Genomic DNA, 57,671 nt, shown 5'->3' with positions numbered 1-57,671 from the left:
TATGGATTAAACTAATATGTTAGCATGATGTATCTGAGACATTATATAATATAAGTATACAGTTAGTAATTTCGACAGTTTTTTTAAATTTGTCATTCCTAATTTTAAATAAGAGAAAAAATGATATACTGATAGATATAAGTATTATGAAAGATTTTGAATATAACAATATTCATTGTTAATGATGTAATAATGGATTAATATTTCCTATGTAGACAAAAGGGAAGGGGAATTATATGAGGGCTGTACAGCGCGATCCAAATTGGAATTTGGTTACAGATACATATATAGAACCAAATAATTTCGCTGAATTATTTTCTTTGCTTGTACCTTGTCATCCAAAAGGTGAAGGGAAAGAACGAACTATATTAGCGTGGAAAGAAAAAGAATTTTATAAAGAAGAAAATTTAGCGGCATTTATCGTATATGGAATGAATAAAGTAAAGAATTTACCGCAGTTTCATAAAGATGAAATTCCAACTCTAGTACGTATTCTTCGCTTATGCCAAGAGATTGGTTGGTATGAAGAAGCAAATACTTTTATGATCACTCAAGGACTAACTGAGTTTGTTCACACTTCATTGGAATATGAAACGTGGGATCTTTTGACGCAAGCAGTTGCTTTAAACTATTTAATTATTAAATATCGTATTGGTGAATTGACTGATGGGGATGTAGAAATTTGGGATAGAGTTAAATTTAATGAGAAATGTATAACGGATTGTAAGCATCTATTATCTCATAAAGAAGTATTGGAATTTACATTCTTTTATATGTGTAAGAGAGCTAAATCACTATCAAAAGAGCAATTAAATAGTGATATGATGAGTTTAGCGATGTATTGTAATACTTTCGTGTATGACTTATATACACATGACTTATTACGAAAATATCGTAAGTGTACAGACTTCCTATCATATTATGGACCTAGTCAAGCGGTGTTAGCTTGTCAAAGAGCTGTACTTTCTCAAATTTCAGATCGATTAGATCCACTCAAGACTACTCATGTAGATGATTATTTATATGTAATGAAAGAAATGATGGAGCATATGACGATAGGAATAATGGATCGATATGATCATTTTATCGGGAAGTTATTATCATATGTGCCATTTTTCGAAATGATTCAAGTTCCACAACATGCATATTATTGTGAAGAATTACTGTATATTTGTAAGGGCATTGAATATAAAGAAGAAATATTACGCAATTATATATTTATACAATTACATGATTGTTTACCATCATTCTTTAAACTATTTCTTAAAAATAAGCGTTATGCAACAATTCATGACATTCTGTTCTATTGGTGTGATGATGAACAAAGAATGAGCTTAGAAAAAAAATATAATCTTAGCTTTATTTATGAAAAATATGCTTGTGGATAAAGAGAATTTTCTATATAAATTAAAAAGGATCTCAAGTTTATGTGAGATCCTTTTTTTATTAGTAAAGCAAGGAGAACGCAATTAAGACGAGAAATAACATTCCATAAAGGAGAAATTGTGCCGTATTGCTTCCTTGAATACCAAAAAAAGTATTTGTTTTTTTATATAAATTTAATATATATTTTAGCGGATTATCTTTGAAAGATCGGTACACAGTGTCTCCTCTTTCTAAGCTTCTTGTTCGTGTTTTTTGTTATTAGGGACATTGATGTATCTGGCTATGAATAATAAAACAGCCATAAACAATACAGGGAATACGGTAGATAAATAAAAACCGTTACTAATAATATTGGTTATTAGGGCACTTAATAGAAAGATGGCATTATATATATGGGCAATTTTTTGTTTTAGTTGTACTTGAAAAGATTCCATCATAATTTCTAAAGCAACAAAAGCAATGATAATAGATAAAAATACAGTGTTTGTATTGTAAATGATTAAACAACAGATTAAACCTAAAAAGGCTAAGTATTCAATTAAGAGAGGTATATTGATATTGCGTGGCATATAATTTACCTAACTAAATATGGCAGTGGGTTTACTGCATTTGTTTTTTCAAAATTCCACTCTCCATTATGTAATTCAAAATGAAGATGTTGCCCGTATGAATGACCTGTGTTTCCCATATGACCTACTAATTGTCCAGCTTGTACTTGATCACCAGCTTGTACAGTGCGATCTTTCATGTGAGCATAGACTGTTGTATATAATTTCCCATTTATTTGATGGGCGATGAATACAACATTGCCATAGCTAGCTGAATAATATGATTTCACAACCTTACCTGCAGCTGCCGCCTGGATAGGGACATTACCTTGAGCTGCAATATCTATACCATAATGCATTTGCTCCCAGCGTATATCAAAGGTTGAGCTAATTCTTCCTTGAGTAGGGAATTTGAAAACAGCTGGAATGGAAGTAGGTTGAGCTGTTTGTGCTTGTGCTTGCGTTTGATTTTGCGTCACATAATGTTTTGCCACGTATCCGTATCCCGTGCCAAAACGAATTTTATACCAAGTTCCCACAGTTTCCACTACTTGTATTTGTGTACCATTTTGTAATGAACCAAGTAGTGAACTACTTGTACTAGCGTTGCTACGTACATTAAGTTTAGGTGTTGCAACTGTGTATTTCGTATTATTTTGAACTGTGATACCTTTTACTAAAGGCTGTGAACCATTAGACACAAATGCTTTTTGTACGTAACCTGTTTTGCCATCATGTAAAATTTTATACCACTCGCCTTGTTCTTCTTGAATGGTAACGAATTTCCCATTTGGTAATACATCTAGAATTGAAGATTCTAAATTAGGTTCAGAACGCACGTTTAATGCATTGGCATTAACGATGTATTGATTATTAGATTGAAGTTTGTTTTTTAGTAGAATAGCACCTTTTTGTACGTAACCGACTTTATTATTAACAGATACTTTATACCAGCCATTACTTGTTTCAAGTATGTTCACTTTCGTATTAAAGCGAATTGTATCAATTGAAGAGCTATTTGCGTTATCTTTTGTATGTAAGGCTACTTGATCGACTTTGACATATCCAGTTTTCACATTAGATAATTGTTCAGCGTTGGCTGTTTGTACATTTGTTTCTCCCATAGCAGGAAGTAAAGAGGCAATTGCGACAGTAGTTGCTGTTAAAGCAGTAGCTTTCATATTCATATAATAGAGACCTCCTCTAGTTGTATAGTTGTAATTTTATTATAGTATAAAGATATAATATAGTGGGTGTATTCACATAAATGTAATATGAAATCAATATAAAAATAAATTTTTTGAGGATAATGATTCCTTTTTATCCAATTAATTAGGATAATAATTTCTAAGATGGAATATAAGTATTATATAGTTTTGTTATTTTGTTGACAATTGAGAAAATTAAAACAGTTGATGATGTCTTATTACGATGTTATACTGACAGTGTTAATTTCATAGTTTGCTAGGAGAGCTGGTGTTGCCAGCTGAGAGTAGGCCGTAAGCCTTTGATCCTTTTCATTACCTGATCTAGATTATGCTAGCGTAGGGAAGCAATTCGGACACTAATAATGAGTCCCCGTTTCTTTGCGTATAGAAACGGGGCTTTTTTGTTTGAAAATTTCATATTGAAACCACTAGGGGTGCTTGTTGTGCTGAGAGAGGAATAATCCTTAACCCTTATAACACCTGATCTAGGTAATACTAGCGAAGGGAAGTGGAGCAACGAATAAATTATAATTTTATTTGCTGTAACCACTTCTTATTTAGAAGTGGTTTTTTATTTACATACACATACGGGAAGGGGATAGGGAAATGAAATTTTGCGATAGATTATTAGAAACTGTACAACCAGTTTGGGAGATGAGTCATAATCATCCGTTTGTAGTAGGTATGGGGGATGGCACGTTAGAAAAAGATAAGTTTCAGTATTACATTATTCAAGATTATTTATATTTGTTAGATTATGCAAAGCTGTATGCGATTGGTGTTGTAAAGGCAACGAATCCGCAAGTAATGGGGAAATTTGCTGAACAAATTGATGGCATATTAAATGGAGAAATGACGATCCATAAACAGTATGCAAAAAGACTTGGAATTTCTATTGAGGAGATAGAGTCAGCAAAACCATCTGCTAAAAATTTAGCTTATACAAATTACATGATGTCCGTATCTCAAAATGGCACACTTGCGGAATTAATAGCAGCACTTCTTCCATGTATGTGGAGCTATTGGGAAATTGGAAAGCGTTTAAATGATATACCTGGAGCAAGAGATCATGAGTTCTTTGGTGAGTGGATTCAAGGATATAGTTCTGAAGAATACGGTAACCTTTGTATTTGGTTAATAGATTTATTAAATGAAATGGCAGTTGGAAAGTCTGAAAAAGAGCTAGATCGATTAGAGGAGATTTTCCTATATTCCAGTCGATTTGAATATTTATTCTGGGATATGTCCTATCGTAAGGAGATGTGGGGATTTGAGGAGCAAGAACATACTACAGTTTCATAATGTTTCTTTTCATTATGATGAGAAACCAATCATCAATGAATTAAATGCTTCTATACAAGATAAAGAGTTTGTAAGTATTATCGGACCGAGTGGATGCGGGAAAAGTACTTTATTTCGCCTTATTACAGGTTTAGAAGAAGCGAGTACTGGACAGATAGAACTGACAGAAACAAAGAGCCATCCTGTAGGGTATATGCCCCAAAAAGACATGCTCCTGCCATGGAGAACGATTATTGAGAATGCGGCCCTGCCGCTAGAGTGCCAAGGTGTACAGAAGAAAGAAGCACAAATAAAGGCAAAGGAACTGTTACATAAATTTGGCTTACAAGGGTATGAGACAAAATATCCGAAAGATTTATCTGGTGGTATGAGGCAACGCGTATCTTTCATTCGAACTTTATTAACAGGTGGGGAGATATTGTTGTTAGATGAACCATTTAGCGCGTTGGACGCTTTAACGAAGGCATCTTTGCAAGAATGGCTGTTTGAACAATGGAAAGAGTGGGAAAAAACAATCTTATTTATCACTCATGATGTGGAAGAAGCGTTGTTTCTTTCTAATCGAATTTTAGTAGTAGAGCAGCAACCGATAACTACTTTAACCGAGAGGGTTGTACCACTTGATCGTAATCGAACAAGAAAAGATTTATATAAGCCGGAAGTGTTAGCGCTTAAAGATGAGCTTCTTAGTATGTTACAAAGGCAGGTACTCGTATGATGAAACGGTTGAAGGAGCTATTGCCTGCCCTTACACTTTCTAGCATTTTACTTGCCTTTTGGGAAGTAGGCGCAAGAATCGTAGATGAAATGTACATTTTACCGTCACCGTCTGCAATTGTAATGAAGATATGGAAACTAAAAGATATATTATTCACGGTTCATTTGCCGGCAACATTATACGTCGTTTTAATAGGGATAGCTATTTCTATCGTACTTGGAGTAGGGCTAGCGATGTTAATGAATGCGAGTAATTGGATGGAGAGAGCATTTTATCCATTATTAGTTGCTTCACAAACGATTCCGATTACAGCGCTTGCTCCACTTTTCGTTTTATGGTTTGGATATACGATTTGGAGTAAGGTTGTTGTTACGGTTTTAATTACGTTTTTCCCAATTGCGGTCAATACGTACGATGGACTACGCAGTACGAAAAAAGAATGGGAAGAGCTTTTAGTTACGTACGGGGCAACGAAAAAAGATGTTTTTCTTAAATTAAAGTTACCATCTGCTCTTCCTTATTTTTTCTCAGCTTTAAAAATTGCAGTTCCGCTTAGTGTAATTGGGGCAGCAATTGGTGAATGGCTCGGTGCACAAGCTGGGCTAGGGTATTTCAGTAAAAGAATGATGACGCAGTTAGACGGAGCAGGTGTATTTGCACCGATTGTATTGTTATCATTATTAGCTATTTTCTTCGTCATACTTATTTCGGTATTAGAAAAGAAATTCATTAGTTGGAGGAAGCATTCATGAAATTTTTAAAACGCATCTTTGTGTTTACATTATTAGTTGCAATGATCGCTGGATGTTCTAGTAATTCAGCATCAGATAAGAGTAAAAAAGAAAAAGAAATAACGGTCATGCTTGATTGGTATCCAAATGCGGTACATAGCTTTATTTATGCGGCAATTGAAAAAGGCTACTTTAAAGAAGAAGGAGTAAAGGTGAATATTAAATTCCCTTCCAATCCGACTGACCCATTAACTTTAGCAGCTGCAGGAAAAGTAACAGTGGGCTTATATTATCAGCCTGATGTTGTCATGGCAAAAGCAAATGAACAAATTCCAGTGAAATCAATTGGAGCTGTCGTACGTTCACCATTAAATCATGTTGTATCGCTGAAGTCAGCAGGCATTCAATCGCCGAAAGATTTAGAGGGGAAAACAGTTGGATATTCTGGAACACCTCTAAGTGAGATGTATTTAAAAACGATGGTAAAAGAAGCTGGTGGTAATCCAGATACAGTGAAAGTAGTCGATGTTGGCTTTGACTTAGTACCGGCACTAATTACAAAAAAAGTGGATGCAGTAACAGGGGCATACATTAACCATGAAGTACCTGTTATGCGTCATGAAGGTCATGAACCAGCATACTTTAATCCAGCAGATTACGGTGTACCGAATTATCATGAGCTTGTATTTGTAACAGGTGATAAAACGTTGAAAAAAGATAAAGAAGCGCTGCAAGCTTTCTTACGTGGTACGAAAAAAGGCTATGATTTTATGAAGAAAAATCCAGATGAAGCATTAAATATTTTATTAAATCATCAAGAAAAAGAAAACTTCCCACTTGTACCAGAAGTTGAAAAAGAAAGTATGAAAATTTTATTAGAGAAGATGGAAACGAAAGATGAGCCATTCTTATCGGATTCAAAAGAATCATGGGAGAAACAAAATAAATGGCTGAAGGACAAAGGAATGACGAAAGAAATCGTTCCGGCTGATGAATTATTCGAAAACATTTTAAAGTAGGCGAATGAATATGAAAAATGAGCTTCATGTAATCTCAAATGGTCACATGTCATTCGAAGAGTTAGTGAATGTAGCGATGCAAATTGAAAGTGAGATTGATTATTTGCATATTCGTGAGCGTGAGAAAAGTACGAAGGAATTGTATGAAGGTGTGGAAGGCCTTTTGAAGAAAGGCTTTCCGGCATCAAAAATAGTGATAAATGATCGAATTGATATTGCTATTTTATTAAATATTCCGCGCGTACAGCTAGGATATCGAAGCGCAAATGTAAGGTCAGTGAAAGAAAAGTTTTCTTATTTGCATGTCGGTTATTCTGTGCATTCTTTAGAAGAGGCGATCGATGCATTTAAGAATGGAGCGGATTCACTCGTCTATGGTCATGTATTTCCGACAGATTGTAAAAAAGGTGTGCCAGCGAGAGGGCTTGAAGAGATTTCAGACATTGCAAAGTGTTTATCCATACCGATTACAGCAATTGGCGGAATTACCACAGAAAACACCAGGGATGTTCTTACTAATGGCGTCAGTGGTATTGCTGTTATGTCTGGAATTATAAGTAGTAGTAACCCGTATAACAAAGCGAAATCTTATAAGGAATCAATAAGAAAGTGGGCGGAAAAACATGTGTAAGAAGTATGATGTAGCGATAATTGGCGGTGGTGTAATTGGTAGTTCAGTTGCACATTTTCTAGCAGAAAGAGGACATAAAGTAGCGATTATAGAGAAGCAAAGAATTGCATCTGAAGCCTCGAAAGCAGCCGCTGGTTTACTTGGGGTTCAGGCAGAATGGGATGCATATGACCCACTATTTGAACTTGCAAAAGAAAGCCGTGCTATATTTCCACAACTTGCAGAAGTTTTACGTGAAAAAACAGGCATCGATATTGGGTATGAAGAGAAAGGCATTTATCGCATTGCCCAAAATGAAGAGGAGAAGGAAAGAATTCTTCACATTATGGATTGGCAGCAGAAAACTGGTGAAGATTCTTATTTTCTAACGGGAGATCGTTTACGAGAGAAAGAACCATTTCTTTCTGAGTCAATTATAGGTGCTGTATATTATCCGAAAGATGGTCATGTTATTGCACCGGAGCTTACGAAAGCATTCGCACATTCTGCATCATTTTCGGGTGCTGATATATATGAACAGACAGAAGTGTTTGATATTCGTATTGAAAATAATAAAGTGACCGGGATTGTGACGAGCGAAGGTAGTATCACATGTGAAAAAGTTGTTATTGCGGGTGGTTCATGGAGCACGAAGTTACTGCGTCATTTTCACCACGAATGGGGTACATATCCAGTTAAAGGAGAAGTGGTAGCGGTAAGAAGTAGAAACCAACTTTTAAAGGCTCCTATTTTCCAAGAAAGATTTTACATTGCACCAAAGCGCGGCGGACGTTACGTAATTGGAGCAACGATGAAGCCTCATACGTTTAATAAAACTGTGCAACCGGAAAGTATTACTTCTATATTAGAGCGCGCGTATACGATATTACCAGCTTTAAAAGAAGCAGAGTGGGAAAGCACATGGGCAGGGTTAAGGCCACAATCAAATCACGAAGCTCCTTATATGGGAGAGCATGAAGAGATAAAAGGTTTATATGCTTGTACTGGGCATTATCGAAACGGTATTTTATTAAGTCCTGTTTCTGGTCAGTATATGGCGGATTTAATAGAAGGAAAGCAGGAGAATCACTTGCTAGATTCATTGCTTTCTAAAACAGTTTAGAAAGGGGCTGGAAGTTTGAATTTGAAAATTAATGGTAATCAAATTGAAGTGCCAGAGAGTGTAAAAACAGTTGCAGAGCTACTTACACACTTAGAGTTAGAAAACAGAATTGTTGTAGTAGAGCGTAATAAAGATATTTTACAAAAAGATGATCATACAGATACATCTGTTTTTGATGGAGACCAAATTGAGATTGTAACTTTCGTAGGAGGCGGTTGATTATGTTAAACATTGGACCATTTTCATTTCATTCTAGACTTTTATTAGGAACAGGAAAATTCCCTGATTTTGATGTGCAGCAAAAGGCAATTGATGTATCTGAGGCGGAGGTTTTAACGTTCGCAGTACGTCGTATGGATATATTTGATGCAAAGCAGCCAAATTTATTAGAGAAACTTGATGTGAAAAAATATAAGTTATTACCAAATACAGCTGGAGCAAAAAATGCTGAAGAAGCGGTTCGTATTGCAAAGTTAGCAAAAGCTTCGGGGCTTTGCGACATGATCAAAGTAGAAGTTATTGGTGATGATAGAACGTTATTACCTGATCCAGTAGAAACGTTAAAGGCATCTGAAATGTTACTAGAAGAAGGGTTTATCGTTCTTCCGTATACATCTGATGATGTTGTATTAGCACGTAAATTACAAGAACTAGGTGTGCATGCAATTATGCCAGGGGCATCACCAATCGGTTCAGGGCTTGGTATTGTGAATCCGTTAAATTTAAGCTTCATTATTGAACAAGCGACAGTACCAGTTATCGTTGACGCTGGTATTGGTAGTCCAGCTGATGCGGCATTTGCGATGGAATTAGGAGCGGATGGTGTGTTATTAAATACGGCTGTGTCGGGAGCAAAAGATCCAATTAAGATGGCATACGCAATGAAATTAGGTATCGAGGCAGGGCGAATTGGCTTTGAAGCAGGTCGTATTGCACGTAAACGTTGTGCAACAGCAAGTAGTCCTTTAGAAGGAATGAGCGTAGTTGAATAATCGATATTCTCGCCAAGAATTATTCTCTCCAATTGGAGAAGAGGGGCAACGAAAGATAAGAGAAAAGCATGTACTCATTATCGGTGCAGGTGCATTAGGTAGTGCAAATGCAGAGATGTTTGTAAGAGCTGGTGTTGGCACAGTAACGATTGTTGACCGGGATTATGTCGATTGGAGTAATTTACAAAGGCAGCAATTGTATGCAGAGAGTGATGTAGAAAATAATCTTCCGAAGGCTGTAGCGGCAAAAAAACGTCTAGAAGAGATCAATCGTGAAGTAAGAATAGAAGCTCTCGTTCAAGATGTAACAGCTGAGGAATTAGAAGAACTCGTTACAAACGTTCATGTAATTATTGACGCAACTGATAATTTTGAAACGCGTTTTATTGTGAATGATATAGCGCAAAAACATTCTATTCCATGGATTTATGGAGCATGTGTAGGGAGCTACGGCCTTTCTTACACAATTCTTCCTAGTAAAACGCCATGTTTATCTTGTTTATTACAATCGATTCCACTTGGCGGAGCGACATGTGATACAGCGGGCATTATATCTCCTGCTGTATCTCTCGTCGTTTCTCATCAAGTAACGGAAGCTCTTAAATTGTTAGTGGAAGATTACGAATCACTTCGAGATGGACTTGTGTCGTTTGATGTATGGAAGAATGAATATTCATGTATGAATGTGCAAAAGCTTCGTAAGCATAATTGTCCTTCGTGTGGAGAGAATGCGATATACCCGTATTTAAATAAAGAAAACACATCGAAAACAGCAGTTTTATGCGGGAGAAATACAGTTCAAATTAGACCACCTCATAAAGAGGAAATGGATTTTGAACGATATAAAGAGCTGCTGAATGATCGTGTGAATGATTTAAATGTAAATCCATATTTATTATCATTTTCTGTGGAAGAAAAGAGATTAGTTGCTTTTAAAGATGGTCGTGTACTTGTACATGGAACGAAAGATATAAGCGAAGCAAAAACGATTTATCATCGCTATTTTGGATAGAAAAGGATGAGTGGGATGAAAATAAATAAAGCTTTAACAATTGCAGGGTCTGATAGCGGCGGCGGTGCCGGTATTCAAGCAGATTTAAAAACATTCCAAGAGCTTGGTGTGTACGGGATGACGGCTATTACGGCAATTACTGCTCAAAACACGCTTGGCGTTCAAGGGGTATATCCAGTTCCGTTAGAAGGTATTACGGAACAGTTGAATTCAATTGGTACGGATTTAACACCAGATGCTTTGAAACTAGGAATGTTATTTAGCAGCGAAATTATTCAAATTGTAGCAGAACATATTAATAAATTTGGCTGGAATAATATTGTGCTAGACCCTGTTATGATTGCTAAGGGCGGTGCATCATTATTACAACAAGAAGCAGTACAAGCATTAAAAGAATATTTATTACCAGTAGCAACGGTTGTAACACCGAATGTTCCTGAAGCAGAAGTGTTAACTGGGATGGAGATTCATAATGTTGAAGATAGTAAGGAAGCTGCGAAAGTACTGCATGAATTAGGTGCGAAATACGTGCTTATGAAGGGTGGACATGCAGAATATCAAGGTAATGAAGTAATTGACTTACTCTTTGATGGTGAGCAATTTATCGAATTTAGAAGTGAACGAATTCCTTCAAAGCAAACGCACGGAAGTGGGTGTACATTTGCTTCAGCGGTTACTGCAGGACTTGCGAAAGGCTACTCCATTGAAGAGGCAGTTCAAGAAGCAAAACGATTTATTAGTATAGCAATTGAAGAGCCATTGAATATTGGAAGTGGTCATGGACCGACGAATCATTTTGCGTATAAGATGAATAATACACGTGTATAAAGACATGAGAAGCCAGTTTGTTAACTGGCTTTTTTTCTGTTTACTTTTTCCAAATACAGGAGTAATATATCAGCCAGAATACATTTTTTGTAATACGCTGAGTCCAAATATAAGGAGCGGAGGAACCAATTTGTGCAGTGTCACTAGGGGTGAATCTTTCAATTTTGAAAGTAGGGCTACTCTCAAAGTCCGAATCCGACAGCTAACTTCGTAAGCGTCTTGAGAGAGGACGGTGCCATGATGGATACATCACTTCATCGATCTGATTAGTATAGGGGAATATCAATCTATGTTTGATTTCTTTTATGCTAAGGAGGATGAGGTACATGGAACTAACACTTATTTGTGTTGGAGAAGAAAGTAAGGTAAATAGTTTAAGAGATTTAGTAGCATTTCAACATGAGTTAATTATTTTTACAGCAAATGAAGAAATAGCGGCTGAAGTTAGGGATTGTGGATTTGATTGGACGTATAGTTGTAGTCAGGAGCAGGATTTTACTAGTATTTGTGAGTGTATTAAAAAGGTGATTTTACTAGGTGATGAGCTTCCAATCGTTAGCTTCTTCACAGAACACATTCGTTTTTCTTTTCAAGCACCCATTACTGTTGTTACAAGGAATAAACGATATCCAGCGAGGCTCTATGAAACAATGGGAGCTACATTTGTCGTGTTTACGAATTGTGATAATATTTCTTTTTTATTTTTTGAATAGGGCGGGGGAAAAGAAGATGAAAGTGTTGTTATTAGGAGATATAGCGAATCGTTGGGCGGTATCGGTAGAGCGAGTTCAAGAATTGGTGGTGCTCGATCCTATTTTTCCAAGGCCCTATATTATATTGCCATCAAAAGACGCCTTATATTTAAAAACAGATGTTATCGAATATGAGCAACTACATGCAGAATTGTCACAAGTTTATCCCGCTTTAATGGGCAGTAAGACCCCCACCTCAAAATTCAGCGAAAGCAAAGAAGTTAGATGGGGATCAACTGCCCATAAAAGTCCGATTGGTTCAACTAATAATCAGTGGGGGATGAAGAAAACCCCCACTGATTAAAGTTTCACTTTATATTCGCGGGAGAAATTTACGTGCTTTTTTACGAGGGGAATAAATAGTGAGTGGAAAAAGAGCGAATGCGAAGTGCAACAAGCTATGCACTTCATGTCATTCGCTCTTTTTATTTCGTATTTAAAAGGTTATTTCTATGAAAAAGAAAGAAAAGACGAGAAAACAGATGAAAGAATATTAATAACACTCAATGTAAGCGTTTAAATAGATGGATATTTTCTTATTTTCAGTAATTTGCCTCTTTACAAGTGAAATATAGAGGAGTATATTTACTCTCATAAATCATTCATAAAATTTCCAAAAAAACCTAAAATCGCTGAGTTCCAGAAATGGAGCGGGGGAACCAATTTTGTGCATCGTCACTTGGGGTGAATCTTTCAGTTTTGAAAGTAGGGCTACTCTTTAGGCCCGAATCCGACAGCTAACCTCGTAAGCGTTTAGAGAGGAGGTTTACTTTGTGTTGTTCATTTCGAACACTAAGTAGAGCTTAGTGTTCTTTTTTCGATTAGTTAATGGTAAATTTTTACAGAAAAGAGGGATAGCTATGTTAGATGTTGTGATGATCGGGATCTTTGTTGTGTTAGTTGCATCGATGGCAAGTCTTGCGAGTTGGTCAGATAAAGTTGTGAAAGAAGGGAAGCAATCATGACGATTGCCTTATCGGTTATTGTTGGAGCAATTACGGTGTACTTAGTGTATGCATTATTAAATCCGGAAAAGTTTTAATTAGGGGGAATCATTCATTATGATCTGGATCGCAGTTGTTATTACAATGCTGTTGTTTATTCTTGTGGCGAAGCCAACGGGAATTTATTTAGAGAAAGCCTTTCAAGGGAGTAAAAAGCTAGATAAAGTATTCGGGCCTTTTGAAAAACTTATTTTTAAAATTACGGGTGTAAAAGAATACAATCAGACGTGGAAACAGTACGCATTGTCATTAGTTTTATTAAATGGATTTATGATTGTTGTCGTATATTTCATTTTCAGGCTACAAGGAGTATTGCCATTAAATCCAGCACACATTGAAGGAATGGAGCCTACACTCGCTTTTAATACAGCAATTAGTTTTATGGCTGATACAAACTTACAGCATTATAGCGGTGAAAATGGTTTATCTTATTTATCACAATTGATCGGAATTACATTTTTAATGTTTGCAGCACCGGCAACGACGTTAGCACTTGTAATGGCGTTTATAAGAGGGCTTGCTGGAAAAGAGCTCGGTAACTTTTTCGTTGATTTTACGAGAGCTTTAACGAGAGTATTTCTTCCTATCGCATTTATTGCGGCACTAGTCTTTGTCGCACTTGGTGTACCACAAACGTTAGATGGGGCGGTTACAGCACATACAATTGAAGGCGCAAAGCAGAGTATATTACGTGGGCCTGTTGCATCATTCGTGTCCATTAAAGAACTTGGAAATAACGGTGGTGGGTTTTTCGGAGCAAACTCTACACACCCATTTGAAAACCCAGGGCAAATGAGTAATATTTTGCAAATGATGCTTATGATGTTACTGCCAACAGCACTTCCATTTACGTACGGACGAATGGTAGGCAATAAAAAGCAAGGACGTATCCTTTTCGTATCATTGTTCATGGTCTTTTTACTTGGGTTTATAACGATTACGACATCTGAATTACATGGAAATCCAGTATTGAATCAAATGGGTATCCAGCATGTACAAGGCAGTACGGAGGGAAAAGAAGTACGATTTGGAACAGTATTTTCGTCCCTTTATGCGACAGTAACGACAGCTGCCGAAACAGGTGCTGTTAATACGATGCATGATACGTTAACACCAATTGGCGGGTTAGTACCACTCGTAAATATGATGTTAAATACAGTATACGGCGGCGTTGGAGCAGGCTTTGTGAACATTATTATGTATGCGATTATCGCGGTCTTTATATCTGGATTGATGGTTGGACGGACACCAGAGTTTTTAGGTAAGAAAATTGAAGGGAAGGAGATGAAATTAATTGCGGTAACAATACTATTTCATCCACTGCTTATTTTAGGATTTTCAGCATTAGCTCTTTCAACAAATTTAGGAACGGATGCTATTTCTCATTCCGGTTTCCACGGTTTGACGCAAGTGGTATATGAATATACATCGTCAGCTGCGAATAATGGATCTGGATTTGAAGGATTAGCGGATAATACACCGTTTTGGAATATTACAACTGGTTTAGTTATGTTTTTAGGCCGCTATTTCAGTTTAATTACGATGCTAGCTGTTGCAGCTTCATTGAAAGAAAAGACGGTAGTACCAGAAACAGTCGGGACATTCCGTACGGACAATAGTTTATTTGGTGGTATTTTTATCGGAACGATTGTAATTGTCGGTGCGTTAACATTTTTCCCGATGTTAGTACTTGGCCCAATTGCAGAATTTCTTACATTGAAGTAATGGAGGGTAAATGATGAGACCGGTAGTAGTAAAAGAAAAAAGAGTAAATGAGTCACAAATACATGCTGTAGAAGATGAAGTTAGACAAGCGAAAACGATGGATCGTGATATCGTGAAACACGCGATGAAGCAATCCTTTGCGAAATTGAATCCGAAAGTCATGATAAAGAATCCGATTATGTTTGTTGTAGAAATTGGATTTATCATTACGTTCATTTTATCTTTTCTTCCAAGTCATTCTAGTAGTGTACCAGGATGGTTTAATATAACAGTTTCTCTCATTCTCTTGTTTACAGTTTTATTTGCTAACTTTGCAGAAGCGTTAGCGGAAGGACGGGGGAAAGCGCAAGCCGATTCTTTAAAACAATCGAAGAAAGATGTGTTTGCAAATGTTGTAAAAGAAAATGGAGACATTGTTCAAGTTTCAGCAACTGATCTGAGAAAAGGTGACGTTGTTATTGTAAAACAAGGAGAAATGATTCCAAGTGATGGGGAAGTTATAAAAGGATTAGCGTCTGTTGATGAATCTGCGATTACAGGGGAATCTGCTCCTGTAATAAAAGAAGCGGGTGGTGACTTTTGCTCCGTAACAGGTGGTACGATGGTCGTCAGTGATGAAATTACGATTGTCATTACAAGTAATCCTGGTGAATCCTTTATTGATAAAATGATTTCTTTAGTAGAAGGGGCTGCACGTCAAAAAACGCCGAATGAGATTGCTTTAAATACAGTATTAACAAGTTTAACTCTTATTTTCTTAATCGTTGTTGTGACGTTGCCGATTTTTACAAATTATTTAGGGTTTCAAATTGATACAGCTGTACTTGTAGCGTTGTTAGTTTGCTTAATTCCGACGACGATTGGTGGATTATTATCAGCAATTGGTATTGCCGGGATGGACCGTGTGACAAAGTTTAACGTATTAGCGATGTCCGGGAAAGCAGTGGAAGCTGCGGGCGATATTAATACAATTATTTTAGATAAAACAGGTACGATTACTTTCGGGAACCGGATGGCTCATACGTTATTACCTGTAGGAAATGAAACGATTGAGCAAGTAGGAAAATGGGCTGCGATTAGTTCTGTTTTAGATGAAACACCAGAAGGTCGATCTGTTATCGAATATGTAAAAACGAAATCTCTATCATATGATAGAGCACTTGCAGAACAAGGTGAATTTGTTCCATTTAAAGCAGAAACGAGAATGAGTGGTGTCGATTTACAGGACGGAACGAAAGTGAGAAAAGGTGCTGTTGGTGCCGTTATTGAATGGGTTAGGTCACAAGGCGGAACGATTCCGAAAGATGTAAATCAAAAAGCAGATTCCATTTCCAAAGAGGGCGGAACACCCCTTATCGTTGCAGTGGATAATCGTGTTTACGGTTTAATTTATTTAAAGGATACAGTAAAGCCAGGTATGCGTGAACGTTTTGAACAATTGCGTCAAATGGGGATTAAAACGGTTATGTGTACGGGTGATAACCCATTAACAGCAGCAACCATTGCAAAAGAAGCAGGGGTAGATGAATTTGTTGCTGAGTGTAAACCAGAAGATAAAATTGCGGTTATTAAAGCAGAGCAAGATAAAGGGAAACTTGTAGCGATGACAGGTGATGGAACAAATGATGCTCCGGCACTAGCGCAGGCCGATGTTGGATTAGCGATGAATAGTGGGACGACAGCTGCGAAAGAAGCAGCGAATATGATTGATTTAGATTCGAACCCGACAAAAATTATTGAGGTTGTAGGAATTGGTAAGCAATTATTAATGACGCGTGGTGCGTTAACGACGTTTAGTATTGCGAACGATATTGCAAAATATTTCGCCATCATTCCAGCGATGTTTACACTTGCGATTCCGCAAATGGAAGCATTAAACATTATGAAATTAACATCACCACTGTCAGCGATTTTATCAGCATTAATATTTAACGCTGTTATTATTCCATTACTCATTCCATTAGCGATGAAAGGTATCGCATATAAACCGATGAGTTCGAATGCACTACTGGGCCGAAACCTACTTATTTATGGGCTTGGCGGGGTTATTGTACCGTTCATTGGAATTAAAGTAATCGATATAATTGTCGGCTTGTTTATATAAGGGAGAGGGGAAAAAGATGGAGAAGAAACAAAGTATACTATCAACAATCATCCGTATTACTTTTACATTTTTAGTGTTGTGCGGCCTTGTATACCCGCTTATTGTTACCGGTATTGCACAAGCAGTAATGAAGGATAATGCGGATGGAAGTCTAATATATAATGATAAAAATGAAGTAATTGGTTCTAAATTAATTGGTCAAAATTTCACAGATCCACGTTATTTTCAGGGGCGTGTTTCTAGTATTGAATATAAAGCAGAAGGATCTGGGTCTAATAACTATGCGCCCTCTGATCCAGATTTAGCGAAACGAGTAGAGAAAAGTATTGAGGAGTGGAAAAAACAAAACGGGGCTGTTCCAGTTACAGAAGTGCCGCTCGATTTAGTGACAAATTCAGGTTCAGGGCTAGATCCTGACATTAGTCCACAGGCAGCTTCTGTACAGGTGGAGCGTATCTCGAAATTAACGAATATCCCGAAAGAAACGCTAAATCAGTTGATTAAAGATCAAATAGAAGGTGCAGCACTTGGTTTATTTGGAGAAGATCGCGTGAACGTTTTAAAGTTAAATTTAGAATTACAGAAACTACTGAAATAGTAACAGTGCTACCTCAATCTAACGGATTGAGGTAGCGTTGTTTCGGAAGAAAGGTTGTGAGTGTTTTGTATGCGGATGACTATAAGCCCACTTTTCAAAGGCGAACACCAGAAGAGTATTTAGAATATATTCGCCAACAAAACCGCGGGAAGTTAAAGCTATATGTAGGAGCGGCTCCAGGAGTAGGGAAAAGTTATAAAATGCTCTTTGATGCAAGAGAGATGAAAAAAGACGGTACGGATATTGTAATTGGTTTAATTGAAACGCATGGAAGAAAAGAGACAGAAGAAGCAATTGCTGATTTAGAAAAAGTTCCTTTAAAAGAAATAGATTATAAAGGGAAAGTATTTTATGAACTCGACGTGGAAGGAATTATAAAACGTGCACCGCAAGTCGTTGTTGTGGATGAACTTGCGCATAGTAATATTCCTGGCTCTAAAAATAAGAAACGTTATATGGATGTACAGGAATTGCTAGATGCCGGTATATCCGTCTTATCAGCGTTTAATATTCAACATTTAGAAAGCGTACATGACATTGTAGCCCAAATTACAAATGTCAAAGTGCGAGAACGTATTCCAGATTTCATTTTACAAAAAGCAAATGAAATTCAGCTCGTTGATGCAACGCCGGAAGTATTAAGGAAGAGATTAATAGATGGGAAGATATATAAAGAAGAAAAAATAGAGCAAAGCTTACAAAATTTCTTTACGCTCAATAATTTAGGGGCACTCAGAGAATTATCGCTTCGTGAAGTGGCAGATGATATGGACGAGAAAATTAGCCAAACCGTTATAGAACCGATTGGCGTGAAAGAAAAAATTCTCGTTTGTGTACAATACAGTTCAACAGCGGAAAAATTAATAAGACGGGGATGGCGCATGGCTGATCGGCTAAACGCTGAATTGTATGTATTAAATGTTGAAAGGGAAAATATAGATTCTCTTTCAGCGGGGAAAAAGCAAACAATTGAAGAGTGGAAGTCGCTAACGAATCAATTTGATGCAAGTTTTGTATTAGAAGAAGCAAACGGTAGAAAGCCGGCGGATGTTATTATTGAAGTCGCGAAAAAACTACAAGTAACGCAAATTTTACTCGGACAATCAGCAAGAACAAGGTGGGAAGAAATTCGAAAAGGTTCAATTGTAAATGAAATTATGAGGCAAACGAAGTATATTGATATTCATATCGTTGCGGATCAAAGAGCTTAAAATAGAGACTGTCTGCAGGTCTCTATTTTGCTTTTTGTGGGGTAGAGAAGCGTAATACTTTCATCGCATATAAGATTATGAGTAGAAACATAATTGCACCTAGGAAGAAAATCCAAAAGTAACTTTGATTAAATAAAAGCAATCCACCTACAAGTGGCCCTGTACCCATGCCGAGATAGCGAATAAAGTTGTATATACCGATAGCAGTTGCACGTTCTTGTACGAATTCTTCTGTTAATAAAGTAGTGTGAGTTGGCATAGAAAGCCCCATACTAAAACCGTACAAAGATGTAACGATAATGACGAATGGGATATTGATGTTATATGTGAAAGAGAATAAAGTGACACATATAATATTGAAGAAACTAGTAATGAATAAAGCTTGCTTTGTTGTGAGATGCTTTTGCAAAAGCTTGAAGCAATAACTTCCTAACATAATAGAAAGGGACATCGGTACAAACATAAGACCAATTTCACTTGCAGTTAAGTGAAATAAATTTGTTAAAATGTTCGGTAAAAAAACGAGGAAACAAAAGTAAATACAAAATTGAATAAAGCCAATAAGAGTAATGGAAAATCCAGTTTTGTTTTTTAAGATAAACCAGTAATTTTTTTTTGAGTGCGGTTGCCTAATTACAGTTGGTTTTGTTTCTGGAAGTAGTGAAATGTTTATAATTAATAAAAGAATGCCAAGTATAGATAAAAAGAGAAATACGGATACGTGACCATTTATACTGCCGAGATAACCACCAATGAGAGGGCCAATCGCTGGTGCGAGAGCAAGTAACATTTGATAAAGGCTCATTGCTTCTCCTCGTTCTTTTCCTTCAAATAAATCGCCAATAATCGTTGCTGCGACTACAGGTATAGCTGCTATTCCTATAGCTTGAACAGCTCTAAAAAATAGAAATAAATAAACGTTCGCTGAAAAAGTACATCCGATTGAACCGATTGTGCTAATGATTAAACTAGGAATAAGGACAGATTTTCTTCCTTTTGAATCAATTAAAGGTCCATATATGAGCTGCATAATCGCAAGAACAAATGTGAAAAGGGAAACTGTTAAATTTACAAGATAAAGAGAAGTGTGAAAAGAACCTTGAATCATGGGCAAGATAGGTGTGTAAATATTTTGAGCAAAGGAACCGAGTAAGGCACTAATACAGACAACATATAAAATGAAATTTAGTTTGGATTTTTTCATTATGTTAACCTCCTTGTTATTTAGTTTCCTTGGAAACTAAATTTATTTTAACATGATTTTATCACTTGTAAATATGAAAAAAAGATTTTAAAATGGTATATAGTTAAATTGTTTCTTTGGAAACTTAGGGGGCGAACGGATTGGAACGTACAATGAAACAAATGGAAATACTTTCGGACATTCTTACACTTTTGCATAAAAAAGAAGAACATTTGAAAGGGCAAAATGAGAAGTTTCTTCGTGAGACGGGTATAAGTGGTATGTCTTTATCTGAATTACATGTTATCGAGTGTATCGGAAAAAATGCTCTGATGAATGTAACTGCTATTACAACAGAAATGGGAATGACAAAGGGGGCGATCTCTAAAATTTGTACAAAGTTGTTTCAAAAGCAATTCGTTGAGAAGATGCAAATATTAGATAATCAAAAAGAAATTTTTTTTCGCTTAACGGAAAGTGGAAATGAAATATATAAAGCTCATGAAAAATTGCATAAACAAGCTGAAGAAAAGTGGCTGTTATTGTTAGATAGATATACGAAAGAGGAGCAAGATTTTATTCAAAGGTTTATAAAGGATGTCTCCGAACATTTGGAAATATAATTGGAAGAAAAAACTCCTTCATTTCAAGCCTTTTGAATATAATTTCTAAAAGAACTCATATATAATAGAAACAGATACTTAACATGGTGAATAATTAAAGAGTCAATATATAAAGAGGAGAGAATAACATGCTTGAAAATACGGGATTAGTATTAGAAGGCGGCGGTATGCGTGGTGTATATACGGGCGGGATATTAGAATATTTTATGGAACAAGATTTATATTTTCCATATGTAATCGGTGTATCAGCTGGTGCTTGTCATGCAGCGTCGTATCTTTCCAGACAAAGAAATAGAAATAAAACAGTAAATATTGATTATGCATCACATCCGCAATATTTATCGTATAAAAACTTATGGAGAAAACGCCAGTTATTCGATATGGAGTTCATTTTTCATGAAATTCCAGAAAAGCATGTGCCGTTTGATTTTGAAACATACTTTAATAGTCCAGAGCGTTTCCTTGTAGGAACAACAGATTGTGAAACAGGACAGTCTGTTTATTTTGAAAAAGAAGGAACAAATGATGATGCACTAAATTTATTACAAGCATCTAGTTCATTACCTTTCATTGCACCTGTAGTAAATTACCGTGGTAAGCAGTTATTAGATGGAGGAATTTCTGATCCGATTCCAGTTCGTAAAGCGCAAGAAGATGGATTTAAAAAATCAGTCGTTATTTTAACGAGAAATCATGGTTATGCTAAGAAAAAATCAAAGTTTGGATGGATTGCAGGAAAAGCTTATAAAAAATATCCGAACCTTGTTAACACGATGTTGAATCGTTATGAAGTGTATAATGAAACACTTCACTACATTGAAAAAGAAGAGCAAGCTGGGAACTTATTTGTTATCCGTCCAGAAGTACAACTTCAAGTAGATCGTATGGAAAAAGATACGGCAAAACTACAAAATTTATATGAGCAAGGCTATGAAGATGCAAAAAGACAGTTTGCAGATTTACAGTCGTTTTTACAAAAATAAGTATGAGGCTGCGGAGAAGAATTTCTCAGCAGCCTTTTTTATTATTGGTTTGAATGTCGAATGCCGGTTATACACGTTCAGTGATATGGTATAATATGGATAAAAGTGTGTGAAGAGGTGATACATATGGAAAATGTATATAAAGGGCTTCGACATACTGGATTTACTATGATGTTTATTTTGGGTGGCGTATTTTTACTGCGCTGGTTCATTCATGATGAAATACTATTAGATCAGCTTATTGGTTTTAGTGTAGGGATGACAATGGTTATTTCATCAGTTTTCATTCAAAAGTATAGTAAAGAAATACAGGTAAATGAAAACTATTAATAATTTTTAACTTCTTTTATCTTTAGGAATAGTGGAGGCTTTCTTATGATTTTCTTATTTGCAGTATATTTTGTGATCATTATGACATTAGTAATTACGTTTCTTCTTTCAAAAAAATCATATAAGAAGCCTGTTATTAAATATATACCAACGTTAATATTGTTTATTTTGGCGGTCATTTCTTCTGTTATGTTTGTATTGAATAACGGAATGGGAGAGCTGATGATAGCGGTCTCTTTAGGGATTGCAGCGATAGTGAACGGTCTTTTACAAAGTAGTTCGTGTGATTGTTGCAAAAGGAAAATAGAGCATCGAATTTCGATGCTCTATTTTTTATGTATAAAAAAATCCCTCTTTATGAGGGATTTTAATGTGGTAAGAAGACTAATTGATAGGCGAACAAGATTCCGAATAAATACACAAGCGGGTGAACAGCACGGAATTGTCCTTTTGCCATTTTCATAAGTGGGTATGAAATAAATCCAAGTGCGATACCCGTTGAGATACTTGATGTAAGTGGCATGCTTAAGATTACTAAGAATGCTGGGAATGCTTCATCAAATGCGTCCCAATCGATGTGGCGAACTGAACCCATCATAAGACTACCAACGATAATTAATGATGGTGCGGTAATAGCTGATACACCAGAAACGGCACTTACTAATGGTCCGAAGAATGCTGCTAGTGCGAATAGAACAGCTACTGTAACAGTTGTTAAACCAGTACGACCACCAGCTGCAACACCAGCAGATGATTCGATGTAAGCTGTTGATGGTGTTGTTCCGAACATAGAACCAATTGTTGCTGAGAATGAGTCAGATAGAAGAGCTCGTCCAGCTTTTGGAAGCTTTCCATCTTTCATAAATCCACCTTGCTGAGCTACGCCAAGTAATGTACCTGTTGTATCGAATAATGTAACAAGGAAGAATGAAAATACAACGCCGTATAATCCGTAGTTAATTACATCAGATACAGCAGTAATTGGATTTGAAACGATGATTCCTTCTGGTAATCCAGGCATTGATGTAACGCCGTTTGAGAATGTTAATTGTCCTGTGAAGTAAGCAATAATACCAGTTAATAGCATGCCGATAAATAGTGCGCCATTTACATTTAAAGACATAAGAACAATTGTAATTCCAAGTCCAGCTAATGCTAGTAGTACTGGAGCAGAGTGAAGATCACCAAGTCCAACTAAGTTTGCATCATTTTTTGTAACGATACCTGTTAAACGTAAACCGATAAAGGCAATAAAAAGACCGATACCAGCAGTCAGTGCATGTTTTAAGTTTTCAGGAATTACTTCCATTAATTTTGTACGGAAAGATGTAAATGATAACAAAATTAAAATCATACCTGCTACGAATACAGCAGAGAATGCAATTGCGAAAGTCATGCCTTCATGAGCTTTTACAACAGAGTAAGAGAAGTAAGCATTTAATCCCATACCTGGTGCAATTGCAATTGGTAAGTTTGTAAAGATCGCCATAAATAATGTTCCGACAACAGCAGCAATAATTGTTGCTGTAAATGCTTGTTCAAATGGAACTCCCGCATCCCCAAGGATGACAGGGTTTACGACAATGATATATGCCATTGTTAAGAAGGTAATAATACCTGCCATAATTTCAGTTTTAATAGAAGTTTTATGTTTTGAAAGGTTAAACATATAAACATCCTTTCTGTTTACGAATAATTTTCACAACAGTTATATATAATATTCGTTTTTTAACTATTTTGCAATAGTTTTGCATAAAAAGTTTATAACAATTCATATTTTGTGTCTTAAATTCGAATATTAATCGTAAACCGATGTGTGAATTTCAGTTTTTATTGTGCGCATTATAAGGAAAAGGAGTTGAAAGAAGCTATGCCACAGCAAAAAAACTTTGTAACAATGCCTGCGCAACATCAAAATAAACAACCTGGTATTGAATCATTAATGAATCCACTTCCGCAGTTTGAAGATCCAAATTATAAAGGAAGTGAAAAGTTAAAAGGAAAAAATATATTAATTACAGGAGGAGACAGTGGGATTGGAAGAGCTGTTTCCATCGCTTTTGCAAAAGAGGGGGCAAATATCGCGATTGCGTATTTAAATGAGGAAGAAGATGCCAATGAGACGAAGCAACGTGTAGAACAAGAAGGTGTAAAGTGTGTGCTGTTACCAGGTGATCTCAGTAATGAACAACATTGTAAAGATATTGTAGAAGAGACTGTTCGGCAGCTAGGCAGTTTACATGTTTTAGTAAATAATGTTGCGCAGCAATATCCGCAGCAAGGATTAGAGTATATTACAGCAGAACAGCTAGAGAAGACGTTTCGTATTAATATTTTTTCTTATTTTCACGTTACGAAAGCAGCACTTTCTCATTTAAAGCAAGGGGATGTCATTATAAATACGGCATCTATCGTTGCATATGAAGGAAATGAAACGTTAATTGATTATTCTGCAACGAAAGGAGCAATCGTAGCTTTTACAAGATCACTTTCTCAATCATTAGTGCAAAAAGGGATTCGTGTAAATGGTGTTGCGCCTGGACCAATTTGGACACCACTTATCCCATCGAGTTTTGATGAGAAGAAAGTTTCTCAGTTCGGGAGCAATGTTCCGATGCAAAGACCTGGTCAACCATATGAATTAGCGCCAGCATACGTATACTTAGCGTCTGGGGATTCATCCTATGTTACCGGGCAAATGATACATGTAAATGGAGGCGTTATTGTAAATGGATAGTTTTCATTGATAAGAGCAAAGTAAAGTTAATTCCACTTATTATAGTGAGCGCTAGGGGAGGGATATAGATGAAAAAATTATGTTTCGTCATACTATTATTTTTCATCCTACCGGTTAGTGCTTTTGCTGATACAGATCATTTAATATTAGTGAATCTTACGACAAACCAATTATCTTTTTTTGAAAATGGAAATTATACAAAAACATTCCCCGTAACAACTGGAAGAGACCGCACACCCACGCCTGAAGGTAATTTTTGTATTATAACTAAATTTAAAAATAAAGAATACCATCGAAAAAAAATAGCTGGGGGTGCACAAAATAATCCTCTTGGTACGAGATGGCTTGGACTAGATAAGAATGAATATGCAATTCATGGAACAAATCGGGAATGGACGATTGGAAGCCGAGAATCGAATGGCTGTATTCGCATGCATGACAGGGATATACAGTGGTTATATGACCGAGTCCAATTACAAACAAAAGTAATCATTTCTCGTTTTCATACGAGTCCTGAATATGAAGCGAATAAGCTTGGTTACCGCGTTGTAAGCTGGAATGGTCGTAAAATAGAAAAAGACCAAATTGGCATACTTACGTTAGTAGACCGCGCCGATATATATTGGCAAGAACCAAATGGGCAGTTAACAAAAGTGAAAACGGTATTGCCAAACGAAAGATATACAGTGTATTCAAAACGAAAAGATGGAATATATTATATAGGAAACAATTTGTATATTATGGATGAAACAGGAGAAAAAATTCGTTATGAGCAAATTCCTCCTTCGACTTTAAGTAATATATATAAACGGAAATATAATATTCCGTAATGGCTACCGTATTATAGGACGGTAGCTTATTTCTACTTCGAGTTTAACTGCAACTATTGTATTTTGCTGAATATAATACAGTACAGATAGGGGGCGGTTACATTATGAAAAGTGAGTTTGCTTTTAAAATTTTCTTAGTAACGACCTGTTTATTTATCGTGTATTTGTATGCGTTTCTCGTCTTTTCTTTTTATGTTCCATATGTTGATTTAATATTGTTCTTCGGATTTATTTGGGCATTTGTGAAAGCAAGAGAAGGAGAGAAGAGTATATATCGGCGCATTACCTTATGTGGGACAGTTGTTCTCGTTATTTTGTACTTTTTTATGATGCATGATTTTTGGAGGGGAATGTAAAAAAGCATACGGTTAATCGTATGCTTTTTTTGTTTAATATTTTGGCTTAAATGTATGACAACAAGTTTCTACACTCGTTGTTACAGAACTTTCTAGCGTCTCGTTTGTTAAAACCGAGCTTGTATATGAATCGTTTGTATTCGAACCAGTTTCTTGTGCATCTGGTTGAACAACGATTGCACTTGCTTGACAAAAGTTACCTTGTCCCCAAAATGAGCAATTGGAAACAGAGCATTTTACTTCTGGCATAAAACCCCCTCCTTATACATTAGTTTGGGATTTTACGCCCATTTCATGTGTAGAAGGAGTTTCCTTTTCTCGTTATTTTTTTGTTTGCTCAAGCCATTCTTGTAATTTGTCTTTCGGTTGTTCACCACTAATACGGCTTACTTCTTTGCCATCTTTAAAGTGAATGATTGTTGGAGTTCCTTTAATTTTATAGTCATCCCAAGGAGCATCTATTTTTTCAATATCCATAACTTTCATATCAACGTTCAAGTCTTTAGCCATTGGTACTACGACAGGAGATAGCTTTTGACAATGAACGCAAGATGTTTGATAAAAGTATACTGTTTCTTCTTTTTTCTCTTTTAAATTCTTTTGAAGATCTGAAAGAGAGATTTTATTTGTATAGTAGTCAGGGCCATTTGTTTTACTATCAGTAGCATTATCAATTTTTTGGCTAGTAGCATTTTTTTCTTCCATTTGTGTGACAGCGAAAATGGCTGCAAACAGGGCGATAATAATACCACCAAATATAAGCATTTTTTTCATTGTTTCATCTCCTTATTTGTTTTTTATTACAATAAAACTACATACAGCGATTGTAATAAAGCCGATAAGTGCTAAAAACGGGATTGTAATAAAACCAAACCAGTTTATAAATTCTCCGGTGCAGGGTACACGGCCGCAAGCTGCTCCAGCTGCTGAAAATGCTGGGACTTTTTGAATTGCATAGTGATATAAAGAAATACAAGCACCAATACTTGCAATTGGTAAAGAATAACTTGCGATGCGATAATCTTTTTTTGCTACAGCGATACCAAGCCATAAAACGAATGGATACATAAAAATACGTTGATACCAACAAAGTACACAAGGCTCAAATTTCATGATTTCGGAAAAATAAAGACTTCCTAGTGTAGCGATAAAAGAAGCTCCCCATGCGGTAAGTAAGGCATATTCTTGCTTTTTTTCTCGTCCCATATTTTATACCTCTCTTATAATAGTTACATACTAAATTATAGTATGAAGTGGTACAGAAAAGAAAGAAAAAATATGTTTATCAATAAAAGTTTTATAAGGGGAAACTTTTATTGATATAAACATTTTAAAAAAGCGCTATTCTCATAAAGAGAATAGCGCTATATTTTACATTTGAATTTGCTCTACTTCATCTATATGTGACTTTTGGGATGCATGGTCAATATATTGAAATAGGAGCTGCAATTGTTTATCAACTTCTGGCAGTTCTTTACTGTATTGATAAGCGTGTAAAAAGTGTTCAATACGCTTAGAAAATAATTGATCGTTCGTTTGAACCATAAGAACGAGTAATTTATCCCAATTACAGCAATACGTGTAATAGAGAGCTTTATCATAGTCGTTATATGTTTGCATTGTGTACCCTCCTTACTGAGGAGTTATATATAGTGTGTGACAAGTAAGGAGAAATACACTTGAAAGAATTTGTTAAGAAAAAAAGTGAATGAAAAGAAAAAACGAGGTATTTCCTCGTTTTTAAGCTTTTGGCATTGGCGTAGGTGTTGGCTTGCCATAGCCCTCTTTGTATTTATTGTCGATATAGTTGCGAATTTCCAGCGTTGATTTTCCTTTTTGTTTCATGGAAGCAGATTCAACCGCTATTTCTAGGCAATTGACACAAGTCGTTGCGTGGGAATCCCAAACAACTTCACCATTCTTTTTAATTTCACGAATAAAGCAATTTTTATTATTTTTATGTCCTACACTTTCACCGCAACCGCAGTAACATGGAATCCAATCTAATAGCTCTGCATTTTGCCCAGCGACAGTGTAGATATCTTTCATTTGTGGATCAAGCTTGTCTAGGAAGGTAGGGAGTGTGTCGACTCCTTTTGTTTTTTCTTGAATGTCAGCTTGCTGAGTATGCGATGCGTGGTCATGCTCTTCTTTTGATTCAGATGATTTTTTTTCGTTTGTACTAGTAGCTCCGCAACCAGCAAGAATTAAACTCAGTACTGCAAGTAAAGAAAATACATATTTCTTCATACGCTTGTCCCCTTTACAAATGTATTAATCAAATTGTATCAGAGATTATGGTGTATCGGTTGAAGATTTTTTCGACTGATTTTTGAAACGCCATCGTAGTGAATGAAATAGAAATAAAATTGGGATATAGGCGTATACAATATATAAACCAGCTTGAGATAGCACCGTATTTAATGTATTGATACTTTCACGGTTTGTGAAAAATAAGGATGAAATAAATATGGTTGCGATAAATAATGGTAGTGTGATTTTAAACGGTATGTGAAACGATTTTTTACTAATGCAACAAGAAGACCAAATGGTTAAACAAAGATTAGGTAAAATGATAAGATACCATAGGAAAATAATGATGTACTCAAACCTTTGGATGAAAGGAACCTTTATGATTTTTAGCATCGTTAATGTTGGCCAAATTGTATGATGTAGTTGCCCTTGGCTATAGTACATAAGGGAAACGATGGCTAGTATTACGTATAGAATCGTTGTAAAAGCAATACCACCATGTGCCCATTTATTTATCGATTTTTCTTTTTTTATAAATGGATAAAAAATAAGGATCGCTTCAAACCCGAGAAACTCTAATGCAGATGCTTTCGCTGCAGTTAAAATGTCTAAAGGTGAATGAGTTAGAATTGGGAAAATGTTACGGACATGTGCATATTTCATTGGGAAAACTAAGAAAAATAGGACGAAAATCGGTATGATAACGCCCCAAAAACATATTCCTGTTACAGAGCGAAAGCCGCCTCTAATTACGTAATAAGCCACAAGTAAAAATAATAACGTTAATTTCCACGGCTTAATTGTAGGAAAGACCCAAACTTGAATAACTTCAATATATGTACGAAGAACGGTAAGACAAAACAATAGAAGATATGCAGCAAAACATACAGAAAAAAATGTTCCAATCCATTTTCCGAAACATGTCGTATGAATATTCATTAAATCATTATCTTTTTCTAACATTTTAAGCATGCAAAATAATACGATATGAGTAGCAATGCCCGCAACAATAAGGGAAATCCAAGAATCATAACCGGCAAATTGCGCAATAATCCTTTGGTATCCTAACACACCTACTCCGATTTGTAGGGAGTGTAATAGAAGGAATGTGAAATAAGGGGAAACAGTATGTGTTTTATCTTGTTTAGCCATGATAGCACCTCACTATTCTCCGATACCAGATTGTACGATATTAATTTTCACATTAACAGCAACGTCTACGTTAGGATACATGTCCTGAATTTGTTTCATGCTCCATTTTCTTGAGTGGCTACGAATTTCTTCACGTATACCGATTGGATCAATTCCTTTTTCTTGGAATTGTTTTATTAATTCGTTTAAATCCTTCTCGAGCTTTTTTTCTACATGTTTTTTAACGTAAGTAACATTTTGGCTCTTTGATAAATCGAGCCAGTCAGGAGCATTTTTTATAAGGCCATTTAATTTCAGTCGAATGTGAACTTTCGGAATGTCACCGGCGTCTGAAAGGGAACATTCACTTTTTCCAGATAAGTTTTGGGTTGCGATTAATCCTTTATGTTTACCTTGACGTATCGGAACTTCGTAACGCCCATTTTTCGTTGGATTAATGAGTAATTTAAATAAAAAAGACCTTTTCTTATCTGTATACATAGCCACTTTATCCTTTTTTAAAAAAGCTAGCCCTTCAATGGAAGCAGACTGGTCTTCTGATACTTGAATGTAAGGAAGGAATGGATCGTATCCAGATGAATAGAAGTTATATAAAAAAATATTTAAAGCTGTCCGTGGGATTGTCTCGTTTTTTATATTTTGTTCCAGTAATTCAGATAGATATAGCGACCCATTTGTTTTGATATGTTTAAGTAATTTTTCTGCTGAACCATCTACAAGCGCTAGTTGTACATCTCGGCCAATGTTAGAATCACGTTGTAAGTTGTTAATAACATCTCCAATTCCATGTTCACCAAATGCTTTTCCAAATAGGACAACACGCATTTGACCTACAGCGATTGTATGGGGGGATTTCCCGTTTAGTCGTGAAGATATTGTTTCAATGGTACCAGCAGTAGTGGATTGAGTTTCTGGATTAGATTGTACGCCTTTCGTGTAATCAGGATATAAAATTGTCCCACGAAATTTTTTGTTTTTTGTTATATCAAAACCACCTACATGAATCATTCGTTGTGTGTCTACTATATTCGTTTCTGTACAACCAGATTGAAAAATTAAAACGATAATAGCAAAGCATAATAAAATATTTTTCATTTTTCCTCACCGTCGCGTTTTTCTTTTGCTTTGTTTGGATCATAGCGCCATTTCTTTTTTGGTCTTAGGAAAGAGGCACGCGCGGCCGTTTGGCTAAACGGCAAACGAAGGAGACCTTCTGCTGTCCCTAAACCGCGAAATGGATATAAAGGTAATAAATAAGGTGATCCAAGTGATTTTAAGCGAATTAAATGAGCTAATATGAATACGAAGCCGACAATGAGACCTAGACCGCCAAACGCTCCAGCTAAAATGATGAGAGGAAATCGCAATATCCGGATGGTTGAAGACATTTTGACTGTCGGTGTTGTAAAGGAAGCTAGCGCAGACAATGCAACCGCAATTAATAAAATAGTACTCGTTAAAGCAGCCTCCACAGATGCCTGGCCAATAACAATCCCACCAACAATGCCAATCGTTTGGCCGACTTTAGTCGGTAAGCGAGCTCCAGCCTCGCGCAGTAATTCAATTGTAATTTCTAAAAAAAGTGCTTCTAAAACAGGTGGAAAGGGTACGTTAGCTCTAGAATAAATAATAGGACCGAGTAAATCCGCAGGAATCATTTGATAGTGATACGTTAAGACAGCTGTATAAATAGCTGATGAAAATAAAGAGAATGCTGCTCCGAAAAAACGAACTAATCTAAGAAAGGAACCTGCTATCCAGGGTAAATAATAATCTTCTGGAGAGACGAAGAAATCGAGTAATGTTGCTGGTCCAGCTAATGCATACGGTGAACCATCTGTTAAAATGACGACTCCTCCATTCAACAATGCAAAAACGGAGCGGTCTAAACGCTCTGTAGGCAGTAAAACAGGGAAGGGGGAGTTACTATTATCACTAATGAACTGTTCAATCATAGTCGCATCAAAAGGGTAATCAAAATCAATATCTTGTAGACGTTGCATGGCAGTGTTAATATGCTGTTCATTTGTAATCCCTTCGATATAAGCAACTACAACTTTTGTTTTGGACATAGAACCAACGCTAACCTCTTTGAAAATTAATTGTTCGGTTACGATGTTTCGGCGTAATAAATGTATATTTATATCAACGTTTTCAACAAAACCGACTTTAGGGCCGATCACGCTATATTCATTTTCTGTATCATTTGCTAAACGAGTTCCTAAAACTGTGCTTTCAGCGCGTAGGAGTGCATAATCTGCTTGCTCTGGACCTTTTTTTAGTTGTAATAACACATATCCACTTAATAATTTTTCGCGAATCTCATCAATGGAAGGAGAGACGATAATATCTTCAATAGATACGGTATTGGCGACATCTTCTATGGTGTGAATCACGTCTAATTTAGTTTTTATAGGCGCTAAAATGAATCGCTTAATAATAAGTGATTCTACTGTAGATTTATAATAAAACAAACATAATGTCCCATCTTCTATGATGTGATAAGAAGAAAAGTCGCTTGATTCTTTCATAGTATGAATAAAATCTGGAATAGAACAGACTGTTTGTTTTTTCTTTTTTGATGTTACACGAAACATTTACGCACCCCCTGACATATATCATTTACTTATGTTAGTTTTTGGGAAAGACGGGAATTTATACTTGAAAATTGAAAGTTCATAAAGAAAAGGAAGAGTATTGAAAAACTCTTCCTTTTTGGCATGTTAATTTGTTTTCTTTTCCTTAATAGACTTTACTAATTTAATCATTTCAGCTCGTATATCATCTTTTTTTACATTTAATTTTTCTGCAATTTGTTTAATATCCATTCCGTCTTTTTTCATTTTTAGTACATCATCAAGAGGAGTATTACTTTTTTGAGAGATGATTGTTAATACCGTGAGCTGACGTAATCCGATATTATAATCTTTCATTTTTTGTTTTAGTCCGTCTGGTGTAGATTTTTGCATATTTGCTAATTCTTGCAGTAGTGCTTTTTTCGTTTCTTTATTCATATGATGCTTTTTCAATTTACTTGGATCTACACCGAAATGCTTTGCTGTTTTCTCCCAAGATTTATTTTGTTTATAGTAAGCTAAAACGTCTTTTATTTCTTTTTTACTCATTCTTGCAATGTGAGAAGCTTTCCAAATTTCATGTTTGTTATAGCCGAGTTTTTCGAGTGACTGCATTTCTTCTTCTGAAATTGGTTTATGATGATGGAATGCTACTTCTTTTGGTGTGGCAGCGGAAGCAGGGAAAGTAGAAATCCCGCATAATAATGCTACCATGGTCATACTTACTGCGATTTTTTTGTACATATAAATTCCTCCTAGATGGATAATGTGGAAAACTGTACACATATCATTTCCATAAAATGTGAAATACTTGTGAACAAATCAAGTTTTTTTATTCACAGTGTGAAATGACGTTTTTGGAAGTTTTCCAACATAAAACATTGATTAATAGTGAAAAACTAGGGTATAATCGAAATTGAAAATCAATATCAATAATAAACGTATACATATAGATAAAAATAAGGGAGAGAAAAATATGACTACATATACTTCCATCGCAAATGTGATTAAAGAAAGACGTTCTGTTCGTACATTTACAGATAAAGCAGTAGAAAAAGAATTATTAATTGAACTATTAAACGACGCAACATGGGCGCCAAATCATAAAAACCGTGAACCATGGAATTGTAAATTATATATTGGAGAAGGCCGTCAGAAATTAGTAGACGCAGTATTAAACTCTTTCACAGAAGAAGAAAGAGCGAAGCGCGGTAAAATTTTATCAGATCGTTTCTTAAGCACACCTGCACAAATCGTCGTATATATAAATGAAGACCCACGCCAAATTCAACGTGATGAAGATTACGCTGCAACATGTGCATTTATGCAAAACTTCCAACTGCTTGCTTGGGAACGTGGATTAGGTTCTGTTTGGAAATCAGGCGGATTAAACTACAATCCATTATTTATAGAAGGACTCGGTTTAACAAGAGGCCAACGTATCGTTGGAATTCTTCACCTTGGCTATTTCGATAAAGCACCAGAAGGAAAAGCTCGTACACCGATTACGGAGAAGATGGAGATTATTGAAGGTTAATAGATGAGACATTCTCGTTTTTATGAGGATGTCTTTTTATTATGCAATCAAAACTCATGAAAGCTTGTTCCTCATCATACACTTTCTTAAGGGAAAGTGTAAGGAGGGAAAATAATGAGAGCAAGTGACGATAAAGCACTGCAATATGCGATTGCGGAAATTACGGAAATTGCGACTGGATTTGGGCTTGATTTCTATCCGATGCGTTATGAAATATGTCCAGCTGAAATTATTTATACATTTGGTGCATATGGGATGCCGACGCGGTTTTCACATTGGAGTTTTGGAAAACAGTTTTTCAGAATGAAATTACAATATGATTTAGGTCTTAGTAAAATATACGAACTCGTTATTAACTCTGATCCATGTTATGCCTTTTTATTAGATACGAACTCGTTAATTCAAAATAAATTAATTGTAGCGCACGTTTTAGCACACTGTGATTTCTTTAAAAATAATATTCGCTTCTCTAATACGAAACGAGATATGGTAGAGAGTATGGCGGCAACGGCTGATCGCGTGAAAGCATATGAGCATAAATACGGAAAGGCAGAAGTCGAAACATTTTTGGATGCCGTACTTGCTATTCAAGAACATATTGATCCGTCGATTATGCGCCCGAAACTGGCGTGGAGTATTGATGATTTAGAAGAAGAAGTAGAAAAGAAAAAGGCATCGCAATACGATGACCTATGGAATTTAGATGATCGTAATAAAAAGAGGGAACGGCCCAATGTACGTAAAAAGAAGAAAATTCCGCCGCAACCAGAGAAAGACTTACTTCTCTTTATTGAAGAATATAGCCGTGAGCTAGAAGATTGGCAGCGAGACATATTAACGATGATGCGTGAAGAAATGTTATATTTCTGGCCGCAGCTTGAAACGAAAATTATGAATGAAGGCTGGGCATCATACTGGCATCAACGTATACTGCGTGAAATGGACTTAACATCTGATGAAGCAATTGAATTTGCGAAATTAAATGCAGGTGTCGTACAGCCATCAAAAACAAGTATTAACCCATACTACCTTGGTATTAAAATGTTTGAAGATATTGAAGAACGCTACAACAACCCGACAGAAGAAATGAAACGACGCGGTGTAAAACCGGGATCTGGTCGTGACAAAATCTTTGAAGTACGCGAAATTGAATGGGATGTATCATTCTTAAGAAACTACTTAAACAAAGATCTCGTAATGAGAGAAGATATGTACTTATTCCAGCGCCAAGGAAAAGAATATAAAGTAATAGATAAAGAATGGGAACATGTACGTGATCAGCTCGTAAATATGCGTACAAATGGCGGCTTCCCGTACTTAGTAGTAGAAGACGGAGACTACTTAAAGAACGGGGAATTATACATTAAACATAGTTACGAAGGAATTGAGCTCGATTTAAAATACTTAGAAAAAGTATTGCCATACATTCATCAATTATGGGGAAGAACAGTGCATATGGAGTCCATTGTGGAGAGTAAGGGCGTTGTATTTTCTTATGATGGGAAGATGGTGCATCGGAAGTATGTGTGATGAAAAGAACGGACATAGAAATGCTATGTCTGTTCTTTTTATTTGTTTCAAATTTGTGAAAGAAAGCCATATATATTGAAAATGATTTTTGTATATTTTATTATATACCCATACAGGTATGGGTTTTATGTTTTTGATACATTGAGAAAATAAACAAGATGGAGGTTTGAAATATGTCTAGAAAAATTATAGTAGTAGGTGGAGTTGCGGGCGGGGCGTCAGTCGCTGCAAGGCTTCGTCGCTTAAGTGAAGAAGATGAAATTATTATGGTGGAGCGCGGTGAATATATTTCATTTGCAAATTGTGGATTACCATACTACATTGGCGGTGTTATTACAGAAAGACAAAAGTTATTAGTACAAACTGTTGAAAGGATGTCAAAGCGTTTTAATTTAGATATACGTGTATTGAGTGAAGTGGTAAAGGTTAATAAAGAAGAGAAAACAATTACTATAAAGAATGTAACTACAAATGAAACATATAACGAGGAATATGATATTTTAATTCTTTCACCAGGGGCAAAACCAATTGTTCCACCTATTCCAGGTATTGAAGAAGCGAAAGCAATATTTACGTTACGAAATGTACCTGATACAGATCGTATTAAAGCTTATATTGATGAGAAGAAACCACGTCATGCGACGGTTATTGGTGGCGGATTTATTGGAGTTGAAATGGTTGAAAACTTAAGAGAACGAGGAATTGATGTTACTCTTGTAGAGATGGCAAATCAAGTAATGCCACCAATTGATTATGAAATGGCAGCATATGTACATGAGCATTTGAAAAAGCACAATGTTGAGCTTGTTTTTGAAGATGGTGTAGATGCATTAGAAGAGAACGGGACTGTTGTACGTTTAAAAAGTGACTCAATCATAAAGACAGATATGATTATTTTAGCAATTGGTGTGCAACCAGAGAGCAGTTTAGCGAAGGATGCAGGGTTAGCACTAGGAGTTAGAGGAACGATAAAGGTAAATGAGAGTTTTCAAACATCAGACCCACATATATATGCAATTGGTGATGCAATTGAAGTAAAGGATTTTGTTACAGAAACAGAAACGATGATTCCTTTAGCGTGGCCAGCTAATCGTCAAGGTCGCATGTTAGCAGATATTATTCATGGTCATACAGATTCTTTATATAAAGGTACGATGGGAACTTCTATAGCTAAAGTTTTTGATTTAACAGTTGCTGCGACGGGAGTAAATGAGAAAATATTAAAACGATTAAATATACCCTATGAGGTAGTACATGTACAGGCGAATTCTCATGCTGGATACTATCCGAATGCTACGCCAGTGCTAATAAAATTAATTTTTAATAAAGAAAGCGGAAAAATGTATGGGGCTCAGGCTTTAGGGCGTGACGGTGTAGATAAGCGTATTGATGTTATTGCAACGGCAATGAAGGCGAATTTAACTGTAATTGATTTGCCAGATTTAGAATTATCATATGCCCCGCCGTATTCTTCTGCAAAAGACCCAGTAAACATGGTAGGGTATGCAGCAAGTAATATAGTAGATGGTTTTGTGGACACAGTACAATGGCATGAGATAGATCGTATCGTGGAAAATGGTGGATATCTTATTGATGTTCGAGAGCCTAATGAACTTAAACAAGGAATGATGAAAGGTTCTATTCATATTCCTTTAGATGAGTTACGTGATCGTTTGGATGAAGTGCCGGTAGATAAAGAAATATATATTACTTGCCAACTTGGTATGAGAGGGTATGTTGCAGCGCGCATGTTAATGGAAAAAGGATATAAGGTAAAGAATGTAGATGGTGGCTTTAAATTGTATGGGACAGTATTACCAGAACGTGTTGTATATTAATATTTTTTCATCTTCCATTTCAAAACTTGGTGGAAGATGAAAGCCTATATAGTAAGGTTTCACTTCTTGTTTTATGCACATATAAGATAAACATTAAAAATAGGGGTTTACAAAATACCCCGCAGGGTATAATATATTGTCATAAGCTATAAATAGTGACATAATGGTAATGAGGTGATTATAGAATGGAATATAATCAAGATATGAAAAATAGATTGAAACGTATTGAAGGTCAAGTTCGTGGTGTGCTTCGTATGATGGAAGAAGGAAAAGATTGCCGAGAGGTTATTACACAGTTAACGGCATCCCGTTCTGCACTTGATCGTACAATTGGACTTGTTGTGGGGACAAATTTAGAGCAATGTTTACGTGAGCAGTTTGAAAGTGGTAACGGTTCAAATGAAGAGTTAATTAAAGAAGCTGTTCAATTACTTGTAAAAAGCCGATAATCTGTCAAACATAAGTGTTGACAGATTTTCAAAAACATTTTAATATACCCCTACAGGTATTAGTATATACGTTATGGAGGAATCGACTATGAGTATAAAAGTGGATATGAGTTTAGATTGTAAAGGATTGGCTTGTCCGATGCCGATTGTGAAGACGAAGAAGGCGATGGAAGGTTTGACATCAGGGCAAGTGATTGAAGTTCAGGCAACAGATAAAGGGTCTACTGTAGATATACAAAGTTGGGCGAGTAAAGTAGGTCATCAATATATTGGGACGAAACACGAAGGCGATCTATTGATGCATTACGTTAGAAAAGCACATGAGCATGAAGTGAATGAAGTAGTGAAATATTCTCATACAATTACAAATGAGGAATTGGAAGAGCTATTATTAAGCGGTGAAGAATGTATTGTAGTAGATGTTCGTGAAGCGGCAGAATTCGCCTTTGGTCATATTCCATCGGCTATTTCAGTTCCATTAGGCGAACTAGGCAGTGCAGCATTAGATCAGACGAAGCAAATATATGTTATTTGCCGAACTGGTAACCGTAGTGATGTAGCTTGCCAAATGTTGAACGAGAAAGGGTATTTAAATGTGAAAAATGTCATTCCAGGTATGTTAGAGTGGCAAGGGAATGTGGGAAAATAAAATTTTTTAAATGAAAATATACCTATGGGGGTAATTAAATGAGCGTTAAACCGTTACATGTAAAAGATGTTGCAGAGAAAGTTTTATTCGGAGAGTTGTTTATTTTAGATGTTCGTAATGAGACGGATTATGAAGATTGGAAAATTGAAGGGAAACAAATTTCTTCTATAAATAAACCGTATTTTGATTTATTAGATGGTGTAGAGCATATTGTAAGTGAATTACCTAAAGATAAAGATGTTTTAGTAGTATGTGCAAAAGAAGGGTCTTCTATATTTGTGGCAGAGCAATTAAAAGAGGCCGGATTAGAAAATATTTATTATTTAGCTGGCGGTATGAAAGCTTGGAGTGAATATGTGAAGCCGTTAAAAGTAGGAGATGTACAGGGCGGAGGAAGTATATATCAATTTAACCGTCTTGGAAAAGGTTGCTTATCATATATGGTTATTTCAAACGGTGAGGCAGCAGTTATTGATGCGGTAAGAACTGTTGAAGCATATGAAGAGTTTGCGAAAGAGCATGGCGTTACGATTACGAATGTAATGGATACACATTTACATGCAGACCATATTTCTGGCGGACGTAAGTTAGCTGAAAGAGTAGGTGGTGCGTATTGGTTACCGCCAAAAGATGCGGAGGAAGTCGTTTTCTCATATAAACCGCTTGTTGAAGGATCTGTTATTACGGTGGGGGGTACTAAAATTGAAATTGACGCATTATACTCACCGGGGCATACGATTGGAAGTACATCATTTATTGTAGATGATTCCTATTTATTATCAGGTGATATTTTATTTGTAGATTCAATCGGACGTCCAGATCTTGCCGGAAAGGCTGAAGATTGGGTGAGTGATTTACGAGAAACTCTATATAACCGATATAAAGTATTATCTCAACAATTAATCGTGTTACCAGCTCATTATTCAAAAATAAGTGAAATGGATGAGAATGGTGTTGTGAGCGCAAAGTTAAACGATTTATTTGCGTATAATGCAGGACTAAACATTGAGGATGAGGGAGAGTTTCGTAAAGTTGTAACGGAGAATTTACCACCTCAGCCGAATGCTTATGAAGAAATTCGTCAAACGAATATGGGTAAAATCCATCCGAGTGTGGATGAAGAGCGTGAAATGGAGATTGGTCCAAATCGTTGTGCAGTTCATGAATAATGAAATAAACAAATAAAAAAATGGAGGAATAGATGATGAATGTAAAACAAGTATTAGATGCGAAAGGTTTAGCATGTCCGATGCCGATTGTAAGAACGAAGAAAGCGATGGATACTTTACAAACTGGAGAAGTGTTAGAAGTACATGTAACGGATAAAGGGTCAGTTAAGGATATTCCAGCGTGGGCAAATAAAGGTGGTCATGACATCGTAAAGCATGAAGAAGAAGCTGATGTGCTAAAGTTTTGGATTAAGAAGGCGTAGCATGTTTATAAATGTAGAGAGGTTGGTTATATGAATACAATATTAAGTACGCTTTTCATAGTACTGGCTGCAGCGTTTGTTATTTCACGTTTTTTACCGGTGAAAGGTGTTCAAAATATAAGTGGAAAAGAATTAAAGGGTATAGCAGGAAAAAAGGGAAAACAATTTATCGATGTTCGCACAGTAGGTGAATATAGAGGAAATCATATGAAAGGATTTCAAAATATACCGCTAAATGAGTTAGCGAGTAAGGCAAATCAGTTAGATAAAAATAAGGAAGTAATCGTTATTTGTCAGAGCGGGATGAGAAGTAAGCAAGCAGCAAAAGTATTAAAGAAATTAGGGTTTCAGCACGTTATCAATGTTTCAGGCGGTATGAATGGCTTGTGAGGAGGAAATTTAAAATGAAAGAAATGACAGCAACAGAATTAGAAGAAAAATTGTTACGTAAAGAAGTAGTAAATATCGTAGATGTACGTGAAGTAGAAGAAGTCGCCGAGGGGAAAATCCCAGAAGCGTGTAATATTCCACTAGGATTATTAGAATTTCGTATGCATGAGTTGGATAAAAAGAAAGAATATATTATCGTTTGTCGCTCTGGCGGAAGAAGTGGAAGAGCAGTTCAGTTTTTAGAGAGCTACGGTTTTCGAGCAATCAATATGGTAGGTGGTATGTTAGCGTGGGAAGGTAAAGTCGTATAGTACAGAGATAAATGATTTGAGCCTTTTTACAAACAAAGATATACCCCTATAGGTAATCGGAGGGAGAACAACATGGAACAACAGAAGAAAACAACAATCGTTTTATTTAGCGGAGATTATGATAAAGCGATGGCTGCTTATATTATTGCAAATGGTGCAGCGGCGTATGATCAAGAGGTGACTATTTTTCATACTTTTTGGGGCTTAAATGCTTTAAGGAAAGATGAACATGTGAAGGTAAAGAAAACTTTCATAGAAAAAGTATTTGGAAAAATGATGCCGCGTGGTGCGGATAAGATGGGATTATCAAAAATGAATTTTGCCGGTATGGGACCAAAGATGATTAAAGGTATTATGAAAAAACATAATGCGATGCCTTTACCGGATTTAATGGATTTGGCGAAAGAACAGGGAATTAAACTTGTAGCTTGTCAAATGACGGTAGATTTATTAGGGTTAAAAGAGGAAGAGATTATGGAAGGGGTAGAGTTTGCAGGAGTAGGAGCTTATTTAGCAGATGCTTCGGATGGGAATGTGAACTTATTCATTTAAATCACCTTCTTTTTAGAAGGCGGGGGATATAAGGTGAGTTTAGTCGTATTACTTTTTATAATTGGGTTTATCGGATCGTTTATATCAGGAATGGTTGGAATTGGCGGTGCGATTATTAATTATCCGATGATCCTATACATTCCGGTATTGCTAGGATTTACTGGCTATACGTCACATGAAGTGAGTGGTATTACAGCAGTGCAAGTATTCTTTGCAACTTTTGCAGGGGCATGGGCCTATCGGAAAAGTAATGATATGGATAAAACGTTAGTTATGTATATGGGAGCTAGTATATTAGTAGGAAGTTTCATCGGGAGTTTTGGTGCTAACGTATTAGAGGAACATACGGTCAATGTTGTTTATGCAGTGTTAGCAACAATTGCTGCTATTATGATGTTCGTACCGAAGCGAAATAGTGGTGATAAAGTGAAATATAATAAATGGTTAGCAAGTTTGCTAGCGTTTATTGTAGGTGGAGCATCAGGCATTATAGGTGCTGGTGGTTCTTTCTTATTAGTACCGATTATGTTAGTGATTTTAAAATTGCCGATACGTACAACAATAGCAACATCTATTGCTATTACGTTTATTTCCTCAGTAGGGATTACGACTGGAAAAGTGATAACTGGGCAAATAGTTGTAATTCCAGCTCTCATTATTGCGATTGCAAGTATCTTTGCTGCGCCGCTTGGAGCGCGAGTTGGGAAGAGGATCAATCAAAAAGCACTGCAATATATGTTATCGATTTTGATTGTAGGCACTGCTGTTAAGATGTGGATTGATATGATATCGAAATAAAAGGATGGTGCTGCTTGCAGCCCATCCTTTTATTTATGCCCAAATAACTTTCATTAAGTTTTTATATTCGTCATTTGCTAATTTATATAGCATTCTCGTATGTTCAAAGACAAGTGCTGGATTAAAGTTTGGTTCTGAGAATGCAAGCGATGCTGAAATATCAATTGCATTTTGCTTGTTTAATGTGAACTTTGCAAATCGATAAGATGTGTTTAATTCATTGATAACGTGCAAAATGTCATTTGTTGATGTTGCATCAGGTACGTGAGCAACATTGAAGCAGTATATATCCACAGTAGGATGCTCGTTTTGGAAAGCAGCGATTAGTTGAATTTTTGCGCCAGCTTCTGTTTCTAATCCTACTGAAAAATGAACAGAACCATCATTTTCATCTATATTTTCTTCCATGTATATATCATTTGATTTTAAGTAGTCTTTAAAATCTGAGATGTTATGTTTTACTGCAGCTTTCATATGTATGAGCCCCCTGATAATTGGAATAGATTGCTATTATTTATTATAATTTAAAAATATTAAAAAAGATAGTTAGAAAGTTCTGATTTTTGATATTGAAGAAATAAAAAGAAGCAGCTCTCTACCTCCATAGAGAACTGCTTCTTTTTTATTCATTGTCGTTAGACGATGTTTCTGTGTCTTCACTGCTATTTTTATTCTTATTTTTCACTTCATTGTTACTTGATTCGCGTTCACTTGAATTTTCTGACTTAGATTCTTTTGTTTTCTCTGTGCTTGTTTTCTTCGAATCAGAGTCTGTTTTTGTATATGCAGGTAATCCAAGGTGAGCACGAAGTTCGTTTGTAACTTTTGCTAATTCTTTTTTATCTGGATTGTAGTAATACGTTCGGCCGCCGCCAGCAGATTTGCTACATGTATCGTCACCTTTTTCCATATAGCAGTCTTCACCTTGAATTTGTAATTTCTCAATTTCCGAGTCCGATCCGTACTTGTAGAATGAAAGCATATCATCGAATGTTAAGTTAGTAACGAATTGTCCGTTAATATCATCAATGATGTTACCAACTTTTGTTACAGATCCAACGCTTGTTAGTTTCTTTAAAATTGCTTCAATAACGAGTTGTTGACGTTGTCCACGCATTGCATCACTATCGATGTGGCGCGTTCTAGCAAGAGCAAGAGCTTCTTCACTATTTAGCTTTTGAACACCTTTTTTCAGATGAATTGCATCAGCATTATCATTGCTATCTTGTTCAGTAAATTCAACTGGTACATCGACTTCAATCCCGCCTAAATCATCGACAATTTTCATAAATGATTTGAAGTTAAACTTTACAAAGTAATCGACAGGAACATTCATTAATTTTTCAACTGCATCAATACTTGCTTGTGGTCCACCATCTTTTCCGTTTTTAGTAGAACCGTATGCATGAGCGTGTGTAATTTTATCTTTTTTCTTTTCCACTGGGATATAAGTATATGTATCTCGTGGAATACTTAATAGTTTTACAGTTTTGCTATCTTTATTAAACGTTGCAAGTAATAGTGCATCCGTTCTTATAGCTTCACCATATTCTTTTCCTCGGACATCGCTTTCATCAACACCCATTACTAAGACAGAGACATTGTTTGTAATAGGTTTTACAGCTTTATCACGTAAATCAGATTTATCACCGCGCGCTAAATCGTGTGCGGCGTTTCGAACAGCAGAAGATGCTTTATTTACTAAAAACCAAGTATAACCGCCACCTATTATTAAAAAGAATAGAATAACGCTTATAATAATTTTTGTTTTTTTCTTACTTTTTTTTGGTTTACTGCGTGTATTTTCTTGCAAAGATGGGTTTTGCTCCATTTCCTGTACTCCTTCATTTGGATTGAAATACGACACTCATATCCACTTATTATAATGAAATTTAGCGAAAAAAGACATTACAAATCATTTACATTTCGTAAAGATTCAATTTATTTATAAAAAGTCAGATTTTCTATATTTTACTTTTTAGATGTAGACTAAGTATAAGGTTTTTTAGTAGAAATGAAAATATGTATTGTGAGAAAGTGATAGAGAAGTAAGATTTGTTGAAATATAGCCAAGAAGAAATGAGTAGGCTTACTTATTTCTTCTATATAATAAAGAAGAATTTGACGGATAAAGGAGAGAGCATAATGAATCATACATCATTCCGAGCAATCGTTGTGAACGAAACAGAAAGTAAGCAGTTTGTAAGAAACGTTGTAGAGAGAGAAGTAAGTAGTTTACCTGAGGGGGACGTATTCATACAGGTTCATTATTCTTCATTAAATTATAAAGATGCACTTTCAGCTACTGGTAATAAAGGTGTAACGAGAACATATCCTCATACGCCAGGAATTGATGCAGCAGGAGCAGTTGTGAGTAGTAAAAGTGAAACTATTAAAGTAGGCGATCAAGTCATTGTAACGGGTTATGATTTAGGTATGAATACTTCTGGTGGTTTCGGAGAATATATTCGTGTGCCAGCATCTTGGATTATCCCTTTACCAGAGGGAATGTCATTAAAGGAAAGTATGATATACGGAACAGCAGGTTTTACAGCTGCTCTATCAGTATATAAGCTTATTGGAGCAGGGATAACGCCTAGTATGGGAGATATTTTAGTAACGGGTGCCACAGGCGGCGTAGGGAGTGTAGCTGTTAGTATTTTAAGTAAGTTAGGATTTAACGTAGTAGGAGCGACAGGGAAAATGGAAGAGGAAGAGATGCTACTACGTCTAGGAGCGAAAAAAGTGATTCATCGTACGGAGTTGAATGATGAATCAGGAAGACCAATGTTACAAGGGATATACGCCGGGGTTATCGATACTGTAGGTGGACATATGCTAGAAACCGCTTTAAAAATGGTGAAGTATGGTGGTTGTGTAACGACATGTGGTAATGTGGCAGGCCAGGAATTAAAAACAACGGTATATCCGTTTATTTTGCGTGGTATAAGTCTGTTAGGGATAGATTCTGTGCAATGCCCATTGGATGTAAGAAGAGATGTGTGGACGCTCTTAGCAAGTGAATGGGAAAATGAAGAGCTAATATCGTATACAGAAGAATGTACATTAGAAGAGTTAGATGAGAAGTTTACACTTATATTGCAAGGAAAGTTAAAAGGAAGAACGGTTGTAAATATGAAATGAAAAAAGAGACGCTTACATTAGCGTCTCTTTCTTATTATAATGATTGTTTTAAATTGATTTTACCTTGTTCACCTAAAACACCATCGGCAATATTTACAGCGTGATCACCGATACGCTCTAAGTTACTTACCATATCAACAAAGATGATACTTGCATCACCTGAACAGCTACGTTCGTTCAGACGTAGTACGTGACGTTTACGAAGAACACGTTCCATTTGGTCAATTTTACGTTCTTTTGCAATAACCGTTTGTGCTAGTTCAGTATCGAAGTTTGTTAAAGCTTCAACTGCGTCTTGTAATGTTGAAATCGTTAATTCAAGCATTTCATTTAGTTCAGCTAGTGCTTCATCTGATAGTGAAACGCGATTTGAAATTTGGAAATCTACAAGTTCTACAAGGTTTTCTACATGATCACCGACACGTTCAATATCCCCAACAACACCAGCTAAAACGGAATGTTTTTCAGAGTCTGAAGGTGAAAGTGGCTTTTCTGATAGTAAAACTAAATACTCGGTAATTTTTTTATCTAAATTGTTAATAGCTCCTTCTAATTGAGTAGCCATGTTTTCATGCTTTTTGTCTTGTGTATTTAAATATTGATTCGCTTCTTTTAAGCCGTGTAATGAAAATTCAGCCATACGCACAACCTCTTTTTGAGCTTCAGTTAAAGCGATAGCTGGAGATTGCTCAATAAAGATTGGATTTAAATGTTGCGGTTTGAAGTTAATAGATGAATCTTCACCACGAATGATTTTTGTTACAATCCATGCTAATACTGCAATGAATGGGAACTGAATAATTGTATTCGTTACGTTAAATGTTCCGTGTGCAAATGCAATTGTCATTTCTGGATTTAAGTTTAATGACGTTTGGAAATACTGGATTAAACTTGTAAATGGTACTAATAAAATTGTAAAGATAATGGTACCGATAATATTAAAGATAACGTGAACTAATGCTGCACGTCTTGCGGCAATTGAAGTACCGATTGCTGCTAATACTGCTGTAATTGTTGTACCGATGTTATCACCGAACAATACAGGAAGAGAAGCTTGTAAATCGATTGCACCTTGACCGAATAGTTCTTGTAAAATACCGATTGTTGCGCTTGAGCTTTGTACAATTAAAGTGAACACTGTACCGACAATAATTCCTAAAATTGGATTGTCACTCATGCTAACCATTAACTCTTGGAATGACTCTAAAGAACGAAGAGGTTTCATACCTGCGCTCATTAATTCTAAACCGAAGAATAACATACCAAAACCGAATACAACTTGACCTACAGAATGTACTTTTTTATTTTTAAAGAAGAATAGTAAAATAGCTCCAACTGCCATAACTGGGAGAGCATATTCTCCGATTTTAATTCCGATAATAAAAGCAGTAACTGTCGTTCCGATGTTCGCACCCATAATAACACCGATTGCTTGTCTTAATGTCATAAATCCGGCACTTACAAGTCCGACTGTTAAAGCGGTTGTTCCTGAACTTGATTGGATTAATACAGTAACTAACATACCTGCTAGTACACCCATAAGTGGGTTTGTTGTAAAGCGATCTAAAATATCGCGAAGACGATCTCCAGCTGCTTGTTGCAGTCCATCGCCCATGTATTTAATCCCGAATAAGAAAATACCTAATCCACCAATGAACTGGAAGATCATATCTTGAACATTATATTCCACGCATTCCACTCCTTAAATTTCATGTACGATGTAATTATTAACTGAACCTTGAGGCACTGTAAACGGTTTGTTAGTAAAATTTACACTAACTTTACAAAGAGATAAAAAGTTTACAATTACTTAAAGAAACAGCTGTATTTTATTGGTTTTTAGCTTATATAAATCTTAATTTTGTAAAGGAATCACACTTTTTAGAATAGTATTTTTCAGTTAAATATCAAAGAAAGCGTCTGCGAGTTCATCGTATATTTTTTGATGAAAGTTAAAAAAATATGTAGGAAAATGCATGTAGTTTTATAACAGCAAAAATACGATAAAAAAAGCCACTGAAATTATCCAGCAGCTTTTTCTCTGTTTTTATTGCCATGCTTTTGCTTTCTTATACTTGTGATGTAAATGAACAGGAAAGCAATAAGTAATAGAGAGGAATAGCGATATACAGTTGCGTAGTTCGTAAAATGTGCAATGAATCCAAATATAATTGCGCCAGCACCAATTCCTAGGTCAAATGCTGAGAAGAATGTAGCTGTTGCGACTCCTCGTCGGTGCGGTGCTACTCTGTCGATCATCCATGCTTGTAGTGCAGGTTGAATCGCTCCAAAACCACTTCCGTAGCATGCCGCTGCGATAATTAAACTCGGAATGGTAGTGGTATACGACAATAAAATAATGCCTGTAAACGTAATAATAACTCCTGGAATAATAACGTATGCATGACCTTTCGCATCATATAACTTTCCAGAAAACGGGCGAGTGACAGCGATTGCAAGTGCATTAAATAAGAAGAAGAGGCTTATATCAACAATGCCGACTTCCGTAGCAAATAATGTAATAAAGCTCCCGATTCCTCCGTACATTAATGTAATACATAATATTAATAATGAAGGAAGTAAAGCTTTACGCTCAATAAATCCATCGAGAAAGGTACCAGATGTTTGTTGCGGTGGTTGTGGCGATTTTTTGATTTGAAGTAGTTTCGTTAATATTAATGAAACAATTGTACAGGAAAGTGCACATAAAAAAAGAATCGTGAAGTTATATGTTTGCATAAGCCAAAGTCCGATAAGTGGACCGAGCGCCATTGCAATTGTTCCAGAAAGACCGAAATATCCCATACCTTCACCGCGGCGAGCTTGCGGAATTAAATCTGAAACGACAGTTCCGTATGTAGTCGTTGTAATACCAAAACCAGCTCCGTGTAAAATTCGAACGGCAAGCAATAGGAAGATGGTTGAAGCGAAAAGATAACTGCCCATAGCGAGTAAACAAATAGCAGTACCGATCATTAAAATAATTTTTTTGCTGAACTTTTGCAAGGCATTTCCAGTTAGCGGTCTAACAAAAAGTGCCGCCACGGTAAACATACCGACAACAAATCCGATATTGGAACTTGTGCCGCCAATTTCTTTCACATAAACAGGTAACGTAGGAATTAACATTTGAAATCCTAAAAACATACATAAGTTTGCTAGAATTAGCGCAACAAACTCTTTCGTCCATAACGGTTCTCGTTTTACGAGTATTGCCTCTCCCATATATTCATCCCCTATATAAAATTTTCCCGCTATTTGCGGGCAGTAAAACTCCCACTTCAAAATCCGGCTGGAGCAAAGAAGTTAGGTGGGAGTGGGGCTGCCCGTAAATGCCCGATTGGTTCAACTAATAATCAGTGGGGGGATGAACACCCCCCTTACTGATTAAAGTTTCACTTTATCTCTTTTCTTTCGAGTATATGTATTGGTCAATGTAACAGTCAAGGAAGGTGCCTTGAAAACGTATAACAATTTTTGCGGTGAAAAAACCGACAAATTTGTGTAAAAGCTACACAACTATGAAAAAAAGATGTAAAGTATAGATGTATAGACTTGTAGTTGTTATGAATGATAGAAATTGATTTTTCTTTAAAGAAAGCGGATTCAAAAAGTAGTGAATGAGAAGGGGATATATACTTTTTCACTACATATATTTGAAAAGGTTTACAAAACAATGAAGAAAGAGGCGTGTACATATGAGACGATTAGGTATTTCTATTTATCCAGAACATTCAACAGTAGGGAAAGATAAGGAATATTTAACATTAGCAAGTAAATACGGATTTAATCGTGTATTCACATGCTTATTGTCTGTAGATGGAGAAAAAGAGAAAATTATAGAAGAGTTTAAAGAAACGATTTCGCATGCAAATGCATTAGGGTTCCAAGTATTAGTTGATATTAGTCCGTCTGTCTTTACACAATTAGGTATTTCATATAATGATTTATCGTTCTTCCATGAGCTAGGAGCGTACGGCATTCGTTTAGATGTCGGTTTCTCAGGATTAGAAGAATCGATTATGACTTACAATCCATACGGCTTAAAAATTGAAATTAATATGAGTAACGGTACGAAATATGTAGATAACATTATGAGCCATAGACCAAATCGTGAAAATTTAATTGGTTGCCATAATTTTTATCCGCATCGTTATTCAGGGTTATCATACGATCATTTCATTAAATGCTCGAAACAATTTAAAGATTACGGTATGAGAACGGCTGCTTTTATTTCATCATTTGATGCAACATACGGACCTTGGCCAGTAACAGAAGGATTATGTACGTTAGAGCAGCATCGTGAATTACCGATGACAACACAGGCGAAGCATTTATTTGCGACAGAATTAATTGATGATGTTATTATTGCAAACGCGTATGCGTCAGAAGAAGAATTACAAGCACTAGGTGCATTAAATAAAGAGAAACAAACATTTGATATAGGGTTATATGATACGACAACAGAACTAGAAAAAATTATTGTATTAGACGAACCTCATTTTTACCGCGGAGATGTATCTGAATATATGATTCGCTCAACACAAAGTCGTGTGAAATATAAGAAAGAAGAGTTCAAACCGCATAATACACGTGAAATTAAACGCGGTGATCTTTTAATTGATAATGAACAGTATGGTCAATATAAAGGTGAATTGCAAATTGCTTTAAAAGATATGATGAATACAGGAAAAACAAATGTAGTTGGCCGAATTGTGGAAGAAGAAATTTTCTTATTAGATTATTTACAAGCATGGGATAAATTCGGGTTTACATTAAAGAAATAGATTAAATAAAAAAGGAAAAAACTACTGACTTCAGCAGCTTTTTCCTTTTTATATATAAATTGCGAGAGGAAGAGCTATGACAAAGGTGCATCAGCGATTAGTTTCTATTTTAGAGGAGTTTTTAGAAGAGAAATCGATGTTAAATCGAGCTTTTTTAGCGAGCCGTTTACATGTATCAACGAAGACGATTCAAAAAGATATAAAATTATTAAATGATATATTGGAAGAAAACGGAGCGAAAATTGAATCGCAAAGAGGGACTGGATACGAACTAGAAATTATACAAACGAAGAAGTTTGAAGAGTTTTGCGTGAGTCTATTTCAAAAACAGACAGAAAAAATCCCAACTTCTTATGAAGAAAGGATAGCGTACATTCTGCAACGTATTTTAACGACAGAGGGATATGTGAAGCTTTCACAGTTAGCAGAGGAGATTTATGTGAGTAAATCGACTGTAAATTTAATTATGAAAGATGTTACAGATATATGTGGTCGTTATCAATTACAAATTGAAAAGAGGCCGTATTATGGTATACGTATTGTGGGAGAAGAGTTCAATATTCGTTCTTGTTTATCACAATATGGTTTACCGCGTTATGACCATACTCCGTTTCATGAGCAATTTGAGCAGAGTGATACATATGTATCGTTACCTCATATACCGCTTATCCGTTCGGTTATATTAAAGTATATCGAGGGAGGGACGATATATTTATCAGATATAGAAATTGATAATTTAGTCATTCATATTGCAATCGCATTAAAGCGTTGTGAAGATCAACATTTTATGAAAGGGCTAAATAAAGAGCAAGCTGAGCTTATCATAAAGAAAGAATATACAATTGCGAAAGAGATTTTAGGAGATTTAGAGAAAGCGTTACATCTTTCATTTCCAGAAGAAGAAGTTTTATATGTAACAATGCATTTATTAAGTACTGCTGTCACAGCAAAAGATCGTTATGAAAATGTGGAAGAACTATTAGGGAAAGATTTATATGCATTCATGCAACATATTCTTTTTAAAGTAGCGGAAGAACGGAATCTTATTTTTTATTATGATGAAGAATTATTATTTGGTTTTGGTGTTCATTTAAAAACGTTATTAAATCGTTTGAAGTATAAGTTAAATACGAGAAATCCTCTTTTGGCAGAAGTGAAAAAGAATTATCCGTATGCTTTTGAAATTGCGGTTCTCGTTGGAGATATAATTGGTGAATATACGGGAGAATCGATTCCGGAAAGTGAAATTGGTTATATTGCGATTCACTTCGGCGGAGCGATGAGCCGTTTACAGGAAGAGAATCAAAAGAAAAGATGTTTATTAGTTTGTGCGACTGGTCAAGGAAGCGCCCAGCTATTGAAATATAAAATTCTATCACAGTTCCGAGATAAATTAGAGATTGTGGGAATTACAGGTTATTATCAGTTGAAAGTTGAAGACATTTATAAAGATAAAATAGATTGTATTATTAGTACGATTCATATACCAAGTGGCTTGCCTGTTCCAGTTATAAAAGTGAACTCAATATTTGATGATAAAGAGATTAAGTCAATCGGTCAGCAGTTGTTTACGCATGTGAATACTAGTGTACAGCAGTATATAAAGGAAGATTTAATCTTTTTAAATCATAGCGCTTCTACGAAAGAAGAGGTTATCCAATTTTTATGTGAGAAAGCTGCTGAAAAAAACTATGTACCAGAACACTTTTATGATTCTGTTATGGAAAGAGAGAATACATCTCCTACAGCAGTTGGAAATTTAGTTGCGATTCCCCATCCAATGCAGTTATTAAGTGAGAAAACATTTTTGATGTTTTGTACACTTGATAAAGCGGTTGACTGGGGAGATAAGAAAGTACAAGTTATTATTTTATTTAGTGTAAAGCGTAATAATAATGAAGATTTACAAAAGCTGTATGATTTTTTATATGATGTTATGTCTAGTCAAAATACGATAGAGAAATTAGCTCAGGCTAAAGTAATTGAAGACTTTCAAGAGATATTATTATCGTTATAAGAAAAGTATGTAAAAACTTCCGTTACACAACGGAAGTTTTTTATGTTTAATTGTATGCGTTTTCATAATAAGATAACAATATAGAAAAAAGATAGCTTGGGGGAATTTAAAATGACTGATATGCAAACTCCATTTGCGTTAATTTTACATGGCGGCAACGCGAGAAGCGCGTCACTGGAAGCAATCGCTTTTGCAAGACAAGGAGATTTTGAGAATGCGAGTGAAAAGATGACACTTGCTAGTGAAGAAATTTCAGCAGCTCATCGCATTCAAACAGACTTAATTCAAGAAGAAGCAAGAGGAAATCATGCAGAAATCAGTTTACTGTTAGTGCATGCACAAGATCATTTAATGAATGCAATTACAGTGAAAGAACTTGCTGAAGAATTTATCACTCTTCATAAACGAGTAGAAGAGAAAGTGACAGTATAAGATGTACATTTTATTATGTTGTGCAGCAGGCATGTCAACGAGCATGGTTGTAAGGAAAATGCAAGAAGAGGCAAAGAAACAAGGGAAGGATTATAAAATTAAAGCAGTTGATTCAGAACTTGTGAAACTGGAGATAAAACATGCTGATGTAGTTTTAATCGGACCACAGGTGAAGTATTTGTTTCCAGCTGTACAGTTTCTTGCGAACTCATACGATATACCGGTTGCAATTATAGAGCAACGAGATTATGGCATGTGTGACGGTTTGAAAGTATTGAAACAAGCAGAACAATTAGTTTTAGCATAATTATATTTTTTAAATATAAACATTATAATGTTATAACTTTATTTCATTCTTTCGTAGTAAAGAGAAAGAGGAGGGGTATTGATGAATGGTTTTATGAGTTTTATGGAACAAAAGATTATGCCAACAACGCAAAAGATTGCAGGACAACGACATTTATTAGCAATTCGAAACGGGGTTATTTCTACATTGCCGTTAACGATTGTCGGATCATTTTTCGTTATCTTTTTAAATTTACCAATTGATGCATATATGGAGTGGATTGCACCGTTTCGCCATATTTTAGATATTCCATTCCGATTTACAGTAGGTTTAATGGCGTTATACGCAGCATTTGGGGTAGGAGCTTCACTCGCGAATTTTTATCAGCTCAATCAGTTAAGTGCAGGGTTGTTATCTGTACTCGCCTTTTTACTAGCATCAGTTGAACCAATTCAAATTACGAAAGCTGTACCAGGTGTTATTGATGCAGGTAGATACATTTCAGTAGGAACATTAAGTGCAACATCTTTATTCGGAGCAATTGTTACCGCCTTAATTGCAGTAGAAATTTATCATTTTATGATTAAGCATAATATCTCGATTAAATTACCAGATAGTGTACCACCAGCAGTTTCAAATTCGTTTGCAGCATTAATTCCAACTTTAGTCGTTATTCTTTTATTCTGGGGTATTCGTTACGGTTTAAAATTTGATGTAAATACAACAATCACATATTTAATCGCACCATTAAAATCAGTATTAGTAGGAAATAATTTATTCGGCGGTTTATTAACAGTATTCTTAATCGTGTTCTTCTGGTCATTCGGTATACATGGCCCTGCGATTTTAGGACCAATCATTCGTCCGATGTGGGATTCAGCAATTCTTGAAAATATGGAAGTATTCACAGCTACAGGAAATGCACATCAATTACCAAACTTATTTACAGAGCAATTTATTCAATGGTTCGTATGGATTGGTGGATCAGGCTCAACGTTAGCTTTAGTTATTATGTTTATGTTCTCTAAATCTAAGTTCCTAAAAGAGTTAGGTAGATTATCATTCGTGCCAGGCTTATTCAATATTAATGAACCGATTATTTTCGGGGCACCAATTGTAATGAATCCAATTTTAATTATTCCATTCGTTATTACACCGTTAGTGACAACGACAGTATCATATTTCGCAGTTGTTTCAGGTATGATTCCGATGATGATGGCGAAATTGCCATTTACGATGTTAGCACCAATTGCAGCGATTATTAGTACGGACTGGACAATTATGGCTGGTGTACTTGTACTTGTTAACTTTGTTATCTCATTCGTTATTTACTATCCATTCTTCAAAATGTATGAGAAACAACAAGTAGCAGGAGAGGAGAAAGAAAAATGCTCGGAGCAATTATCATCTTAATTACATTCGTAGCGGGGCAGTGTATTGCACATTATTCAAAATGGGTACAAAGTAAATCTTTATTAGTGTTACTACTCGTATCAATTTTATTTATCGGTAGTTCAATGGGTGCCTATGTAATGTTAGGGTTACAATCACCGTACATAATTATTGTACCAACGATTTTATGTGCAACATGTTTATCTGCAAAATATAGATTTACGAGCATGGCATTAATACAACGTGTGAAGGAGATGCAAAAGCATGGAGCGTAAGTTAGGAATTTCACTTTATCCAGAGCATTCAACGAAAGAAAAAGATATGGCATATATTTCGGCAGCGGCACGCCACGGTTTTTCAAGAATATTCACATGTCTATTATCTGTGAATCAACCGAAAGAAGAGATTGTAGTTGAATTTAAAGAAATTATTAATCATGCAAAAGATCATAATATGGAAGTTATTTTAGATGTAGCTCCGGCGGTATTCGATCAACTTGGTATTAGCTATAGCGATCTATCATTCTTTGCAGAGTTAGGTGCAGATGGTATTCGTTTAGATTTAGGTTTTGACGGATTAACAGAAGCAAAAATGACGAATAATCCGTATGGCTTAAAAATTGAACTAAACGTAAGTAATGATATTGCATACTTAGAAAATATTCTTTCGCACCAGGCGAATAAGCCAGCTTTAATTGGTTGTCATAACTTTTATCCGCAAAAGTTCACTGGTCTTCCGTATGATTACTTCATTCGCTGCAGCGAACGCTTTAAAAAACACGGTATTCGTACGGCAGCATTTATTACGTCACATGCAGCTGACATTGGCCCATGGGATATTAACGACGGATTATGTACGTTAGAACAACACCGTAACTTACCGATTGAAGTACAAGCGAAACACTTATGGGCAACAGGGCTTATTGATGATGTGATTATCGGAAATGCTTATGCGAGTGAAGAAGAGCTAGAGAGACTAGGAAACTTAAATCGTTACATGCTACAGCTAAAGGTGCACTTTGTAGACGAAGCGACTGAAGTAGAGAAGAAAGCCACGCTGCAAGAATTACACGTAAGACGCGGCGACATAACAGAATACATGGTACGTTCTACAGAAGTGCGTAAAAAGTACAAAGACTATGACTTCCCAGTGCGCGAGAGTGTATTACAGGAAAGAGGGCAAGTTGTAATTGGTAACAACTCATTCGGAAAGTATAAAGGTGAACTGCAAATTATTCTAAAAGAAATGCCGATAGATGAACGGAAAAATATTGTCGGTACAATTGCAGAAGAGGAGTTATTCTTACTAGATTATGTAGGAGCTTGGACGCAGTTTACTTGTGTGGAATAGGGAAGGACAGGAGAGGATGCTATGGCATCCTCTTTTTTCTGTTGAAATAGTAATTTATCATATATAGAATGCAAAGAGATAGATTTAATTTGGGCGGGAGAGAAGGAGATTGTCATCGCTCTTCGTTTTTTACATAAGTTTGTTGATCGTGAAGAAGTTTTAAAGACATTTGATAAAGTGTATAAAAAACGAGGGAATTTGTTTATGTCGGAGAGGAAGTGGCTTCGAGACAACATTGTTTATTTTCAAGAGAAAGAATGTAAGAATCATAAAAAAAGAGTCAGTCTCAACAATGAGACTGACTCTTTTTAGTACGAACTAGTTTAATACTTTCACTGTAACTGTTTTACGTCCCCAGTTACTTGATGTACCTTTATCAGGCATTAAAACGTCGATTTTATTTCCTTTAATAGCTCCACCAGTATCACCAGCGATTGCTACTCCGTAACCTTCAACCCATACTTTTGAACCTAATGGAATGACACTTGGATCAACTGCAATTAGTTTCATGTTTGGATTAGCTGTTAAGTTATGACCCATAGCTGATTTTACTTGGTCGCCTGCTTTATAACCATTTTCAAGTGGATCTGCTGTGTAAGCTGTTGCTACAACTTGTAACTCACGAGAAGATGATGGTGCACTTGTTTCAGTTTCTTTTGCAACAGGTTGTTGTGTAGCTGGTTTTTGAGCTTTAGCCGCTTCACGAGCTTCGGCTGCTTCTTGAGCTTTAGCTGCTTCACGAGCTTCACGAGCTTCAGCTGCTTCTTGAGCCTTAGCTGCTTCACGAGCTTTAGCTGCCTCTTGAGCTTTAGCCGCTGCTTGAGCTTCAGCTGCTGCTTGAGCTTTAGCTGCTTCACGAGCTTTAGCTGCTTCTTGAGCCTTAGCTTCTGCTTGGGCTTCCGCTGCTGCCTGAGCTTTAGCTTCTGCTTGAACCTTAGCTGCTTCACGAGCTATAGCTGCCTCTTGAGCTTTAGCCGCTGCTTGAGCTTCAGCTGCTTCACGAGCTTTAGTTGCTTCCTCCGCCTTAGCTTTTGCTTGCGTTTCAGCTACTTCACGAGCTTTAGTTGCTTCCACTGCTTTAGTTGTTTTTTCTACTTTAACTGCTGGTTGAACTTTAACTGGAGCTTTACCTGTTAAGTAAGGAACATGAACATAAGCTGTTTTTCCGTTATATTCAAATTGAATCCAGTCATTTTGTACTTGGTGTGTTGTTTCGATTACATCATCTTGTTTCAACTTACCAAGAATTTCTGAGTCAGTGTTTGCACCAGCACGTACGTTTAATACGTTTGCTGTTACGTAGTAAGTGTCTTTTGTATAGTCAGCGCTAATGAAAGCTTCTTTACCGCTGTTCAATTTCACTTTTGACCATCCGTTTTCTGTATGTAAAACGTTAACTTTGTATCCATCTAATAATTTTCCGACAACTTGTGATTCAGTAGTTGGGTTTTCTCGTACATTTAGTACGTCAGTTGTTACAATCGTTTCTGCTTTAGCAGATGTTGTGAAAATCCCAAGACCAAAAACCGCTGCTGTTGCTATACCCATAAATTTTTTCATAATAGCCTCCATTGCATTTGTTTTCGTTGACCTCATTATAGCAACCATTATTTTCTTATTTGCGGAAAACACAAAACTACAAAGCATTCGTAACGGGTCATTAATATTCTGTAATAATTACAGTAATATCCTAAAAGCGCTTTCTTATAGTTAATAGGGGAGGTTAGAGCATATGATACATAAAAAGAGGAGTATTTCAATTTCTAATAGGTTAATAATGTTTCTGTAACGTTACGAAAACGTTTCTTAATCGTTACAAAAATGGCGTATTTTGCTGTTGGAATAGAAAAGTAGTTATGTAAAAATAACTATTTTGGTTGTAGAGAAATATAAATGAGGTGAAAATCGATAAAATATCGCTATAATTGTTACAAAATAAGTCGAGGTATGGAAAAAATTACGCCTTGATTTTAGTCTTTCACATATTATTTTTGCAATAATAGGATTCTATAATAGCTTTAGTACTTTAAAATAGTTAAAGGGATGTATAACGTGAAACATATATAATAGAAGAAACACGATTTAATAGATAAAGTGAAACTTTAATCAGTGGGGGGTTCTTCACCCCCCACCTAATTTCTTTGCTTTCGCTGAATTTTGAGGTAGGGGTCTTATTGCCCAATAAAGCGGGATAAATAAAAAACGTAGGAGTGTAAATTCCTACGTTTTTGTTTATTCATATCGTAAACATTCAATTGGATCAAGTTTTGCAGCTTTGTTAGCTGGTAGTAGACCGAATATAATACCGATTAACATGGAGATACCTACTGCAAGAAGTCCAAGTTCTTTTGAGACAACGAGTGGCCATCCGGCAAAGATGGAGACGATCCAAGCGAAGAAGATACCGAGCATGAATCCGACGAAACCACCAAGTCCTGTTAAAATACAAGATTCAATTAAGAATTGTGTTAATACTTTACCGCGTGTTGCACCAAGTGCTTTACGAATACCAATCTCACGTGTACGTTCTGTTACAGATACAAGCATAATGTTCATTACGCCGATACCACCAACAAGTAAGGAGATAGCAGCAATACCACCGAATACCATTTTCATCATACCGATTGATTCGTCTAATTGCTTCGTAAATTCACCTAAATCTTGTGCTTCGAATTTGTGCTCAAATTTAGGAGCTTTCATTTCGTTTAAAACAGAAACGGCTTGTTTTTCTACACTTTTACGTTCAGTCGGAGAGGTCATTGTTAATCTTACAGAGTCATACTCATTTACTCCTGAAATGACAGGCGCGTTTTCAAGTGACGTATAACCTTCAGGCATAGGCATTCCGAAATCGTTTTTCGTTTCGTATACACCGACTATTTT

62 protein-coding genes, 3 pseudogenes and 4 riboswitches (1 of these 69 cut by a window edge) are annotated in these 57,671 nt (G+C 35.9%); of the genes and pseudogenes, 46 read left to right on the top strand and 19 right to left on the bottom strand.

Annotated elements, in window-relative coordinates; all coding sequences use genetic code 11:
- Window positions 1-236: 236 nt before the first annotated feature.
- On the top strand, window positions 237-1,388 hold the full coding sequence (locus tag MR115_RS20120) for a DUF3965 domain-containing protein (RefSeq protein ID WP_242242545.1): 1,152 nt from the start codon (window positions 237-239) through the stop codon (window positions 1,386-1,388).
- A 228-nt stretch (window positions 1,389-1,616) separates the two neighbouring features.
- On the opposite strand, the gene MR115_RS20115 is transcribed toward MR115_RS20120, so the two are convergent.
- Both MR115_RS20115 and MR115_RS20110 read right to left on the bottom strand, forming a co-directional pair.
- Complete coding sequence (locus MR115_RS20115; RefSeq protein WP_097818517.1) at window positions 1,617-1,955, bottom strand: hypothetical protein; 339 nt, start codon at window positions 1,953-1,955, stop codon at window positions 1,617-1,619.
- 5 nt (window positions 1,956-1,960) lie between these two features.
- The gene (locus tag MR115_RS20110) at window positions 1,961-3,121 is read right to left on the bottom strand and encodes an SH3 domain-containing protein (RefSeq protein WP_242242542.1); all 1,161 of its coding nucleotides are present in this window, start codon (window positions 3,119-3,121) and stop codon (window positions 1,961-1,963) included.
- Between the two features lie 269 nt (window positions 3,122-3,390).
- Window positions 3,391-3,502, top strand: a riboswitch (TPP riboswitch).
- A 60-nt stretch (window positions 3,503-3,562) separates the two neighbouring features.
- Window positions 3,563-3,666, top strand: a riboswitch (TPP riboswitch).
- Window positions 3,667-3,748: 82 nt separating this feature from the next.
- Between MR115_RS20110 and tenA the strand changes: the two genes are divergently transcribed.
- The 18 genes and pseudogenes from tenA to kdpDN all read left to right on the top strand — a co-directional run bounded on the left by tenA (window position 3,749) and on the right by kdpDN (window position 18,871).
- Window positions 3,749-4,444 carry a thiaminase II gene (gene tenA, locus MR115_RS20105; RefSeq protein WP_000666826.1) on the top strand — a complete coding sequence of 232 codons (696 nt, stop codon included), beginning with the start codon at window positions 3,749-3,751 and terminating at the stop codon, window positions 4,442-4,444.
- Window positions 4,413-5,162 carry an ABC transporter ATP-binding protein gene (locus MR115_RS20100; RefSeq protein WP_001256807.1) on the top strand — a complete coding sequence of 250 codons (750 nt, stop codon included), beginning with the start codon at window positions 4,413-4,415 and terminating at the stop codon, window positions 5,160-5,162. Before tenA ends, MR115_RS20100 begins: the two co-directional genes overlap by 32 nt.
- The gene (locus tag MR115_RS20095; RefSeq protein WP_097863327.1) at window positions 5,162-5,914 is read left to right on the top strand and encodes an ABC transporter permease; all 753 of its coding nucleotides are present in this window, start codon (window positions 5,162-5,164) and stop codon (window positions 5,912-5,914) included. The genes MR115_RS20100 and MR115_RS20095 overlap by 1 nt, the downstream gene beginning before the upstream one ends.
- Window positions 5,911-6,912 (top strand): ABC transporter substrate-binding protein, encoded by a 1,002-nt coding sequence (locus tag MR115_RS20090; RefSeq protein ID WP_063263445.1) that lies wholly within the window; start codon window positions 5,911-5,913, stop codon window positions 6,910-6,912. Before MR115_RS20095 ends, MR115_RS20090 begins: the two co-directional genes overlap by 4 nt.
- Before the next feature lie 10 nt (window positions 6,913-6,922).
- Window positions 6,923-7,543 (top strand): thiazole tautomerase TenI, encoded by a 621-nt coding sequence (gene tenI / locus MR115_RS20085; protein ID WP_242242540.1) that lies wholly within the window; start codon window positions 6,923-6,925, stop codon window positions 7,541-7,543.
- Window positions 7,536-8,645: a glycine oxidase ThiO gene (gene thiO, locus MR115_RS20080; RefSeq protein WP_242242538.1), complete on the top strand. Its 1,110-nt coding sequence runs from the start codon at window positions 7,536-7,538 to the stop codon at window positions 8,643-8,645. The genes tenI and thiO overlap by 8 nt, the downstream gene beginning before the upstream one ends.
- A 15-nt stretch (window positions 8,646-8,660) precedes the next feature.
- A complete protein-coding gene (gene thiS / locus MR115_RS20075) occupies window positions 8,661-8,864 on the top strand; it encodes a sulfur carrier protein ThiS (RefSeq protein WP_001049508.1) in 204 nt (67 codons plus the stop codon).
- Between the two features lie 2 nt (window positions 8,865-8,866).
- Window positions 8,867-9,637, top strand: coding sequence for a thiazole synthase (gene thiG / locus MR115_RS20070; RefSeq protein ID WP_063263448.1), 771 nt, complete (start codon window positions 8,867-8,869; stop codon window positions 9,635-9,637).
- Window positions 9,630-10,649, top strand: coding sequence for a thiazole biosynthesis adenylyltransferase ThiF (locus tag MR115_RS20065; protein WP_061679175.1), 1,020 nt, complete (start codon window positions 9,630-9,632; stop codon window positions 10,647-10,649). The genes thiG and MR115_RS20065 overlap by 8 nt, the downstream gene beginning before the upstream one ends.
- A 6-nt stretch (window positions 10,650-10,655) precedes the next feature.
- On the top strand, window positions 10,656-11,477 hold the full coding sequence (gene thiD / locus MR115_RS20060; RefSeq protein ID WP_242242536.1) for a bifunctional hydroxymethylpyrimidine kinase/phosphomethylpyrimidine kinase: 822 nt from the start codon (window positions 10,656-10,658) through the stop codon (window positions 11,475-11,477).
- 85 nt (window positions 11,478-11,562) lie between these two features.
- Window positions 11,563-11,710, top strand: a riboswitch (cyclic di-AMP (ydaO/yuaA leader).
- A gap of 93 nt (window positions 11,711-11,803) precedes the next feature.
- Window positions 11,804-12,190, top strand: a complete 387-nt coding sequence (locus MR115_RS20055) for a hypothetical protein (protein WP_142332022.1) — start codon at window positions 11,804-11,806, stop codon at window positions 12,188-12,190.
- Window positions 12,191-12,206: 16 nt separating this feature from the next.
- Window positions 12,207-12,395, top strand: a pseudogene (locus MR115_RS20050) (hypothetical protein); the annotation flags it as partial.
- 454 nt (window positions 12,396-12,849) lie between these two features.
- Window positions 12,850-12,995, top strand: a riboswitch (cyclic di-AMP (ydaO/yuaA leader).
- 94 nt (window positions 12,996-13,089) lie between these two features.
- The gene (locus tag MR115_RS20045) at window positions 13,090-13,194 is read left to right on the top strand and encodes a SipW-dependent-type signal peptide-containing protein (RefSeq protein ID WP_000887889.1); all 105 of its coding nucleotides are present in this window, start codon (window positions 13,090-13,092) and stop codon (window positions 13,192-13,194) included.
- Window positions 13,191-13,271 carry a K(+)-transporting ATPase subunit F gene (gene kdpF / locus MR115_RS20040; RefSeq protein WP_000150657.1) on the top strand — a complete coding sequence of 27 codons (81 nt, stop codon included), beginning with the start codon at window positions 13,191-13,193 and terminating at the stop codon, window positions 13,269-13,271. Before MR115_RS20045 ends, kdpF begins: the two co-directional genes overlap by 4 nt.
- A 19-nt stretch (window positions 13,272-13,290) precedes the next feature.
- Window positions 13,291-14,958, top strand: a complete 1,668-nt coding sequence (gene kdpA, locus MR115_RS20035; protein ID WP_242242534.1) for a potassium-transporting ATPase subunit KdpA — start codon at window positions 13,291-13,293, stop codon at window positions 14,956-14,958.
- A 13-nt stretch (window positions 14,959-14,971) separates the two neighbouring features.
- The gene (gene kdpB, locus MR115_RS20030) at window positions 14,972-17,062 is read left to right on the top strand and encodes a potassium-transporting ATPase subunit KdpB (protein ID WP_242242533.1); all 2,091 of its coding nucleotides are present in this window, start codon (window positions 14,972-14,974) and stop codon (window positions 17,060-17,062) included.
- Between the two features lie 16 nt (window positions 17,063-17,078).
- On the top strand, window positions 17,079-17,660 hold the full coding sequence (gene kdpC / locus MR115_RS20025) for a K(+)-transporting ATPase subunit C (RefSeq protein ID WP_242242531.1): 582 nt from the start codon (window positions 17,079-17,081) through the stop codon (window positions 17,658-17,660).
- Window positions 17,661-17,716: 56 nt separating this feature from the next.
- Window positions 17,717-18,871, top strand: coding sequence for a KdpD-like non-kinase potassium sensor (kdpDN, locus tag MR115_RS20020; RefSeq protein WP_242242530.1), 1,155 nt, complete (start codon window positions 17,717-17,719; stop codon window positions 18,869-18,871).
- 22 nt (window positions 18,872-18,893) lie between these two features.
- Here the strand turns inward: kdpDN and MR115_RS20015 are convergent, their stop codons facing one another.
- Window positions 18,894-20,075: an MFS transporter gene (locus tag MR115_RS20015; RefSeq protein WP_242242528.1), complete on the bottom strand. Its 1,182-nt coding sequence runs from the start codon at window positions 20,073-20,075 to the stop codon at window positions 18,894-18,896.
- Window positions 20,076-20,227: 152 nt separating this feature from the next.
- Here MR115_RS20015 and MR115_RS20010 point away from each other — a divergent pair, with 152 nt between their 5' ends.
- From MR115_RS20010 to MR115_RS19995, 4 genes and pseudogenes are all read left to right on the top strand, one after another.
- Entirely contained in the window at window positions 20,228-20,677 is a 450-nt protein-coding gene (locus MR115_RS20010) for a MarR family transcriptional regulator (protein WP_375337817.1), read from the top strand.
- A gap of 128 nt (window positions 20,678-20,805) precedes the next feature.
- Window positions 20,806-21,660: a patatin-like phospholipase family protein gene (locus tag MR115_RS20005; protein ID WP_061679166.1), complete on the top strand. Its 855-nt coding sequence runs from the start codon at window positions 20,806-20,808 to the stop codon at window positions 21,658-21,660.
- Between the two features lie 126 nt (window positions 21,661-21,786).
- Window positions 21,787-21,990, top strand: a complete 204-nt coding sequence (locus tag MR115_RS20000) for a hypothetical protein (protein ID WP_242242525.1) — start codon at window positions 21,787-21,789, stop codon at window positions 21,988-21,990.
- A gap of 45 nt (window positions 21,991-22,035) precedes the next feature.
- Window positions 22,036-22,297, top strand: a pseudogene (locus MR115_RS19995) (sugar ABC transporter ATPase).
- 60 nt (window positions 22,298-22,357) lie between these two features.
- Here the strand turns inward: MR115_RS19995 and MR115_RS19990 are convergent.
- Window positions 22,358-23,659, bottom strand: a complete 1,302-nt coding sequence (locus MR115_RS19990) for an NCS2 family permease (RefSeq protein ID WP_061679163.1) — start codon at window positions 23,657-23,659, stop codon at window positions 22,358-22,360.
- A 201-nt stretch (window positions 23,660-23,860) separates the two neighbouring features.
- Here MR115_RS19990 and MR115_RS19985 point away from each other — a divergent pair, with 201 nt between their 5' ends.
- The 3 genes from MR115_RS19985 to MR115_RS19975 all read left to right on the top strand — a co-directional run bounded on the left by MR115_RS19985 (window position 23,861) and on the right by MR115_RS19975 (window position 25,913).
- A complete protein-coding gene (locus MR115_RS19985) occupies window positions 23,861-24,727 on the top strand; it encodes an SDR family oxidoreductase (RefSeq protein ID WP_242242523.1) in 867 nt (288 codons plus the stop codon).
- Window positions 24,728-24,795: 68 nt separating this feature from the next.
- Entirely contained in the window at window positions 24,796-25,557 is a 762-nt protein-coding gene (locus MR115_RS19980; RefSeq protein ID WP_242242519.1) for a L,D-transpeptidase, read from the top strand.
- A 104-nt stretch (window positions 25,558-25,661) separates the two neighbouring features.
- Window positions 25,662-25,913 carry a hypothetical protein gene (locus MR115_RS19975; RefSeq protein WP_000834191.1) on the top strand — a complete coding sequence of 84 codons (252 nt, stop codon included), beginning with the start codon at window positions 25,662-25,664 and terminating at the stop codon, window positions 25,911-25,913.
- Window positions 25,914-25,946: 33 nt separating this feature from the next.
- Here the strand turns inward: MR115_RS19975 and MR115_RS19970 are convergent, their stop codons facing one another.
- The 9 genes from MR115_RS19970 to MR115_RS19930 all read right to left on the bottom strand — a co-directional run bounded on the left by MR115_RS19970 (window position 25,947) and on the right by MR115_RS19930 (window position 32,638).
- Entirely contained in the window at window positions 25,947-26,162 is a 216-nt protein-coding gene (locus MR115_RS19970; protein ID WP_242242518.1) for a DUF1540 domain-containing protein, read from the bottom strand.
- A gap of 72 nt (window positions 26,163-26,234) precedes the next feature.
- Complete coding sequence (locus tag MR115_RS19965; RefSeq protein ID WP_097818492.1) at window positions 26,235-26,687, bottom strand: thioredoxin family protein; 453 nt, start codon at window positions 26,685-26,687, stop codon at window positions 26,235-26,237.
- Window positions 26,688-26,699: 12 nt separating this feature from the next.
- Window positions 26,700-27,119: a disulfide formation protein C gene (locus tag MR115_RS19960; protein WP_000532264.1), complete on the bottom strand. Its 420-nt coding sequence runs from the start codon at window positions 27,117-27,119 to the stop codon at window positions 26,700-26,702.
- Between the two features lie 165 nt (window positions 27,120-27,284).
- Window positions 27,285-27,533, bottom strand: a complete 249-nt coding sequence (locus tag MR115_RS19955; RefSeq protein WP_048526289.1) for a YhdB family protein — start codon at window positions 27,531-27,533, stop codon at window positions 27,285-27,287.
- Window positions 27,534-27,653: 120 nt separating this feature from the next.
- Complete coding sequence (locus tag MR115_RS19950; protein ID WP_000761019.1) at window positions 27,654-28,163, bottom strand: PCYCGC domain-containing protein; 510 nt, start codon at window positions 28,161-28,163, stop codon at window positions 27,654-27,656.
- 45 nt (window positions 28,164-28,208) lie between these two features.
- A complete protein-coding gene (locus MR115_RS19945) occupies window positions 28,209-29,318 on the bottom strand; it encodes a GerAB/ArcD/ProY family transporter (RefSeq protein ID WP_242242515.1) in 1,110 nt (369 codons plus the stop codon).
- A gap of 12 nt (window positions 29,319-29,330) precedes the next feature.
- Window positions 29,331-30,413, bottom strand: coding sequence for a spore germination protein GerYC (gerYC, locus tag MR115_RS19940; protein ID WP_242242514.1), 1,083 nt, complete (start codon window positions 30,411-30,413; stop codon window positions 29,331-29,333).
- Window positions 30,410-31,915, bottom strand: coding sequence for a spore germination protein (locus tag MR115_RS19935; RefSeq protein WP_242242512.1), 1,506 nt, complete (start codon window positions 31,913-31,915; stop codon window positions 30,410-30,412). The genes gerYC and MR115_RS19935 overlap by 4 nt, the downstream gene beginning before the upstream one ends.
- Window positions 31,916-32,041: 126 nt before the next feature.
- Complete coding sequence (locus MR115_RS19930; protein ID WP_242242511.1) at window positions 32,042-32,638, bottom strand: hypothetical protein; 597 nt, start codon at window positions 32,636-32,638, stop codon at window positions 32,042-32,044.
- 232 nt (window positions 32,639-32,870) lie between these two features.
- On the opposite strand from MR115_RS19930, the gene MR115_RS19925 reads away from it, so the two are divergent.
- The 11 genes from MR115_RS19925 to MR115_RS19875 all read left to right on the top strand — a co-directional run bounded on the left by MR115_RS19925 (window position 32,871) and on the right by MR115_RS19875 (window position 41,380).
- Window positions 32,871-33,431: a nitroreductase family protein gene (locus MR115_RS19925; RefSeq protein WP_000214829.1), complete on the top strand. Its 561-nt coding sequence runs from the start codon at window positions 32,871-32,873 to the stop codon at window positions 33,429-33,431.
- Window positions 33,432-33,545: 114 nt separating this feature from the next.
- Window positions 33,546-34,961, top strand: coding sequence for a stage V sporulation protein SpoVR (spoVR, locus tag MR115_RS19920; RefSeq protein WP_242242509.1), 1,416 nt, complete (start codon window positions 33,546-33,548; stop codon window positions 34,959-34,961).
- Window positions 34,962-35,134: 173 nt separating this feature from the next.
- On the top strand, window positions 35,135-36,799 hold the full coding sequence (gene cdr, locus MR115_RS19915) for a CoA-disulfide reductase (RefSeq protein WP_242242507.1): 1,665 nt from the start codon (window positions 35,135-35,137) through the stop codon (window positions 36,797-36,799).
- 185 nt (window positions 36,800-36,984) lie between these two features.
- Window positions 36,985-37,248: a metal-sensitive transcriptional regulator gene (locus MR115_RS19910; RefSeq protein WP_000456206.1), complete on the top strand. Its 264-nt coding sequence runs from the start codon at window positions 36,985-36,987 to the stop codon at window positions 37,246-37,248.
- A 73-nt stretch (window positions 37,249-37,321) separates the two neighbouring features.
- The gene (locus MR115_RS19905; protein ID WP_242242505.1) at window positions 37,322-37,897 is read left to right on the top strand and encodes a sulfurtransferase TusA family protein; all 576 of its coding nucleotides are present in this window, start codon (window positions 37,322-37,324) and stop codon (window positions 37,895-37,897) included.
- Window positions 37,898-37,935: 38 nt separating this feature from the next.
- A complete protein-coding gene (locus MR115_RS19900) occupies window positions 37,936-39,066 on the top strand; it encodes an MBL fold metallo-hydrolase (RefSeq protein WP_242242503.1) in 1,131 nt (376 codons plus the stop codon).
- A 32-nt stretch (window positions 39,067-39,098) separates the two neighbouring features.
- Complete coding sequence (locus tag MR115_RS19895) at window positions 39,099-39,329, top strand: sulfurtransferase TusA family protein (protein ID WP_048526303.1); 231 nt, start codon at window positions 39,099-39,101, stop codon at window positions 39,327-39,329.
- Between the two features lie 30 nt (window positions 39,330-39,359).
- Window positions 39,360-39,719 (top strand): rhodanese-like domain-containing protein, encoded by a 360-nt coding sequence (locus tag MR115_RS19890; RefSeq protein WP_242242501.1) that lies wholly within the window; start codon window positions 39,360-39,362, stop codon window positions 39,717-39,719.
- 14 nt (window positions 39,720-39,733) lie between these two features.
- Window positions 39,734-40,030 (top strand): rhodanese-like domain-containing protein, encoded by a 297-nt coding sequence (locus MR115_RS19885; RefSeq protein WP_063263475.1) that lies wholly within the window; start codon window positions 39,734-39,736, stop codon window positions 40,028-40,030.
- Window positions 40,031-40,102: 72 nt separating this feature from the next.
- Window positions 40,103-40,582: a DsrE/DsrF/DrsH-like family protein gene (locus MR115_RS19880; protein WP_000437730.1), complete on the top strand. Its 480-nt coding sequence runs from the start codon at window positions 40,103-40,105 to the stop codon at window positions 40,580-40,582.
- A 33-nt stretch (window positions 40,583-40,615) separates the two neighbouring features.
- Complete coding sequence (locus MR115_RS19875; RefSeq protein WP_242242499.1) at window positions 40,616-41,380, top strand: sulfite exporter TauE/SafE family protein; 765 nt, start codon at window positions 40,616-40,618, stop codon at window positions 41,378-41,380.
- 33 nt (window positions 41,381-41,413) lie between these two features.
- Here the strand turns inward: MR115_RS19875 and MR115_RS19870 are convergent, their stop codons facing one another.
- The gene (locus tag MR115_RS19870) at window positions 41,414-41,854 is read right to left on the bottom strand and encodes a hypothetical protein (RefSeq protein ID WP_000642361.1); all 441 of its coding nucleotides are present in this window, start codon (window positions 41,852-41,854) and stop codon (window positions 41,414-41,416) included.
- 148 nt (window positions 41,855-42,002) lie between these two features.
- Entirely contained in the window at window positions 42,003-43,211 is a 1,209-nt protein-coding gene (locus MR115_RS19865) for an LCP family protein (protein WP_242242497.1), read from the bottom strand.
- Window positions 43,212-43,525: 314 nt separating this feature from the next.
- On the opposite strand from MR115_RS19865, the gene MR115_RS19860 reads away from it, so the two are divergent.
- The gene (locus MR115_RS19860; RefSeq protein ID WP_242242495.1) at window positions 43,526-44,524 is read left to right on the top strand and encodes a YhdH/YhfP family quinone oxidoreductase; all 999 of its coding nucleotides are present in this window, start codon (window positions 43,526-43,528) and stop codon (window positions 44,522-44,524) included.
- 34 nt (window positions 44,525-44,558) lie between these two features.
- On the opposite strand, the gene MR115_RS19855 is transcribed toward MR115_RS19860, so the two are convergent.
- Together MR115_RS19855 and MR115_RS19850 are read right to left on the bottom strand one after the other, a co-directional pair.
- Window positions 44,559-46,214 carry a Na/Pi cotransporter family protein gene (locus MR115_RS19855; RefSeq protein WP_000456277.1) on the bottom strand — a complete coding sequence of 552 codons (1,656 nt, stop codon included), beginning with the start codon at window positions 46,212-46,214 and terminating at the stop codon, window positions 44,559-44,561.
- A 332-nt stretch (window positions 46,215-46,546) separates the two neighbouring features.
- Window positions 46,547-47,749 (bottom strand): MFS transporter, encoded by a 1,203-nt coding sequence (locus MR115_RS19850; RefSeq protein ID WP_242242493.1) that lies wholly within the window; start codon window positions 47,747-47,749, stop codon window positions 46,547-46,549.
- A gap of 473 nt (window positions 47,750-48,222) precedes the next feature.
- Between MR115_RS19850 and MR115_RS19845 the strand changes: the two genes are divergently transcribed.
- From MR115_RS19845 to MR115_RS19810, 8 genes and pseudogenes are all read left to right on the top strand, one after another.
- A complete protein-coding gene (locus MR115_RS19845; protein WP_242242491.1) occupies window positions 48,223-49,311 on the top strand; it encodes a DUF871 domain-containing protein in 1,089 nt (362 codons plus the stop codon).
- Between the two features lie 76 nt (window positions 49,312-49,387).
- Window positions 49,388-51,328, top strand: a complete 1,941-nt coding sequence (locus MR115_RS19840) for a BglG family transcription antiterminator (protein ID WP_242242489.1) — start codon at window positions 49,388-49,390, stop codon at window positions 51,326-51,328.
- A gap of 111 nt (window positions 51,329-51,439) precedes the next feature.
- Window positions 51,440-51,760: a PTS lactose/cellobiose transporter subunit IIA gene (locus MR115_RS19835; protein WP_000131338.1), complete on the top strand. Its 321-nt coding sequence runs from the start codon at window positions 51,440-51,442 to the stop codon at window positions 51,758-51,760.
- A gap of 1 nt (window position 51,761) precedes the next feature.
- Window positions 51,762-52,067 carry a PTS sugar transporter subunit IIB gene (locus tag MR115_RS19830; RefSeq protein WP_242242487.1) on the top strand — a complete coding sequence of 102 codons (306 nt, stop codon included), beginning with the start codon at window positions 51,762-51,764 and terminating at the stop codon, window positions 52,065-52,067.
- A gap of 81 nt (window positions 52,068-52,148) precedes the next feature.
- Complete coding sequence (locus tag MR115_RS19825) at window positions 52,149-53,459, top strand: PTS sugar transporter subunit IIC (RefSeq protein ID WP_061680154.1); 1,311 nt, start codon at window positions 52,149-52,151, stop codon at window positions 53,457-53,459.
- A complete protein-coding gene (locus tag MR115_RS19820; protein ID WP_242242485.1) occupies window positions 53,435-53,713 on the top strand; it encodes a hypothetical protein in 279 nt (92 codons plus the stop codon). The genes MR115_RS19825 and MR115_RS19820 overlap by 25 nt, the downstream gene beginning before the upstream one ends.
- Complete coding sequence (locus MR115_RS19815) at window positions 53,703-54,788, top strand: DUF871 domain-containing protein (protein ID WP_242242484.1); 1,086 nt, start codon at window positions 53,703-53,705, stop codon at window positions 54,786-54,788. The genes MR115_RS19820 and MR115_RS19815 overlap by 11 nt, the downstream gene beginning before the upstream one ends.
- 99 nt (window positions 54,789-54,887) lie before the next feature.
- A pseudogene (locus MR115_RS19810) lies at window positions 54,888-55,100 on the top strand (hypothetical protein); the annotation flags it as partial.
- A gap of 6 nt (window positions 55,101-55,106) precedes the next feature.
- Here the strand turns inward: MR115_RS19810 and entC are convergent.
- Together entC and MR115_RS19800 are read right to left on the bottom strand one after the other, a co-directional pair.
- Window positions 55,107-56,435 carry a cell wall-binding protein EntC gene (entC, locus tag MR115_RS19805; RefSeq protein ID WP_242242483.1) on the bottom strand — a complete coding sequence of 443 codons (1,329 nt, stop codon included), beginning with the start codon at window positions 56,433-56,435 and terminating at the stop codon, window positions 55,107-55,109.
- Between the two features lie 585 nt (window positions 56,436-57,020).
- Window positions 57,021-57,671, bottom strand: partial view of an ABC transporter permease gene (locus MR115_RS19800; RefSeq protein WP_472926390.1) — the 3' portion only. Its footprint extends 501 nt past the window's final position; only the last 651 of its 1,152 coding nucleotides appear in the window; the start codon falls outside the window, past its right edge — the gene reads right to left on this strand; its stop codon occupies window positions 57,021-57,023.

Origin of the sequence: Bacillus cereus group sp. BfR-BA-01309 (assembly GCF_022664315.1) — a bacterium.
GTDB classification, from domain to species: domain Bacteria; phylum Bacillota; class Bacilli; order Bacillales; family Bacillaceae_G; genus Bacillus_A; species Bacillus_A mobilis.
This window is presented reverse-complemented; position numbering and strand designations above follow the sequence as displayed.

Coding starts and splice junctions, on each gene's coding strand:
- MR115_RS20120 (WP_242242545.1), top strand. CDS start 237: ATGAGGGCTGTACAGCGCGATCCAAATTGGAATTTGGTTACAGATACA.
- MR115_RS20115 (WP_097818517.1), bottom strand. CDS start 1,955: ATGCCACGCAATATCAATATACCTCTCTTAATTGAATACTTAGCCTTT.
- MR115_RS20110 (WP_242242542.1), bottom strand. CDS start 3,121: ATGAATATGAAAGCTACTGCTTTAACAGCAACTACTGTCGCAATTGCC.
- tenA (WP_000666826.1), top strand. CDS start 3,749: ATGAAATTTTGCGATAGATTATTAGAAACTGTACAACCAGTTTGGGAG.
- MR115_RS20095 (WP_097863327.1), top strand. CDS start 5,162: ATGAAACGGTTGAAGGAGCTATTGCCTGCCCTTACACTTTCTAGCATT.
- MR115_RS20090 (WP_063263445.1), top strand. CDS start 5,911: ATGAAATTTTTAAAACGCATCTTTGTGTTTACATTATTAGTTGCAATG.
- tenI (WP_242242540.1), top strand. CDS start 6,923: ATGAAAAATGAGCTTCATGTAATCTCAAATGGTCACATGTCATTCGAA.
- thiO (WP_242242538.1), top strand. CDS start 7,536: ATGTGTAAGAAGTATGATGTAGCGATAATTGGCGGTGGTGTAATTGGT.
- thiG (WP_063263448.1), top strand. CDS start 8,867: ATGTTAAACATTGGACCATTTTCATTTCATTCTAGACTTTTATTAGGA.
- thiD (WP_242242536.1), top strand. CDS start 10,656: ATGAGTGGGATGAAAATAAATAAAGCTTTAACAATTGCAGGGTCTGAT.
- MR115_RS20055 (WP_142332022.1), top strand. CDS start 11,804: ATGGAACTAACACTTATTTGTGTTGGAGAAGAAAGTAAGGTAAATAGT.
- MR115_RS20045 (WP_000887889.1), top strand. CDS start 13,090: ATGTTAGATGTTGTGATGATCGGGATCTTTGTTGTGTTAGTTGCATCG.
- kdpF (WP_000150657.1), top strand. CDS start 13,191: ATGACGATTGCCTTATCGGTTATTGTTGGAGCAATTACGGTGTACTTA.
- kdpA (WP_242242534.1), top strand. CDS start 13,291: ATGATCTGGATCGCAGTTGTTATTACAATGCTGTTGTTTATTCTTGTG.
- kdpB (WP_242242533.1), top strand. CDS start 14,972: ATGAGACCGGTAGTAGTAAAAGAAAAAAGAGTAAATGAGTCACAAATA.
- kdpC (WP_242242531.1), top strand. CDS start 17,079: ATGGAGAAGAAACAAAGTATACTATCAACAATCATCCGTATTACTTTT.
- MR115_RS20015 (WP_242242528.1), bottom strand. CDS start 20,075: ATGAAAAAATCCAAACTAAATTTCATTTTATATGTTGTCTGTATTAGT.
- MR115_RS20010 (WP_375337817.1), top strand. CDS start 20,228: ATGAAACAAATGGAAATACTTTCGGACATTCTTACACTTTTGCATAAA.
- MR115_RS20005 (WP_061679166.1), top strand. CDS start 20,806: ATGCTTGAAAATACGGGATTAGTATTAGAAGGCGGCGGTATGCGTGGT.
- MR115_RS20000 (WP_242242525.1), top strand. CDS start 21,787: ATGGAAAATGTATATAAAGGGCTTCGACATACTGGATTTACTATGATG.
- MR115_RS19990 (WP_061679163.1), bottom strand. CDS start 23,659: ATGTTTAACCTTTCAAAACATAAAACTTCTATTAAAACTGAAATTATG.
- MR115_RS19985 (WP_242242523.1), top strand. CDS start 23,861: ATGCCACAGCAAAAAAACTTTGTAACAATGCCTGCGCAACATCAAAAT.
- MR115_RS19980 (WP_242242519.1), top strand. CDS start 24,796: ATGAAAAAATTATGTTTCGTCATACTATTATTTTTCATCCTACCGGTT.
- MR115_RS19975 (WP_000834191.1), top strand. CDS start 25,662: ATGAAAAGTGAGTTTGCTTTTAAAATTTTCTTAGTAACGACCTGTTTA.
- MR115_RS19970 (WP_242242518.1), bottom strand. CDS start 26,162: ATGCCAGAAGTAAAATGCTCTGTTTCCAATTGCTCATTTTGGGGACAA.
- MR115_RS19965 (WP_097818492.1), bottom strand. CDS start 26,687: ATGAAAAAAATGCTTATATTTGGTGGTATTATTATCGCCCTGTTTGCA.
- MR115_RS19960 (WP_000532264.1), bottom strand. CDS start 27,119: ATGGGACGAGAAAAAAAGCAAGAATATGCCTTACTTACCGCATGGGGA.
- MR115_RS19955 (WP_048526289.1), bottom strand. CDS start 27,533: ATGCAAACATATAACGACTATGATAAAGCTCTCTATTACACGTATTGC.
- MR115_RS19950 (WP_000761019.1), bottom strand. CDS start 28,163: ATGAAGAAATATGTATTTTCTTTACTTGCAGTACTGAGTTTAATTCTT.
- MR115_RS19945 (WP_242242515.1), bottom strand. CDS start 29,318: ATGGCTAAACAAGATAAAACACATACTGTTTCCCCTTATTTCACATTC.
- gerYC (WP_242242514.1), bottom strand. CDS start 30,413: ATGAAAAATATTTTATTATGCTTTGCTATTATCGTTTTAATTTTTCAA.
- MR115_RS19935 (WP_242242512.1), bottom strand. CDS start 31,915: ATGTTTCGTGTAACATCAAAAAAGAAAAAACAAACAGTCTGTTCTATT.
- MR115_RS19930 (WP_242242511.1), bottom strand. CDS start 32,638: ATGTACAAAAAAATCGCAGTAAGTATGACCATGGTAGCATTATTATGC.
- MR115_RS19925 (WP_000214829.1), top strand. CDS start 32,871: ATGACTACATATACTTCCATCGCAAATGTGATTAAAGAAAGACGTTCT.
- spoVR (WP_242242509.1), top strand. CDS start 33,546: ATGAGAGCAAGTGACGATAAAGCACTGCAATATGCGATTGCGGAAATT.
- cdr (WP_242242507.1), top strand. CDS start 35,135: ATGTCTAGAAAAATTATAGTAGTAGGTGGAGTTGCGGGCGGGGCGTCA.
- MR115_RS19910 (WP_000456206.1), top strand. CDS start 36,985: ATGGAATATAATCAAGATATGAAAAATAGATTGAAACGTATTGAAGGT.
- MR115_RS19905 (WP_242242505.1), top strand. CDS start 37,322: ATGGAGGAATCGACTATGAGTATAAAAGTGGATATGAGTTTAGATTGT.
- MR115_RS19900 (WP_242242503.1), top strand. CDS start 37,936: ATGAGCGTTAAACCGTTACATGTAAAAGATGTTGCAGAGAAAGTTTTA.
- MR115_RS19895 (WP_048526303.1), top strand. CDS start 39,099: ATGATGAATGTAAAACAAGTATTAGATGCGAAAGGTTTAGCATGTCCG.
- MR115_RS19890 (WP_242242501.1), top strand. CDS start 39,360: ATGAATACAATATTAAGTACGCTTTTCATAGTACTGGCTGCAGCGTTT.
- MR115_RS19885 (WP_063263475.1), top strand. CDS start 39,734: ATGAAAGAAATGACAGCAACAGAATTAGAAGAAAAATTGTTACGTAAA.
- MR115_RS19880 (WP_000437730.1), top strand. CDS start 40,103: ATGGAACAACAGAAGAAAACAACAATCGTTTTATTTAGCGGAGATTAT.
- MR115_RS19870 (WP_000642361.1), bottom strand. CDS start 41,854: ATGAAAGCTGCAGTAAAACATAACATCTCAGATTTTAAAGACTACTTA.
- MR115_RS19865 (WP_242242497.1), bottom strand. CDS start 43,211: ATGGAGCAAAACCCATCTTTGCAAGAAAATACACGCAGTAAACCAAAA.
- MR115_RS19860 (WP_242242495.1), top strand. CDS start 43,526: ATGAATCATACATCATTCCGAGCAATCGTTGTGAACGAAACAGAAAGT.
- MR115_RS19850 (WP_242242493.1), bottom strand. CDS start 47,749: ATGGGAGAGGCAATACTCGTAAAACGAGAACCGTTATGGACGAAAGAG.
- MR115_RS19845 (WP_242242491.1), top strand. CDS start 48,223: ATGAGACGATTAGGTATTTCTATTTATCCAGAACATTCAACAGTAGGG.
- MR115_RS19840 (WP_242242489.1), top strand. CDS start 49,388: ATGACAAAGGTGCATCAGCGATTAGTTTCTATTTTAGAGGAGTTTTTA.
- MR115_RS19835 (WP_000131338.1), top strand. CDS start 51,440: ATGACTGATATGCAAACTCCATTTGCGTTAATTTTACATGGCGGCAAC.
- MR115_RS19830 (WP_242242487.1), top strand. CDS start 51,762: ATGTACATTTTATTATGTTGTGCAGCAGGCATGTCAACGAGCATGGTT.
- MR115_RS19825 (WP_061680154.1), top strand. CDS start 52,149: ATGAATGGTTTTATGAGTTTTATGGAACAAAAGATTATGCCAACAACG.
- MR115_RS19820 (WP_242242485.1), top strand. CDS start 53,435: ATGCTCGGAGCAATTATCATCTTAATTACATTCGTAGCGGGGCAGTGT.
- MR115_RS19815 (WP_242242484.1), top strand. CDS start 53,703: ATGGAGCGTAAGTTAGGAATTTCACTTTATCCAGAGCATTCAACGAAA.
- entC (WP_242242483.1), bottom strand. CDS start 56,435: ATGCTTTGTAGTTTTGTGTTTTCCGCAAATAAGAAAATAATGGTTGCT.